At 43.5% G+C, this 57,671-nt stretch carries 40 protein-coding genes (1 of these 40 cut by a window edge); 18 read left to right on the plus strand and 22 right to left on the minus strand.

Annotated elements, in window-relative coordinates:
- The 3 genes in view from ACLHG7_RS11285 to sbcD are tightly spaced (at most 58 nt apart) and all read right to left on the minus strand, a layout consistent with a single transcriptional unit that may run on beyond the window.
- Window positions 1–370: the 5' portion of a crotonase/enoyl-CoA hydratase family protein gene (locus tag ACLHG7_RS11285; protein WP_410211120.1), read on the minus strand. 512 nt of this gene lie to the left of the window's left edge; only the first 370 of its 882 coding nucleotides appear in the window; its start codon is at window positions 368–370; the stop codon falls past the left edge of the window.
- 35 nt (window positions 371–405) lie between these two features.
- Window positions 406–4,155 carry an AAA family ATPase gene (locus ACLHG7_RS11290; RefSeq protein WP_410211121.1) on the minus strand — a complete coding sequence of 1,250 codons (3,750 nt, stop codon included), beginning with the start codon at window positions 4,153–4,155 and terminating at the stop codon, window positions 406–408.
- 58 nt (window positions 4,156–4,213) lie between these two features.
- Complete coding sequence (sbcD, locus tag ACLHG7_RS11295) at window positions 4,214–5,443, minus strand: exonuclease subunit SbcD (RefSeq protein ID WP_410211122.1); 1,230 nt, start codon at window positions 5,441–5,443, stop codon at window positions 4,214–4,216.
- A gap of 301 nt (window positions 5,444–5,744) precedes the next feature.
- On the opposite strand from sbcD, the gene ACLHG7_RS11300 reads away from it, so the two are divergent.
- Window positions 5,745–6,836 carry a YheT family hydrolase gene (locus ACLHG7_RS11300; protein WP_410211123.1) on the plus strand — a complete coding sequence of 364 codons (1,092 nt, stop codon included), beginning with the start codon at window positions 5,745–5,747 and terminating at the stop codon, window positions 6,834–6,836.
- 25 nt (window positions 6,837–6,861) lie between these two features.
- Here ACLHG7_RS11300 and ACLHG7_RS11305 read toward each other — a convergent pair whose 3' ends face one another.
- From ACLHG7_RS11305 to ACLHG7_RS11345, 9 genes are all read right to left on the minus strand, one after another.
- Window positions 6,862–7,617, minus strand: coding sequence for a tetratricopeptide repeat protein (locus tag ACLHG7_RS11305; RefSeq protein ID WP_410211124.1), 756 nt, complete (start codon window positions 7,615–7,617; stop codon window positions 6,862–6,864).
- Between the two features lie 165 nt (window positions 7,618–7,782).
- The gene (locus tag ACLHG7_RS11310) at window positions 7,783–9,558 is read right to left on the minus strand and encodes an alpha/beta hydrolase family protein (protein WP_410211125.1); all 1,776 of its coding nucleotides are present in this window, start codon (window positions 9,556–9,558) and stop codon (window positions 7,783–7,785) included.
- 387 nt (window positions 9,559–9,945) lie between these two features.
- Window positions 9,946–11,583 carry an alpha/beta hydrolase family protein gene (locus ACLHG7_RS11315; protein WP_410211126.1) on the minus strand — a complete coding sequence of 546 codons (1,638 nt, stop codon included), beginning with the start codon at window positions 11,581–11,583 and terminating at the stop codon, window positions 9,946–9,948.
- A 118-nt stretch (window positions 11,584–11,701) separates the two neighbouring features.
- A complete protein-coding gene (gene cobB / locus ACLHG7_RS11320) occupies window positions 11,702–12,421 on the minus strand; it encodes a Sir2 family NAD+-dependent deacetylase (RefSeq protein WP_410211127.1) in 720 nt (239 codons plus the stop codon).
- A gap of 8 nt (window positions 12,422–12,429) precedes the next feature.
- A complete protein-coding gene (locus ACLHG7_RS11325) occupies window positions 12,430–13,149 on the minus strand; it encodes a pseudouridine synthase (protein ID WP_410211128.1) in 720 nt (239 codons plus the stop codon).
- A 123-nt stretch (window positions 13,150–13,272) separates the two neighbouring features.
- On the minus strand, window positions 13,273–15,039 hold the full coding sequence (locus tag ACLHG7_RS11330; RefSeq protein ID WP_410211248.1) for a DUF885 domain-containing protein: 1,767 nt from the start codon (window positions 15,037–15,039) through the stop codon (window positions 13,273–13,275).
- A 166-nt stretch (window positions 15,040–15,205) separates the two neighbouring features.
- Window positions 15,206–16,660 carry an amidase gene (locus ACLHG7_RS11335; RefSeq protein ID WP_410211129.1) on the minus strand — a complete coding sequence of 485 codons (1,455 nt, stop codon included), beginning with the start codon at window positions 16,658–16,660 and terminating at the stop codon, window positions 15,206–15,208.
- A 149-nt stretch (window positions 16,661–16,809) separates the two neighbouring features.
- Entirely contained in the window at window positions 16,810–19,434 is a 2,625-nt protein-coding gene (gene acnB, locus ACLHG7_RS11340; RefSeq protein WP_410211130.1) for a bifunctional aconitate hydratase 2/2-methylisocitrate dehydratase, read from the minus strand.
- A gap of 346 nt (window positions 19,435–19,780) precedes the next feature.
- The gene (locus ACLHG7_RS11345) at window positions 19,781–20,524 is read right to left on the minus strand and encodes a 4'-phosphopantetheinyl transferase (protein ID WP_410211131.1); all 744 of its coding nucleotides are present in this window, start codon (window positions 20,522–20,524) and stop codon (window positions 19,781–19,783) included.
- Between the two features lie 140 nt (window positions 20,525–20,664).
- On the opposite strand from ACLHG7_RS11345, the gene ACLHG7_RS11350 reads away from it, so the two are divergent.
- Window positions 20,665–24,735 carry a Pls/PosA family non-ribosomal peptide synthetase gene (locus ACLHG7_RS11350; RefSeq protein WP_410211132.1) on the plus strand — a complete coding sequence of 1,357 codons (4,071 nt, stop codon included), beginning with the start codon at window positions 20,665–20,667 and terminating at the stop codon, window positions 24,733–24,735.
- A gap of 74 nt (window positions 24,736–24,809) precedes the next feature.
- Here the strand turns inward: ACLHG7_RS11350 and ACLHG7_RS11355 are convergent, their stop codons facing one another.
- On the minus strand, window positions 24,810–26,231 hold the full coding sequence (locus ACLHG7_RS11355) for a glycosyltransferase (RefSeq protein WP_410211133.1): 1,422 nt from the start codon (window positions 26,229–26,231) through the stop codon (window positions 24,810–24,812).
- 417 nt (window positions 26,232–26,648) lie between these two features.
- Between ACLHG7_RS11355 and ACLHG7_RS11360 the strand changes: the two genes are divergently transcribed.
- The 3 genes from ACLHG7_RS11360 to ACLHG7_RS11370 all read left to right on the plus strand — a co-directional run bounded on the left by ACLHG7_RS11360 (window position 26,649) and on the right by ACLHG7_RS11370 (window position 29,316).
- Window positions 26,649–27,332 carry a TetR/AcrR family transcriptional regulator gene (locus ACLHG7_RS11360; protein ID WP_410211134.1) on the plus strand — a complete coding sequence of 228 codons (684 nt, stop codon included), beginning with the start codon at window positions 26,649–26,651 and terminating at the stop codon, window positions 27,330–27,332.
- A 346-nt stretch (window positions 27,333–27,678) separates the two neighbouring features.
- On the plus strand, window positions 27,679–28,608 hold the full coding sequence (gene argF, locus ACLHG7_RS11365; protein WP_114898803.1) for an ornithine carbamoyltransferase: 930 nt from the start codon (window positions 27,679–27,681) through the stop codon (window positions 28,606–28,608).
- 72 nt (window positions 28,609–28,680) lie between these two features.
- A complete protein-coding gene (locus ACLHG7_RS11370; RefSeq protein WP_410211135.1) occupies window positions 28,681–29,316 on the plus strand; it encodes a DedA family protein in 636 nt (211 codons plus the stop codon).
- Between the two features lie 169 nt (window positions 29,317–29,485).
- On the opposite strand, the gene ACLHG7_RS11375 is transcribed toward ACLHG7_RS11370, so the two are convergent.
- Together ACLHG7_RS11375 and ACLHG7_RS11380 are read right to left on the minus strand one after the other, a co-directional pair.
- Window positions 29,486–34,087, minus strand: a complete 4,602-nt coding sequence (locus ACLHG7_RS11375; protein ID WP_410211136.1) for a translocation/assembly module TamB domain-containing protein — start codon at window positions 34,085–34,087, stop codon at window positions 29,486–29,488.
- Window positions 34,087–36,495, minus strand: coding sequence for an autotransporter assembly complex protein TamA (locus ACLHG7_RS11380; protein WP_410211137.1), 2,409 nt, complete (start codon window positions 36,493–36,495; stop codon window positions 34,087–34,089). The genes ACLHG7_RS11375 and ACLHG7_RS11380 overlap by 1 nt, the downstream gene beginning before the upstream one ends.
- 132 nt (window positions 36,496–36,627) lie before the next feature.
- On the opposite strand from ACLHG7_RS11380, the gene ACLHG7_RS11385 reads away from it, so the two are divergent.
- From ACLHG7_RS11385 to ACLHG7_RS11395, 3 genes are all read left to right on the plus strand, one after another.
- On the plus strand, window positions 36,628–37,941 hold the full coding sequence (locus tag ACLHG7_RS11385; RefSeq protein ID WP_410211138.1) for an MFS transporter: 1,314 nt from the start codon (window positions 36,628–36,630) through the stop codon (window positions 37,939–37,941).
- Between the two features lie 4 nt (window positions 37,942–37,945).
- Window positions 37,946–38,578: a 2-polyprenyl-3-methyl-6-methoxy-1,4-benzoquinone monooxygenase gene (coq7, locus tag ACLHG7_RS11390; RefSeq protein ID WP_410211139.1), complete on the plus strand. Its 633-nt coding sequence runs from the start codon at window positions 37,946–37,948 to the stop codon at window positions 38,576–38,578.
- A 116-nt stretch (window positions 38,579–38,694) separates the two neighbouring features.
- Entirely contained in the window at window positions 38,695–40,167 is a 1,473-nt protein-coding gene (locus ACLHG7_RS11395; protein ID WP_410211140.1) for a mechanosensitive ion channel family protein, read from the plus strand.
- A gap of 3 nt (window positions 40,168–40,170) precedes the next feature.
- Here ACLHG7_RS11395 and ACLHG7_RS11400 read toward each other — a convergent pair whose 3' ends face one another.
- From ACLHG7_RS11400 to ACLHG7_RS11430, 7 genes are all read right to left on the minus strand, one after another.
- Window positions 40,171–40,575, minus strand: coding sequence for a 2-amino-4-hydroxy-6-hydroxymethyldihydropteridine diphosphokinase (locus ACLHG7_RS11400; protein WP_410211141.1), 405 nt, complete (start codon window positions 40,573–40,575; stop codon window positions 40,171–40,173).
- Window positions 40,547–40,927 carry a dihydroneopterin aldolase gene (gene folB, locus ACLHG7_RS11405; protein WP_410211142.1) on the minus strand — a complete coding sequence of 127 codons (381 nt, stop codon included), beginning with the start codon at window positions 40,925–40,927 and terminating at the stop codon, window positions 40,547–40,549. The genes ACLHG7_RS11400 and folB overlap by 29 nt, the downstream gene beginning before the upstream one ends.
- Before the next feature lie 45 nt (window positions 40,928–40,972).
- Window positions 40,973–42,271, minus strand: a complete 1,299-nt coding sequence (locus ACLHG7_RS11410; protein ID WP_410211143.1) for an ABC1 kinase family protein — start codon at window positions 42,269–42,271, stop codon at window positions 40,973–40,975.
- 90 nt (window positions 42,272–42,361) lie between these two features.
- Window positions 42,362–43,108 carry a HesA/MoeB/ThiF family protein gene (locus ACLHG7_RS11415; protein WP_410211144.1) on the minus strand — a complete coding sequence of 249 codons (747 nt, stop codon included), beginning with the start codon at window positions 43,106–43,108 and terminating at the stop codon, window positions 42,362–42,364.
- Window positions 43,102–43,980: a peptide chain release factor N(5)-glutamine methyltransferase gene (gene prmC, locus ACLHG7_RS11420; RefSeq protein WP_410211145.1), complete on the minus strand. Its 879-nt coding sequence runs from the start codon at window positions 43,978–43,980 to the stop codon at window positions 43,102–43,104. The genes ACLHG7_RS11415 and prmC overlap by 7 nt, the downstream gene beginning before the upstream one ends.
- Before the next feature lies 1 nt (window position 43,981).
- Window positions 43,982–45,082, minus strand: a complete 1,101-nt coding sequence (prfA, locus tag ACLHG7_RS11425; protein ID WP_410211146.1) for a peptide chain release factor 1 — start codon at window positions 45,080–45,082, stop codon at window positions 43,982–43,984.
- A gap of 206 nt (window positions 45,083–45,288) precedes the next feature.
- Window positions 45,289–46,149 carry a pyruvate, water dikinase regulatory protein gene (locus tag ACLHG7_RS11430; RefSeq protein WP_410211147.1) on the minus strand — a complete coding sequence of 287 codons (861 nt, stop codon included), beginning with the start codon at window positions 46,147–46,149 and terminating at the stop codon, window positions 45,289–45,291.
- 519 nt (window positions 46,150–46,668) lie between these two features.
- On the opposite strand from ACLHG7_RS11430, the gene ppsA reads away from it, so the two are divergent.
- The 10 genes from ppsA to alr all read left to right on the plus strand — a co-directional run bounded on the left by ppsA (window position 46,669) and on the right by alr (window position 57,624).
- Window positions 46,669–49,035: a phosphoenolpyruvate synthase gene (ppsA, locus tag ACLHG7_RS11435; protein ID WP_410211148.1), complete on the plus strand. Its 2,367-nt coding sequence runs from the start codon at window positions 46,669–46,671 to the stop codon at window positions 49,033–49,035.
- Window positions 49,036–49,247: 212 nt separating this feature from the next.
- The gene (locus ACLHG7_RS11440; RefSeq protein ID WP_410211149.1) at window positions 49,248–50,078 is read left to right on the plus strand and encodes an RDD family protein; all 831 of its coding nucleotides are present in this window, start codon (window positions 49,248–49,250) and stop codon (window positions 50,076–50,078) included.
- Between the two features lie 126 nt (window positions 50,079–50,204).
- Complete coding sequence (locus ACLHG7_RS11445) at window positions 50,205–51,512, plus strand: hemolysin family protein (RefSeq protein WP_410211150.1); 1,308 nt, start codon at window positions 50,205–50,207, stop codon at window positions 51,510–51,512.
- Window positions 51,513–51,523: 11 nt separating this feature from the next.
- Window positions 51,524–52,192 (plus strand): hypothetical protein, encoded by a 669-nt coding sequence (locus tag ACLHG7_RS11450; RefSeq protein ID WP_410211151.1) that lies wholly within the window; start codon window positions 51,524–51,526, stop codon window positions 52,190–52,192.
- Window positions 52,193–52,244: 52 nt separating this feature from the next.
- Entirely contained in the window at window positions 52,245–53,378 is a 1,134-nt protein-coding gene (locus ACLHG7_RS11455; RefSeq protein WP_410211152.1) for a sterol desaturase family protein, read from the plus strand.
- Window positions 53,379–53,635: 257 nt separating this feature from the next.
- Window positions 53,636–54,028 carry a 30S ribosomal protein S6 gene (rpsF, locus tag ACLHG7_RS11460; protein WP_114898821.1) on the plus strand — a complete coding sequence of 131 codons (393 nt, stop codon included), beginning with the start codon at window positions 53,636–53,638 and terminating at the stop codon, window positions 54,026–54,028.
- Between the two features lie 13 nt (window positions 54,029–54,041).
- Window positions 54,042–54,269 (plus strand): 30S ribosomal protein S18, encoded by a 228-nt coding sequence (gene rpsR, locus ACLHG7_RS11465; protein ID WP_114898822.1) that lies wholly within the window; start codon window positions 54,042–54,044, stop codon window positions 54,267–54,269.
- Between the two features lie 11 nt (window positions 54,270–54,280).
- The gene (gene rplI / locus ACLHG7_RS11470) at window positions 54,281–54,727 is read left to right on the plus strand and encodes a 50S ribosomal protein L9 (protein WP_410211153.1); all 447 of its coding nucleotides are present in this window, start codon (window positions 54,281–54,283) and stop codon (window positions 54,725–54,727) included.
- A gap of 274 nt (window positions 54,728–55,001) precedes the next feature.
- Complete coding sequence (gene dnaB / locus ACLHG7_RS11475) at window positions 55,002–56,495, plus strand: replicative DNA helicase (protein WP_410211154.1); 1,494 nt, start codon at window positions 55,002–55,004, stop codon at window positions 56,493–56,495.
- Between the two features lie 61 nt (window positions 56,496–56,556).
- Window positions 56,557–57,624, plus strand: a complete 1,068-nt coding sequence (alr, locus tag ACLHG7_RS11480; protein WP_410211155.1) for an alanine racemase — start codon at window positions 56,557–56,559, stop codon at window positions 57,622–57,624.
- Window positions 57,625–57,671 lie beyond the last annotated feature (47 nt).

Here is a 57,671-nt window from a genome sequence, read left to right on the forward strand (position 1 = left end):
TTGCCGCAATGACTGGTTTTTTACAGTCATAAATAGACAGTACCACTCGCCCACCCGTATCGCGTACGCCGTCCTTAATCATAGGGTCTTCACCGCGTTGCTGTACTTCTTGTAGACTAGGCTGTAGGGATTCATCCAAACCAAAGACATTGCCTTCACGCGTTAGATCCATACCCGCACAAAAAGCACGTCCTGAGCCCGTCACAATAACAGCGCCAACCTCATCATCATCATTCACATGTGTGAAAAAGTCGATTAACTCATTCGCCATCTCAACTGTGAAAGAGTTCATTTCTTCAGGACGATTTAAAGTGAGTGTTAAAACGCCTTGATCCAATGCGGTATGTAAGGTGTTGTATTGATAGTCCATATCATCCTCTAAATCATTATCAGGTTTGAGTGTGATTAAATCACTGTTAATTGGCTCTGGCCGTTTCCGAGTTTTTCTACGCGAATTTGTGTAGGGATACGTTCATGCATTTCTTGTACATGGGTAATCACTGTCACGACTCGACCCTGGCCTTGTAAACGGTCTAGGGCATCCATGACGATTTGTAGTGACTCTGGGTCGAGTGTACCAAATCCCTCATCAATAAAGAGTGACTCAATACGTAACCGTCCAGAGGCCATCGCTGCCAGTCCAAGTGCTAAAGCTAATGAAACAAGAAAAGACTCTCCACCTGAAAGAGAGTGTACGGAGCGACGTTCATCCCCCATATCGGTATCAATGACCAAAAGCCCCAAAGACTCCGCAGCACGAATGAGTTGATAACGTCGGCTAAGCTGTTCAAGTTGCTGGTTAGCTTCTTCGAGTAATAGGTCTAAATAATAACCTTGGGCAATCTTCTGAAATACCTTGCCATCTGCATTGGCAATAGGACTTGCCATACGATCAACGCGTAAATAGGCTGCATAGGCATGATCTAATTCTTGCTGCAGATCTAAAGCTTTTTCTTTGCGCTCATTATCTTGAGTGATCTGAAGTTGGAGTGAGATCCAGTCATTTTGCACTTGCTCAAGCTGCAGACTATTGTCTGAAATCTTTAGGCTGAGCTCGGACGCCAATATCATGGTTGATATTGGTTTTATATCGTCAGATGAATCCACATGGGATACTGGGGATATTGGACCATCGGGACTTGTTGGTATTTGCAATTGATGATGTTCAAGTTGTGTCTGATGTTCTGATAGACGTGTTTTTGCCTCAATCAGTTGATGTTGCACGTGTTCGAGTTGCTGTTTGATTGCCTGCTCGTCATCATTTGAAATCGCCAGTAATTCATGAAGCAGTTCTTCAGAGTGAATGGGCTGAGATTGATACCACAAATTAATTTTTGTGGTTAATCCGGTATTTTCTTGCTCATCTAAGGTTTGTTGTTGCTCTGCATGCTCAATAGTGCTCGTGAGTTTATGCAATTCGGGGTTAATGAGATCGATTTGGTCTTGCACAGTCCGTAGCGAATTTTGCGCATTTGAGAGCTTGCTATCGAAGCGGTCCTGCCAGTCCTGTGAGCTTATGATGACATCACCAAAAGTCGAAGTCGCTTCAGACAGCAGTTCTGTAAACTGTGATTGGATGGTTGTGAGTGTCAGAGAAAGCTTTTGGAATGAAAGTTCTAATTCATGGTGTTTAGCTTGCTCTTGAGATTGTTTGAGCTTGAGAAGCTGATTCGCCTGCTGTAAAGCCATGATTTCATTTTGCAAACGTTGTTGGATCGCCAATTGATTTAAACGATTACTCATGTGATCTTCTAGAAAAAGCAGCGTTTCACTTTTGTTTTCCCGCCACTTTTTCTGTATATCTGCATCAAAACAGGGTAAGAAGTATTGCTCCGTTTTCTCAAGCAGTGATTTGAATTGATTTTGCTGATCGACCGCACTCTGCCAAACGTGTTGAAGTTGAGATTGCTGATGACGTGCTTGATCAATTTGTTTAATCAGGTTTTGTTCAATGCCTTGCAATTCTTCAAGCGCGGTAATGCTACTTTGTAGCGTTTTTTCACTCTTTTGATTGTCATTAATTTTCTGTACTAGCCAAGCCTGACGTGCGGTGTCTTCTTGTGAGAAAGAGCGCAGTTCAGTTGCAAAAGGCAATTGAAGCATCATCGCCTTTATTGATTTTTCTTCAGCGACGCGTTGCTGTAATTCGACTGAGCGTAGATCAATTTCTTGATTCAATAATTTCAGTTCGGTCGTAGTCGCTTGATGGAGACTCTGAGCAGCAAGAAGCACAGTTCTGGCCATTTTTTCCTGCTGCTCATCATCATGCTGTAATGCATCAAACAATTGTTCAGCAATGGAAAAAGGATGGTCTATACTCCCACAGACAGGACAGGGATGATCTGGAATGAGTTGATTGCGTAACGTTTCTACATTTTTATGGCGCAATAAACGCTGATTAGAGAGCACCTTAAGCAAAGTATTTAACTCAAGTTCAGCGTGCTGGACACTTTTCTGTGTATGAATAAGATTCCGTGTTAATTGAGTTTCATGCTCAAGAGCTGTTTTCTGCTTTAAATTTAAGTCTGTGACGGTTTTTAAAATATGCCGATAATCTTGGTACTTTTGCGCAAGACCATGGAGCTCAGAGTCAATCTGACGAGATCCTATAAGTTTCTGCTTAAGTAATTGCATTTTTTCATTTTTTTGACTTGTATTGGCATAATGCTGCTGATGCTGCTCTAAATCTGATATAAGCCCCTGAAGCACAGAGTTCGCTTCGCTGAGTTCGTGATGCTGTTTAGGAATATGCGTTTCTAATTGGCTTAACTGTTGTGTATAGCGCCCTGCATCACGCATACGATCGAGTTGTGATAGCCATTGATCTTCGAGTGCTGCTAGATATTGAGTATTCTGTAATTGCAGACCCATTTGTTGTAATTGGTCTAAGGTATTATTTTGTTGCTGAGTATTGTCGAGGAGCGCATGGGTGGTTATTTGAGATTGGGTATGATGCTGCTCGATATGCGCTAGCTGTTGAGCTTGTTCTTGAGAAATACGTGTAATTTCATGTTCTAAACGCTGTGCATTCATGATTTTAGGCAATGCAATCGTTTGTTTCTGTTGCAACTCTTGTAAGTGAGTCGCTGCATCACGCTGCTGAGGTTGCAAGTGTGCAAGCTTTTTCAGTAGGACCTGTACTTGTATTTTGTGTTGTGTAAGGCTTTGGCCACGTGTGGTCATTCGCTCAATCAAAGTGTTTTGCTGATGAATAAGCGGACGAATTTCTCGGATCTGATCAAGCTGCGTTGCTTTTAGGCGGAGTGGCTCAAGGTTAAGCCAATTTTGGGTACTGGTTTCTAAAGACTGCTGACTTTCGTGGATTTGTGTGTTTAGCCGAGTTTGAGTTTGATACCACGCTTGTGCTGCGTTCAAATAGCTTTGCACATTCTGTAGTTGGGATCTGAGTTGACCTGCTGTCACTAAGCTATTTTCTAATACTTGTCGTGCATCCGAATCGAGAGGCTCAATCCCCCCGATTTGAGTTTTGATCAGTTGATAGGCATCCTGATATTTTTTACGTTTTTCGTGTGCAAAAATACCAATCCGACGATAAATTTCTGTCTCAAGTAACCGTTCAAGAAGCTGGGCTCGCTCAACATCGCTGGCTTTTAGAAATGCGCCAAACTCCGATTGAGCGAGCATAACGGCACGAGTAAATTGTTCAAAATTAAGCCCAATGACTTCTGAAACCCGCAGGTCACATTCACGCACTTGGCTAGCCAAAGTCTGTCCTGTTCCGACATCAATCAGGATTCTTTCTGCAGCCAGTAATTTTCCCGTGGACTTGTTTCTTGCGCGTCTGACTTGCCAGCGAGCAAGATAAATACGTCCGTCCCGCCCCATAAATTCAACTTCAGCATAACCTTCGGCTGTACCACGTCTCAGCAATGTTCGTGGGTCATGCATGGATAGTGGGTCATTGTCCAGACCGTCGGGTACCTTACCTTCTTGTCCTTTTGAAGCCGCACGTAAACGTGGTACTTGGCCGAATAAAGCTAAGCACATTGCATCTAATATCGTACTTTTTCCAGAGCCTGTCGGTCCAGTAATGGCCATGAGACCCGCACTTGCAAGGGGTTCCGTGCGGTAATCAAGTTCTTGCTCACCTGCAAGGGATGCTAAGTTACAGAGCCTAAGGCGTAAAATTTTCATGTCTGTATATTTCTACTCTGTGCATTTGCAATCCAACGAACTTTTTTAACTTCTTTATTCAACTGATAACATCCTGTTCGCTTTGATTTAATTCATCAATGAGTGCAGCAAAATCTGCAAAGACTTCAGGATCGGGGCTATGTCCGAGTTCACTCCACACTTTTTCATACAATGATTGCGGCGTTTGCTCTTTGACTGTTAGCTTATGATCTGGGTCGCCATCCCCTATACGTGCCCATGACTCTTTACGAAAACGAATTAACCGTACCGCCTGCGTAGGAAGTGTCGCTTCAATTTGTTGTCTTGTATCTGGCGGAAATGGCGCATTGTCTGGGTAAACACGAACTTCTAAAAATGGTTGTTCGCTGATAGCGCGCGGTGTTGGGTCCAATTGAGCCAACTGTGCTAGCACATCAGCCAATACACCGGATATTCGAATCATAGTGACTGCACGTGGGATCACTAATGATTCAATGTGCGCTGGTTGATCAGGCCTTAATTGAATGTGGAGCACTTGATGTTGATAGCTTTCCTCGCTGAACGACATGGGGATGGGTGATCCTGAATAACGAATTCGATCCTGCCCAACAGATTGAGGTCGATGCAAATGTCCCAGTGCGACATAACTAATATCAGATGGAAATAAATCCGTTGATAAAGCCTCTGCTGTTCCAATCACAATAGATCGTTCAGACTCTTCTGAAGTTGCGCCGCCTAGCAAATGCGCATGACTCATGAGGACTAATGGCAGTCCTTCTGCCTGTTCTTTTGCTGTTGTAATTAATTGTTGATAAACATGAGTAACCGCTTCCATTGTGGGCAGCCCCTGCCCTCCTGCAGTCACTTCGGCAGGTCGTAAAAAAGGCATGGCTAAGCACCAGCTATCAATCTCATTGTGTTGATTCATCATTGGTATGAGTAGTTGTTCGGTATCTAAAACACCCGCAGACAACCATCGCACACGACCTATAACGTGAGTTCTGAGTGCTTTAAGGAGTGGAGCTGGCAGTTCAATTCGCCCACCAGAATCATGGTTGCCTGCGATCATGATGATTTGCAGACTAGGCTGACGTGTATGCGCTTCTGCCAGAAAGCGATAAAGTTGCTCTTGTGCAGAGATAGGCGGATTGACTGTATCAAAAATATCACCAGCAATGAGCAATGCATCAGGTTGATATATAGTAATTTGATCTAATAACCAAGATAGAAATGCTGCATGCTCATGTTCACGAGATTGACCATAAAGACTTTGCCCTAAATGCCAGTCTGAAGTGTGAAAGAAATGCATGGGTCATCCCAGAATATACGAGCTTAAGCCCAAAAAGTAATGCCAAAAAGAATGATACGCTTTTTGTCAGATGGGTAAAACCTTTGCATGCTTTCTTATTGCGAGCTTTTCCGATTTTTCCCGTCTTTGCGGTCTCTCGTTTAACCGTTGCAAAGCCTCATTGCTTTCGTTATATTTATGCAACCAATTGCATATTTATCTTCATTCAAAGATATCATAAACCGCCTGATTTATTGTTAATCCCAATCCAATCACAACTCTATATGCCCATGCGCTCAAGACCTAATGAGGGGTTCTTTTAATGTTTAAAATTGCAGCTACGGTAACGACAATGCTTGGTTTAAATTACTGGTTTCGCGCTGCGAAAAAGCCTAAATTATTTTCGGGAAAGGATGCAAATAATCAATATATTATTCAAAATATTGAACAGTTGAACGAAAAGTACTATCCAACCCCTTGGATGTACAACACGCATTTACAACTCATTGCATTAGGTTTAACGAAAAAATTTTCACCTGCTTTGCAATATGACGAAGTGGAAACTTTAACTATGGCAGATGGCGGTCATACTGCTTTGGCATGGTTAGGGCATGATCGTGCACCAGCTATACCAACAATCGTTGTTTTGCATACGATTACAGGTAGTCCACAAAGTATGCGAGGTCTCATGAAAGATCTATCGCAGATGACTGGATGGCGAGTGGTCATGTGCGTCCGTCGTGGTCATGCAGATCTAAAGCTTGGAGTACCAAAGATCAATACAATGGGCTCAACAGACGATCTCCGTGAGCAATTAAAACTGATTCAACAACGTTTCCCTCAGTCGCCACTTTATGGCGTAGGCATTTCCGCAGGATCAGGTTTGCTCGTACGGTATTTGGGAGAGGAAGCTGAACAATCGGTATTTCGTGCTGGGTTTGCTTATTGTCCTGGCTACAATATGGATGAGGCCTTTCAGTATACACAACCCTTCTATAGCCGCTTAATGACCAAGAAACTGATCAAGCAGTTTATTACGCCAAATCGACATCAGTTTGAGCACTTAAATTCTCTCAACCAGCTTGAGCAATCAAAGAATTTAGATGATTTTCATAAGCATATCTATGAAGTCGCAGGTCATAGTAGTCAAGAGGAGTATTTCAGTTCATCGAATCCTTTCCATGTTTTTGGTCAGGTGAGAACACCACTGATGATCTTAAATGCCGAAGATGATCCTATTTGTAAAAAAGAAAATGTGGATGCGTATATCCGTTCAAACAATTTAATCCCCAGTTCAATTCTGGTGACAACCGAACGAGGTAGCCACTGCGCCTACTACGAAGGCTGGCAAGCCAAATCTTGGGCCAATCGTTTAATTGCAAATTACTTTTTGACAGTAGATAGCAAGAAATGACGTTAAGTGTATTCAACTAATAGGATCAGTTCTCAACACCATGCCCAGCAAGAATTTCAGCTGCGATTTTAACGAAAGGTGCTTTTCCTGATTTAAGTAAGGTTTGAGCCATTTTTTGTTTGAAACCTAGAGTTGCAGTACTTGCACATTGTCGCAGCCAAGCCGCCGCTTCTATATCTTTGCCCTGTTCTGCAAGCCTTGAGGCGTGGTTGAATTGCCCACGAAAATCGCCTGCCTCTGCGGATCGCCGATACCAATCAGCAGCCAATGCTAAATCTTGTTTGGCCTCCCACCCTTCCTCAATAAAACGACCAATGATATTCATCGATTTAGCATGACCTTGCGAGGCAGCCTTGTTATAAAGCTCGAATGCTAATTTTCTATTTTGAGGGATAGCCTGACCACGTGCGAGGAGATTGGCATAATTATACATGCCCCAATCTAAGCCTAACTCTGCTGCCCGCTCATACCATTCTGCTGCACTACTTGGGTCCCCCACTACTCCCCACCCATTTTCTAAGCATCGACCCACCATATTAATGGCCATGGCATGGTTTACTAAACTTGCAGTTTTGAACCAATACAAAGCCTGAACTTGATCAATATCGACACCTTGACCATCCAATAATAATTGAGCATATAGCGCTTGTGCTTCGGGATAGCCTTGTTCCGCCGCAGCTAAAAGCCCCCGTGCCACTTGTTCAGGCGTTCCAGTTAGTTGGCTAATGATTTCTTGTTCAGTTTGTGCTGGACTATTGAGACCTGAAACTTCGGTAGACATATTAAGATCGTCTTTTTGAGTAAAATAATTGTGGAGCAGTATCTTAATGCAATTCATAAATGTCAATGAGAATCATTTAATTTATTCAATTTTCTAAAGAAAAGCGGTATAAAGCACTTGCTTTATACCGCTTTTTTTAAACTGCTTTAGATGTAATGCATCAACTTAGTATTGCTGGAAGAATGCACGTGCAGCAGAGGTACAGAAAGGCGGAACCAAGCTGCCATGATAACTGCTTGCAATTGCTGCGGTCGCTGCGCTTGTCGCTGCGGCGGTCACAACTGCGGTACCTGCAGCTTTCGCCGCCGCCGCCGCATCGGCTTGAGTACCTCCAGCAGTCAGTACCTTAACATAAGCGGCTTGCCCAGCAGCATTTGCAGCGGCAACAACTTTTGGATCAACCTTCGCGGCTTCAATTGCTGCATCTTTGGTAGCACCTAGAATAGTGCCAAACCCAGTCTGTGCCTGTTGCGCTACAGCCTTCATGCTCGTGGTCACAGATGGGCTTAGTCCAGCGCTACTAAATCCGACCGGTGCTTTTGATGTGGTATCAACATCAAGCAATGCAAAAGCAACAGGAGCGCCAGCACCAGCGATATTACCTAGGATCCCTGCCATAAGTTGTGCGTTAGGTGCAAAAAATACTGTCGGATCTTGATTACCGCCACACATCAGCACGGGCATGGATGGAACATAGCCGCGGAGATCATTGAGGGCAAAAGCTTTCCGCAGCGGATGCTGTGGCGCTGTCGCTGGTAATGGGCTTGCGGTGAGTGTAGGCACAGCGCCATCTGGATTTGCAGCAGCGTCTTTTAAGTAAGCAGCACGATAACTCGTATTGATTAAATAACTGCTTGGATCAAATCCAAAACTAAATTGGCTGGTCGACAGATCTGCTCCCGTTATAGGGTCAACTTGACCGCCGCTGGAACCTGCCACACTTTGGAATAATGCCAGTTGTGGTAACTTACCCGTTGTAAACAAATCGTCCTGTGAGAGTGTGGTTGGTAACAGGGTATCGATATTGGCAGCATAAGCTGATGTATAGGCATCTGAGGTTATATTGTAAATATTGCTATAAGCCTTCTGATAACTTGTAGTGAGTAATGGTGCGAACACGGTGCCGCCAATAGGGGTATTTCCGTAAAAAATTGCATCGCCATAAGCTTCTAATGAGTATGGTCCAGACATTGGCGCACCCGCAGTCACGGGGATATGAGCCGCATCCATTGCTTTTAAAGCCGCCATTGCAACATAGCCACCTTCAGAATAACCAGTAACAAAGAGCTTACCCGAGTCAGAAGTGGTAGTTCCTGCAGCGTCTTTTGGTAAAGCTGCTCGCCCTGCTTTCAACGCATCAATCATTTCTTGAGATTGTTGTTTGTAGTTGACATAGGGATGGTACGCAAGGGTTGAGGTGTCATAGCCCGCATAGTTAGGCGCAACAACGATATAACCTTGTGCAGCAAATGTAGCAGCGACTAATGTGGACTCCCCGGCTGCTGCGTTGGTTGGATCTGTTGTCAACGAGGCCATGTTAAAGCCTTTACTTGTTGTCGTGCCATGGGCATATAAGACCACAGGGCGTTTACCCGTACAGGAGGGATCACTGCCTGTAGGCACCATAAGTGCACCTGAAGCTGTTGTCGCTTCGCCAGCGCCGCCAATCGTTGAGTACTCTATATGGCTGATACTGACATCACATTTCGGCTGACCCGCTACGCTAAGAATTGCTTGGCCACTTGCTGAAGCGCCAAGACTTGCATTGAAATTTGCAGCTGAGAGCGCTGGTTTTTGCTCCGAGCCTAATAGAGTCGTTGTTGGTGTTGTACCTCCTCCAACCACTGCACCATTGTTATTCCCATTACTACCACCGCATGCAACAAGTAGTACGCTCGTCGCGATTGTGATAGCCGCAGCCATTGTTGTTTTCTGAAACATTACAGCACTCCTTGCCAAAATTAGCTAGTCAGAAATAGCATATAATTGTCCTACAATCAAGATAATCATGGCAATCCTGTAGACTGTTTGGTACACCTTCAAACCTTGATTTTATCGACTCTAAAAAACGGGATATGGGAAATGTCCAAATCAATAAAATATCTTTTTTATAAATAAGTTTTGTCTAACAATTTCAGGCGATTCGTGTCAAAAGCGCATGAGGTGCGCGAAGGTCAAAATAGCTGTCCTTATCCAGAGTAGTTATACCGTTAGCGTACTGGAGTTACGTCAAAGCCTGCTTTGACTGATGGATGAATCTGCATGTAGAGGCGAAAAGACCAATCAACTTTCATGAAATGGGAATGGCACTATTCGCATTTATGCGCATTAATATTGCTTAAAAAACTCTCTGGCTGCGGCGGAACAATACCCCGCAACTAAAACACCATGGTAATTGGCAGTGAGCGCAGCTGGAGTCATCATACTGATGTCGTTGAGAAACTTTGTTTGCAGGTTTAACGCTGATGTCGCCATATCTTGAGCAATAGAAGGAGAAAGACCGACGCTGCTTAGTAAGCCAAGTTGACCCACACCATACTTTGTTGCAGTCGAAGACAAAAAGCTTTGCATCCCCGCACTTAATCCTGTGAGGGTGAATGTTTGTGGAATGATTGATGCTGCATCAATATCTAATTGAGCGAAGGTCACTGGAACACCCGCTGCCGATGCTGTTGCAAAGGTACTGCTCATTAACACGGTATTGGCAAAGAATACGGTTGAGTCCCTTCCTCCACCACACATCAGCACAGGCATAGTGGGCGTCATTCCGCGTAAATCATTCAACTTCAACGCCTGCCGCATTGTATTCTGCGGCGCTATCGCCGGAAAAGTATTATTACCAGACATTACGCCATCAGGATGCAATCCCATATCCGCCAGATAGGCGAGTCTATAATTAGTATTGATAAGATAGTTATTGCTGGCAAAACCATAAGCATAGGCAGGGTCGACTGGTGATAACGCATCAAGTTGTGCATTACCAGTTGAGGCACCTTGAAATAAAACGTTGGTATTAGGCGTGGTGGTTTCTACTGTCCATGAAAAATTGGGTGTGTATATGTCGGCAGGAGTCTGATAAATATTACCATAGGCTTTTTGATATCCTGTCGTGAGCAGTGGGATAAACGTTGTAGAATTATGATTCGAATATCCCATAAATACAGCGTCACCAAAGGCCTCAAGTGCGTATGGACCCGATATAGGGGCTGCAGCCGTGACAGGAATATGTGCTGTAGTCATGGCTTTTAATGCAGCCATTGCCACATAGCCACCTTCTGAAATTCCAGTGACATAGAGTTTACCTGAATCGCTTATAAGCCCCGATGAGACCTGAGGAAGTCCTGCTCGGCCGGCATTCAATGCATCAATCATTTCTTGAGATTGTTGCTTATAATTCAGATAGGGATGATAAGACAATGTTGAAGAGTCATAGCCTGCATAATTGGGTGCAATGACGGTATAGCCTTGTGCCGCAAACATTGTCGCAATAAACATTGACTCTGAAGCAGCAGGATTACTGATGTTCGTTGCATCAGCGATATTATAGCTGCGATTTGTTTGTGTGCCGTGTGCATAGATGACGATGGGCCGCTGCCCGGTGCACCCTACTCCACCCGTTGGTGTCATTAAAGCACCGGATGCTGTAGTCGACTCATTGGCAGCACCAATGGTATTGTATTTAATGTAATTAAAATCGACACCACAAACAGGATTACCCGCCACCTTTAAGATTTGTTGCCCAGAAGAAGACGCATTCAAGGTATTGGCTAATTGCGCCGCAGACATGGATGCGAGTAACTGAGGTGGGGAAGAAGAAGTACTGGCTAAATTTTGATGACTAAGTGTGGTAGCAGCAATAGAGGTAGGACTACTGTTATCGGTATTTGCAATGCTACTGTCATCGCCGCAAGCGGATAGCAGTAAGATACTGCTTAATGTTATTCCGACTCTGGATATCGCAAACATGAAAGCACCTCTTCCCTAGATGTCATTGCGACTAAAATATAACAGAATTTATTTAAATAAGTTTTTTAAATATCATTATTTTATAGAGGATGCAGAACGTTGATTTATTCGGGTGGATCTAAATAAACTCCCCTTGAGTCAAAAACTTTGTGACCCAATGAGGCACAATCTGAGTTGCTGCGCCGTAGAGATGGTGTGCAAACGCACTTTTGTTGGCTGCGGGCTCTAAGTTGATTTCAATGGTTTCTGCACCAATGTGTTTGGCCAGTCTTACAAATCCAGCAGCCGGATAAACAGAGCCACTGGTGCCGATACTGAGGAAAATATCGCATTGATTCAATGCATTTTCAATGTCATCCATATATAAAGGCATTTCACCAAACCAGACAATATGAGGTCGTAAAGTACCCGTTAAATCACAGCACAAACATCGTGTATCAGATTGGATTTGATCCTCAAAGCTAAAAACTTGCTCTGTATGCCTGCAATGAACTTTGAGCAACTCACCATGCATATGTAATAATCGTTTTGAGCCTGCACGCTCATGTAAATTATCTACATTTTGGGTAATCAATAAAAAATTATCTCCTAAGGCCTCTTCTAGTTCTGCAAGTGCTATATGTGCTGCATTGGGTTGTATTGTCGATTCAAATAACTGTTGCCGCCTCATATTATAAAAATGTTGCACCAATGACGGATTTCGCTTGAAGCCTTCTGGGCTTGCGACATCTTCGATGCGATGATCCTCCCAAAGCCCATCACTGGCCCGAAAGGCACGAATCCCTGATTCGGCAGAAATACCTGCACCCGTCAAAACAACAATACGAGGTTGCTTCATAAGTTTCCTTAGATACTATTTGAGCTCAAAATCTGTTTTGCAGCTTGCTGTTGCAATAGATCTAGATAAATCCACTGCCCTTCCTCTACGTCCGTTAATTTGAATTGTCCAATTTGTTCACGATGCAACGCAATCACATGATTCCCTACCGCGGCGATCATACGCTTCACTTGGTGATAGATCCCCTGATGTATCGTCAGACTGAGGATATGACTATCTTCTAATTCGCAATGATCAGCCAGTAATAATGATTTCTCACCCATGAGCTCAACACCTGACTGTAATTGTGCGATTTGTTCTGGTGTAATGGGATCACTGGTGGTGACACGATAGCGCTTGGGAACGTGGCGACGTGGATGTGTCAATGCATGTAGATACGCACCATCATCCGTTAATAATAATAGCCCAGTTGTGTCCTGATCCAGACGTCCGATACACTGTAAGCCTCGTTCAATAAGCTGCGGAGGAAATAGGCTAAATACACTACGGTGATGTTGCGGTGTATGCGAACATTCAAATCCTTGAGGCTTATTAATTGCGATATAAACTTTCTCTCGATATTGCCATGTTTGCCCCATGACTGAGAACTCGAAATGGTCTATTGGAAAGTTGGCTTTGGAATCAAAACAAGGTGTATTCTCGACTTTGACTTTACCGCTTTCAATCAATAAGCGGCATTGCTTTCGACTGCCAAAACCTTGGGATTGAATAATTTTTTCGAGCTGCATGGTCTCTTTCATGGTTTTTGTGAAGTAATGAGAATTTTACGCTATTTTGAAGAGCGTCTTAAAATAAAAATCCCCTGTTTATAACAAGGGATTTTTTGATTGAGCAAGATTAAAAAACATGAACTAGTGACTTGTAGTTTTCGCTTTGGCAGCGGTAATCCACGCTTTGGTTCGGGTTTCCAGTACATCCAAGGGTAATGCACCACCATCCAGAATTACGTCATGGAACGCGCGGATATCAAACGCATCTCCTAACTCTTTCTTGGCAAGAGCACGTAGTTCAAGGATTTTTAACTGTCCCATCTTATACGCCAATGCCTGACCAGGCCATGTGATATAGCGATCAGTTTCTGCCTGTAGATCAGGTTCATCTTCACTGGAGTGGGTATGGAAAAAGTCGATCATTTGCTGACGTGTCCAATGCTTGTAATGCACACCGGTATCCAGCACTAAACGATCTGCCCTTAGGAGCTCACTTGAAAGGCGTCCATAGTCTGATAAAGGATCTTTATAAAAACCAATATCTTTACCCAGTTGTTCAGAATAGAGAGCCCAGCCTTCGATGTAAGCCGTGTAACCCGCTTGCTGACGGAAAGGGGGTAATGCGGGTAAGGTTTGTGCAATGGATATCTGCATGTGATGACCCGGAATGGCTTCATGATAAGCGGTCGATTCGAACGTTGTTGAAGAGCGATTCGCAAAATCTCCAGTATTCACATAAACCTGACCGGGTCTTGAACCGTCGGGAGTCCCCTGTTGGTACTCTGCACCAGCAGCTTCTTTTTCACGGTACTCTTGTACAGGGACAACTTCGACTTTGGTTTTTGGTAGTAGGCCAAATAACTTGGGTAGCTCCGGTTGCATTCCCGCAATAAAGCCGCGATAAGCATCGAGAATTTCTTCACGAGATTTTGGATGAACTTTCGGATCTGTTTTTAAAGCTGCGCGGAAGCTGGCCAAATCTTTATAGCCTTGAGCTTTTGCAATTTCCGTCATGGCAGCTTCAATACGTTTCACTTCAGCAAGACCGAGCTCATGGATATGCTCTGGGCTCTCTTTGGTTGTCGTCATTTGCTCGACTTGATACCGATAGATCGCATCTCCGTTCGGAAGCTGCCACACACCGGGTTGGCTACGACCATGCGGTGCGTAATCTTTTGCGATAAATTTACCCAGTTTGTTATACGCAGGACGAACATCGTGATCAATAGCATCAATAATTGCCGCACTTAAACGCTTCCGATCCGCTTCCGAAATACTCTCTGGAAAGTGTTTTAAAGGGTCAGCAAATGCACTGTCTTTGCCTGCCGGTTTTGCAATACTGTCGATTTGCACAACCACTTTTTCAAGCAGGTATTTTGGTGGCATCATGCCATCCTGCAAGCCCTGTTTAGCAACTTCCACGGCTTGATCAAGCACTTTTGTAATCGCTTTTAAGCGTTTGATATAATCTTCATATTCCTTGGTTGTTGTAAAAGGAATTGAACTGACAAATCCAGGAAGCTGTAAATGAATGCCACTCATTTGATCAAATGGCATTTCATACAATTTCAAATCATATCCACGTAAGCTATCTTTCAGCTGTCTGACCATCAGCTCTTGATTAAGTTTATCCTCTGCGGAGAAACCTGTAGTATCAATGGATTCAAAGCGCTTTAGAAAGCTTTCAGTAACTTTATGCTCGCTTTTGATATGTGCCAGTGACATATCTGACCACTTGTCGTTATAGCGTAAGTCTCCAAGAGTTGTTGCGAACTCCGGTGTATTTTCTAAATTGTGCTGCCATTGCTCCGAGAGTAAAGCGTTCAAGGCTTTAACACGTAATGTCACATCTGTCTGCTGGGTTGCAATGGTTGTCTCTGTTGCTTGGGCTATGTTGATCATGCCCATGCTTAAACCTACGCTGAGGCTTACGCTCAAAATCCTGCTTTTCATAAACTTGCCTTCGATGCCTGATTAACTTTTCCAAACAGTCCGATATTACAATTATTGTGCCAAGTTAAGCATCTATATTGTGTGTTTCCAGTATCTTTAGCACATAAATGAACAGATTTATTTATGCAGCAGGAACCCGCGAGATTTTCGCCCAAGGTTGCGCTAGTTCTAACTCGTACGCCAACTCAATTAGCGTGCGTTCATCACCGTATTTACCGCAGAAATGCACACCGATAGGTAGACCTGCTTGAGACACGCCCATGGGTAATGAGATAGCTGGGGTACCAGTGATGTTTTGAATCGGTGTGAATGCTACATAATCGAGCAGTCGTTCAAGCAATTTGTCAAAAGGCACATCTGGACCGAGATAGCCTATTTGGGGCGTCGTATGTGCAAGCACAGGGGTCATGATGACGTCGAAATGATCAAAAGCCTTTTCATAATCTCGGGCACTTTGCTTCAGACGGGATATCGCTTTGGGAGTATGAAAAAAGTTCTTTTTGAAATGTTGCATTAAGCCCAGAGTTAAAGGTTCTAATTTTTGACTGTCAAAATCTTTATTAAAAGCTACGCGCCCTAACTTCGATACTAAAAATGACAGCATGGCCCAATACTGTAGAAAATCGTCGGTAAACGTCGATGCCACAGGCATGGAAATCTCAGTAACATGATGTCCTAAGCCCTCTAGAAGCTTTGCTGTACTACCTAACGTATGACGAGTCTCAGCATCAGTTTTTGAGCGAATTGAGTCGAATAAAACTCCAATGCGTAGGCGCTTGGAATGAGGGCGCTCAATTAGACCTAGAGTTGGTAGTTTCTTATTTTGATAATAGTGTTCTGCACTGGCATAAAAATATGCTGTATCCCGTACAGAACGTGTCACTACCCCTTCGCTGATAATATTAATCGGAAAAATTGCGGCTTGAGGTGGAGACATCAGTCGTCCGCGTGAGGGTTTAAGACCCACCAGACCACAACAGGCTGCAGGAATTCGAATCGAACCTCCACCATCATTGGCATGGGCAATCGGCACTACGCCTGAAGCCACAAGCGCTGCCGAACCGCCTGACGATGCGCCTGAGGAATAGGTCAAATTCCAAGGATTACGTGTTGCTGGTTGACCTACAAATTCAGTCGAGGCATTTAAACCAAATTCAGGCAAAGTACTTTTACCCAGAATATTAAACCCTTGATCGATGAATAATTGCGTTAGCGGCGCATGTTGAGTGGCTATTTTTGGCGTAAATGCGTGTGAACCTTGAGTTGTTTTCATCCCAAGTACGTCAGTATTGTCTTTGACAAAAAGGGGAATGCCAGCAAAGATCTGATTTGGATTGGTTGAATGCTGGAATATTAAATCTTGTTGTGATCTCGCCTGAATGATTGCAAGATCAAAAGCCTCTTCTTGAATGGCGTGAATATAGGGGTCCGCAGCTTTCGCGCGTTCAATCGCAGCACGTGTCAACTCAAGTGGGCTTATTTCACCTTTAAGGAGTAGTTCGGATAAAGCAACGGCATCATGATCTCCCATAACATCTGATTTCTGATCTTGTTGTGCACTAACAATATTTTTCATATCAAGACTGTCCTTATCTTTGTAAAATTTTTTACTGTGTAAATCATTTAGAAGCATCAACACTATATTAGACAATCAAGATTTTCAACAATAAAAAAAGCCCCTACTACTAAAGTAAGGGCTTTTTTCAATTCAACTCAATCGAACAATTAAGTCAACTGAGCAACATTGATCTTACCGGTTTCGATTTTGTCTGCCTGAGTGGTGTATTCAGACATTTTGTCGAAGTTCAGATATTGGTAGATGTCTGCAGACATGCTGTTGATGGTATTGGCATACGTCATATACTCTTCAACTGTTGGCAACTTGCCCATGACCGCTGCAACTGAAGCCAATTCAGCAGAAGCCAAATACACATTGGCACCTTGACCCAAACGGTTCGGGAAGTTACGGGTAGAAGTCGATACACAAGTTGTGTTCGGCGCTACACGTGCTTGGTTACCCATGCACAATGAACAACCTGGCATTTCAGTACGTGCACCAGCACGACCGTAAATGTTGTAGTAGCCTTCTTCCATCAACTGGTGTTCGTCCATACGGGTTGGCGGAGCAAGCCATAGACGTGTTGCGAGTGAACCACCCTCAACTTTATCCAACAGCTTACCAGCAGCACGGAAGTGACCGATGTTGGTCATACATGAACCAATGAATACTTCATCAATCTTAGTACCAGCAACTTGCGATAATGGTTTTGCATCATCTGGGTCATTCGGGCAGCATAGGATTGGTTCTTTGATTTCGTTCAGGTCGATTTCATAAACTGCAGCGTATTCCGCATCCGCATCTGCACGGAGTAAGCTTGGGTTAGCCAACCATTTTTCCATCGCTTCAACACGACGTGCCATGGTACGAGCATCGCCGTAACCTTGAGAAATCATCCACTTCAACATGGTGATGTTCGAGTTCAGGTATTCAGCAACCGATGCTTCTGACAATGTGATAGAACAACCAGCCGCAGAACGCTCTGCAGACGCATCTGACAATTCAAAGGCTTGTTCTACGGTCAAATCTTCCAGACCTTCGATCTCAAGAACACGACCGTTGAATACGTTCTTTTTGCCTTTTTTCTCGATGGTCAATTCGCCGCGTTGAATCGCTGCGTAAGGAATCGCATGCACAAGGTCACGTAAAGTGATACCAGGTTGCATTTTGCCTTTGAAACGAACCAATACTGATTCAGGCATGTCGAGTGGCATCACACCAGTCGCAGCAGCAAACGCGACCAAACCAGAACCTGCTGGGAAAGAAATACCGATTGGGAAACGAGTATGTGAGTCGCCACCAGTACCAACAGTATCCGGCAACAACATACGATTCAACCAGCTATGGATAATACCGTCACCTGGGCGCAATGATACACCACCACGGTTCATGATGAAGTCAGGTAGCGTGTGATGAGTCGTTACGTCTACTGGTTTTGGATATGCAGCGGTATGACAGAATGACTGCATGACGAGGTCAGCAGAGAAGCCTAAACATGCCAAGTCTTTCAGTTCATCACGGGTCATTGGACCTGTGGTGTCTTGTGAACCAACAGTGGTCATTTTTGGTTCGCAGTATGTGCCTGGACGGATACCGGTGCCTTCTGGCAAGCCACATGCACGGCCAACCATTTTCTGTGCTTGGGTGTAACCCTTACCAGTATCCGCAGGTTGTACTGGAGTGCGGAACAAGGTTGAAACTGGCAGGCCAAGCGCTTCACGTGCCTTACCTGTCAGGCCACGGCCGATGATCAGGTTGATACGACCACCCGCACGAACTTCATCCAACAATACTTGCGATTTCAGTTCAAAAGTCGACAGTACTTCATCAGTACCGTTTTTGGTGATTTTGCCCTCGTATGGGAAGATGTCAATTACATCGCCCATGTTCAGGTTGCCAACGTCTGCTTCAAATGGCAATGCACCCGCATCTTCCATGGTGTTGAAGAAAATCGGTGCGATTTTAGAGCCGATACACACACCGCCATCGCGCTTGTTTGGAATGTGTGGCAAATCATCGCCAGTAAACCAAAGCACCGAGTTAGTTGCTGATTTACGGCTTGAGCCAGTACCAACGACGTCACCTACATAAGCAACGGTATGGCCTTTTGCTTTTAATGCTTCAATTTGTTTGATTGGACCAATTTCACCTGGTTTCTCAGGAGTAATACCATCACGCGCGTTTTTCAGCATTGCATTGGCGTGAAGTGGGATATCTGGACGTGACCATGCATCTTGAGCAGGTGACAAGTCGTCAGTATTGGTTTCGCCTGTGACTTTGAATACGGTCACAGTGATTTTTTGTGCAACTTCTGGACGGCTTGTGAACCACTCAGCGTTTGCCCATGATTCAAGTACTGCTTTAGCGTGTGCATTGCCCGCTTGTGCTTTTTCCTGTACATCATGGAATGCATCAAATACCAATAAAGTTTTTTTCAATGCTTCAGCGGCACCAGCAGCAAGTTCTGGGTTATCCAGTGCAGAAACCAATGGCTCGACGTTGTAGCCACCCAGCATAGTGCCTAACAGGTACACAGCGCGCTCTTTGGTCACGAGTGGTGATGTTGCCTCACCCTTGGTGATTGCGGCTAAGAATGCAGCTTTAACATAAGCAGCTTGGTCTACGCCCGGTGGAATACGGTTTTCAAGTAGATCAACCAAGAAAGCTTCTTCGCCTGCTGGTGGATTTTTTAGGAGTTCAACAAGGCTTGCAACTTGAGCTTCATCAAGTGCTTTTGGTGGGACACCAAGTAGGGCACGTTCTGCAACGTGTTGGCGGTAGGCTTCTAGCATGGTTTTGTCCTTTAGTAATATTAAGGGAAAAATTTGATAGGCAGCGATCCTTACAGAAAACTACAACGTAAAGAGACTTTATTCAGCCCTACTCTTCGCTCAACAATTAAAGCGGTTATTGCACGAATGATTTCATCAAATCACCCCATGCAAATCGAGACGCTGCCTAGGTGTGGGAATGGTACTTGAATTTCCACTAAATGTTAATCAGATAAAGGCATAACGCCAGTGTAATGGCGCAATGATGAATATTTTTTTTGGAAATGGTGGCCAATTGAGCATTCATTATATTTTTGAATTGCAAATTTCTTTAATGCTAAGACTCCATTGAAAGTGCTATTTAATTCTAAATATTAGTCATCTTTAGTGTGCCGAAACTCACGATTTGCTCACCTAAGGACTCTGCCCCAATCTTTTCTACGTTTAGCCAAAAACGTTGCCCAGCGGGTAAATCGCCCCAATCTACCATTAACATTAAACATGCCCGCTTTAGGGTCTCATCAAATGATAAAACTTCAGCAGCTTCAAAAGGCATGAACTGATTTACTTTGAAAAATAGAAGCTTGAACAGTGTTTCTTTCAATGAGTAAATCATAGTTAGCCACTCCTCTCTTCTAATCGCCACTCTCTCTCCCAATCGAAGTTCATTAGTTGAAGTAATTAATGTAGCGATGTCGTTTGCCTGGTCGATCGAGAAAATGGTTTCGCAATCGATAGCAATGGATGTGTATTGTTTTTTTCGAGCAATAACCGCAATGGCTAATCCACTTTTTTCAAGAATATTATGCGTAATCGACCCTATAAACTCGACAGGAAAAATAGGTAAACCTTGAGCTGTGCGTCCCATGACAGATTTTAATTGTTCCTCAGTACAAGAAAACCTTTGTAATGCATGGATGGCAGTTAAGCGGCCAGAAAGAAAGCTAGCTCTACGCTGAGGAGAGGCTGTGCTGAGCCCGTCAGGCAAATTTCTGGCTAAATCACGAATAGACTCAGGGAAAAGATGCACAATTTCTGCATATTCATCGCTACGAAATACATGGCTTTCACAATGAACCCCTTCGGGTAACTTTAGTTTGACGATAGTCACTATTGATTACTCAAATTTACTTGCACGCCATCGTAGGATAGCGCTAAATACTTGTCATAGCGCTCTTTAGTTGTCGGAGCGAAGTTTTTCATCGACAATACTTTCTTTATTAAATTTATTCTATTGTAATTGGATATTTTGTGAACTCTGCATCTCAAGAAAATCAAAACAACACGGATCACTCAAGCATACGAGCCATTGTTCGTGGTGAAAACCGTCCAGACTTACTCAAATATGAAGTTCTTGCTGATTTGTTCGAAGAAACCGTCTCCCGAGTACCAGAGAAAATTGCTCTCATTTTCAATGATGAAAATCTAGGGCCACGAGCACTGACGTATACAGAGCTGAATCATCAAGCGGATCTGGTGGCTCACCATTTAATTCAAAATGGTGTGGTTGCAGGTCAAATCGTGGGTCTTTGGTTGCCACGCGGTATTGAGCTGTTAGTGGCTCAGCTTGGTATAGCTAAAGCTGGTGCGGCATGGCTTCCTTTTGATACGGAAACTCCTGTAGACCGCATTATGGTCTGCTTAGAGGATGCCAGTGCTGCGGGTTTAATCAGTGATACAAATTGGCTTCCTCGATTAGCACCTGTTGAGCAGCCGGTTTGGACAATAGAAGCCCTTCTTGCTCCGTCTAGCGATGTTTTAAGTCGCCGGCAGAATTTTTTACCGAGTCATCCTGCCTATGTCATTTACACATCGGGTTCAACAGGAAAGCCTAAAGGAATTGTGATTAACCAAGGGAGTATCTGTCATTTCTTGCGCAGCGAAAACGCAGTATTGGGCGTTCAAGAAAGCGATAAGGTTTATCAAGGCTTCTCTACAGCATTTGACATGTCTTTTGAAGAAATCTGGATTTCTTATTTGGTTGGTGCAACCTTATGGATTGCCCCTAAATCATTAACAACAGATCCCGATGCCTTACCATTGGCATTGATCGAGAACCAGATTACGGTATTACATGCTGTTCCTACCCTACTGGCGCTCTTCAGCATCGATGTCCCGAATTTGCGCATTATCAATCTTGGCGGGGAAATGTGCCCCGATTCATTGGTTGAGCGCTGGGCACTACCCCATCACCAAATCTTTAATACTTATGGCCCTACAGAAGCCACAGTTTCTGCTAGTTTAGCAAATCTTCATCGTGGACAACCTGTGACCATTGGCAAGCCATTGCCAAATTATGGTCTGCTGGTGGTAGATGACCAATTTAATTTGCTCAATATTGGTGAAACCGGCGAACTCTGTATATTCGGTATGGGCGTTGCTGATGGTTACTTAGGTCGTCCCGATCTCACTGCTGAGAAGTTTCTAAATAATCCTTGGGCCCAGACACCTGAAGAGTCTAAATTATATAAAACTGGTGACTTGGCGATTTTGGATGAAAATGGTCAGATTGCACTACTGGGCCGTGCAGATGACCAAATCAAAATTCGTGGTTTTCGCGTCGAACTTGGCGAGATAGAAGCGATACTTACCGAACAAGCAGGTATTGGTACCGCTGCAGTGCTGCTTCGGAATGAAGATGGTATGGATCAATTGATCGCGTTCATCGTCCCCGATGGATCACAAGACCATGACCTACAGGCCAAGACGGAAAGTCTGAGTGGCACCCATTTACGGGCAAAGTTACGTGAAAAACTACCGCCTTATATGGTCCCCAATCGTTTTGAGGTCATCGAACAAGTTCCGCGGTTACTCTCTGGTAAAATTGATCGCAAGGCGTTACGGGTATTGCCACTGACGACAATTGTCGATCGTGCTGCCTCAGATGAACCGACAAATCCAGCTGAAGTTGCACTTTTCGGAGTACTTAATAAGTTATTTCCGAATGCTCCAATTCAACTGAGTGCTGATTTTTTTGATGATCTTGGTGGACACTCCTTGTTGGCCGCACGTCTGGTTTCAGGCTTACGCGCTTTTCCAGAATACAGCCATATTACGATTCATGATCTTTATCAGAAACGTCGTGTTGGGGCGATTGCAGAAAAGATGGCAGAGCAATCCGCCCAACAAGATAACATTGCGGCGTGGCAGCCCGAAGAGTTGCAAGATCACACCGCACGCCGTTTCTTTTGCGGACTAGCTCAGATCATTTTGTTGCCCTTCCTCATTAGTCTTCATATTTTGCAATGGCTTGCGCCATTCTTTACCTACCACTTCCTGACAGGTAGCCCTGACGATAATATTTGGTATGCGATCAGTGTTTCGCTTGCCGTATTTTTGTTGACGCAAATTACCGGTTTTGCAGTTTCTATCTTTGGCAAACGCTTACTGCTTTTAAATATCAAGGCTGGACGCTACCCACTTTGGGGCGTTGTATATTTACGTTGGTGGCTTGCTGACCGTCTCTCCGATGTTGCACCAGTGCATTTGTTATCGGGCTCTTCTCTATATCATTGGTATTTGCGGGGTATGGGGGCAAAAGTCGGCCGAGATGTTTCCATTGGTTCTATTCATGTTCGTATGCCTTCCCTCGTTAATATTGGCGATGGCGTTAGCATTGGTTCATCGGTGAATCTAGAAAATGCTCGCGTTGAACGTGGCTGGTTGATTCTGGGGAGTATTGATCTGGCAAAAGAAAGTTATGTCGGATCTTATGCAATCTTAGAAAGTGACACGGCGATTAAAACCTATGGACGCTTAAATGGGCTATCCGCACTCTCCCATGGACAGACGATCAATGAATATGAAGTCTGGGATGGTGCACCTGCCAAGAAAGTCGAAATTTTTGATCCAGCCAGTTACCCTCCACGCCCAGCGGTATCAAATACACGATTGGTTGGAGAGTTTATATTTTTCTTAGCCAGTGTCATGGTTGTGGCCTGTCTATTCTTCATCCCTATTTTCCCAACATTTATTATTGTTGACTGGTTTGATGCGCATTGGCTAAGCCCACTACTTGCTGCTGACAATATTACGTTAACTGCGGTGCATTACTTCATCTTAGCAATTCCTGCTAGTGCCGTTATGATCATAGTTACGGCTTTACTGTCTGTCGCTATTCGATGGATTGCGTTACCGCGTTTAAAACCTGGAATCTCCTCCGTTCATAGTGAAACGTATTATCGCAAATGGTTTGCAAACCAGATTCAAGAGTCTAGCCTGCAAATTCTACGCGGGGTTTATGCCACTGTTTATGCACCAACCTGGTATCGGATGCTAGGTGCCAAAGTAGGTCGTGATGCGGAGATATCAACGGCCATGGGCGTTGTGCCTGACATGTTAACCCTCGGTGATGAAAGCTTTATTGCCGATGCGGTGATGCTTGGTGATGAAGAAATTAGTGGGGGATGGATGATTCTAAAACCCACAGTGGTTGGTAACCGCAGTTTTGTAGGTAATGGTGCGTATGTTCCTGATGGCACGACTATTCCTGATGGGGTCTTGATTGGTGTACAGTCTAAAGCGCCAGAGCATGCGATTAACGAAGGAGAAACTTGGTTTGGCTCACCACCAATACGCCTCCCTGCCCGCGAGAAGATGACAGGCTTTACAGAGGGGCTGACCTTTAAACCGACGATACTGCGCCGTTTTGCCCGGGGCTTCATCGAAGCAATGCGTATTGTGTTGCCTTTAGCGCTTACCATTGGTGTAGGTTATATGGTCGTACTCTCAGTGATCGAGACGACAGAAAATCAAGGGTGGACAGCTGGTTTCGCCATGCTAATTCTATGTGGACTACTTTATGGGATTGGCTGCTTTGTTTTTGTCGGATTGCTCAAGTGGGTTCTGATTGGGCGCTACAAACCAAAATCTGTACCCATGTGGACCCTTTTCGTTTGGCTCAGTGAGGCGGTAACTAGTCTCCATGAGTCAGTCTCAGTTCCAAACTTCCTGAACTATTTACGCGGCACGCCTCTATTGCCTTGGATGTTCCGTTTGATGGGTACAAAAATTGGCAAACAGGTCTACCTTGATACCACCGATATCACTGAATACGATTGCGTACAAATTGGTGATCATGTCGAAATGAATAGTTTCTGTGGTCCTCAGACGCATTTATTTGAAGACCGGATTATGAAGATTGGTCATGTCATAATCGGTGATCGTGTTTCGGTCAGTGCGCGAAGCATTATTCTTTATCATGCGGAAGTGGGTCATGATGCCTACCTAGGACCTTTGACCTTGGTGATGAAGGGTGAGCAAATTCCTCCATCAAGTGCATGGACTGGCTCCCCTGCTGTACCGTGGAGAAAAGCAGATTAATTCTGCTTTTTCCATATCCTGAAGAGACCCGCATGAGCAAACTCATGCGGGTCTCTTCAGGATTTAAGGAAATGTTATCCGTTTACTTCCACAGCTATTATTTCTAATAAATTCATATCAAGACTTGAATCTGCGTAGACCCAGACGCGCACCTCCAACTCAGAAATCGCCTCATCAAGTAAAAGTGGCATATCAAGAATTAAGTTACTGTCTTCAACTTTAATCAATGGATAACTGTCGATTATAACGACCCTATCCTTGTTAATCGTCACTTGTGCGAAAGCATGAAATTCGCCGCCCAATGATCTTATTTCACCATAAAGTTTAACGCGATATTGCCCAGCCTCAAGAGGCGTATATGGGCCATGAACAAGGAAGCCTTGTGAGCCAGTCGTACGAATGGCTGTACCGGACTTTTTGCCGACCTGAGTTGCCAGACGAATATCCGCACCATCATACCGAGAAATCGCATTTGAGTTATCGTATGTTTCATAGAGTGTCATCGTTGCTTCTGCAACAGTCGCTGCAAGCAGCGCATCGTCATGTGACGAATCGATAAGCTCAGGTTTCCACGCTTGAATGACATCGTTATATAACACTTCCCACTGCTGGATGACCGAATCCAGTCCGACTTTCTTTCGCAATGTCGAAGATACTTCTGCAATGGTCTTAGCATCATATTGTTCAAGCGCATGCAGCATTGATTCCGTGCGAATGGTGTGCTCAACAACCTTGCGACACCCCATGAAACTGTCTGGCCAATCTTGAAGAAGTTCAGATGATAGTATCCCACCAAAGCCATTATGGTCGGTTAAAATGACCATTGCTCCTGTGGCTGATGCTTCAATGGCACTGCGTGAAAAAGCAAATACGACATCTGCCTCCAGAAACCTTTCAGGTAAATTGGTGGCTATTTTTCCGACTCCACTGCCTACAGCATCCACTTCAATGCCTCGAAGTCTGCATGCGTTCTCAATCTCAGGCACAAAGTCAGCGATATGTTTTGTCACGATCAGTGCTTTAGAGGGTTTTTTTGCGATCTTCTGCCTTAAGGGAAATTTTGTGAGATCGACACCATTGGCAATAATTTGAATTTTCGACTCGGGCACACCATCTACGATCATCCGATCACGGCACACGGCATCAATTGCAACGTATCCCCCTATCCGATTTAAAAGCGGTGGCGGCGTATCGTATGGCGAGACAGAGTCGTGACAAACAAAAATTGCTGGAGTTTTTGGAAAACGGATTAAAGCGGCAATCAAAGCCACATTATGGTGACCATGAATAATATCGGGTACAAAACCAATTTTACCGATTTGGTTTGTAACAGGAATGCCCAGCGTTCTGGCAATTCTTGCTGTTGCACCCAGCATAGGGCTAAAAATTGCAACGCGATGCCCTTTAGACTTTAAGGCATATGCAAGTTCAACCGTCGCGACTTCCGTACCAGAGCGCCCTGATAAAATGATGTTTGTAATTAAAATCGAAAGCATAGGTTTTTCCCTTAAATATTATGGAGCAAAGTTCTAGTTTTTATCAGGAATAAAACAAATAACTGTCTTTTATATAAACCTAGGTTGTCAGAAATGCAACTGAATATATTTAATTTTTTTATTGAAAATTTGCATTCTCCCACTTCTTCATAAAGTGCTTTAAGTCTTGTTAACTGTTGGTTGGGGCTGCTTAGCCATTTGCTCACAGCTTTTACTGGACAGTCACTTTTAGATTGAGCACTTGCATTGGGTGAGCATGGTATTGTATCGTACTGTACTGTACAGTACGAAAATGAATATATGAAGGGAATTAATTCAAAATATACTCACTCATACTTGATCAATGCACTGACTGAATGCAGCAAATTTTAAGATGACTAGGCTCGACATTTTTGTCAATAATCCATGGAATTCATCATGCCCGATACAATCGAAAACACGCAAATCCACTCTATCGCAGATACGATGCCTAATTTACCGCAAACAAAACGTGGGATAGATCGACGTGAGGCATTACTGGCAGCGGCAGATGAGTTGTTTTTGCAGCATGGCTTTGATGGCGTCAGTTTAGATAGTCTGGTTGCACATGTTGGTGGCTCTAAAGCATCGATCTATCAGTATTTTGGCTGCAAAAAAGGCTTATTAGTTGCTTTAGTTCAACGGCGGCATGAGTGTTTCTTTGGTGAAAATGCTATGCCTACAGAGCTCGGTACTTCAAGTGTACGCGAAGTACTCATGGATACTGCGTTGAAGTTATACAATGCAGTGATTCAACCTGACAAAATTGCATTCATGCGTTTAATTGTTCGTGAGTCACAGCGCGATCCAGAAATTGGCCGTATTGCCTATGAACTTGGACCTGCTCGCGGACAGTCCACAATGGCTAAGATATTAACTGATGCTGATGCCCGTGGGGATATTTATTGTCCACATCCTTTTGAGTCAACTGTTATGTTTGGCGGTTTCTTGCAGCATATTAAGTGGCGAATACTGATCGGACTTCCTCCATTAGAAGAAAATGTAAGTGTTGATGATTTCTTTGAATTTTTTATTGATCGTTTTTTGGCAGCACATCATCCAAGCCACAGACCAGTTCATTAACAATTCAGGTTGTTTATCCTCTTTCTTGCGGCGAAGTGGTATTTGACACCTGTTCAAAAAAAGCCTTAATTTGCGCTCAGATATTTAAAAAATATCTGCAATAGCTTCTGCACTAAATCAATATGATGAACTTGGGCTTAGCCCATCAGTGCAAGTATTTCTCCCTGCGTTTCGTATTTATCAAGTATAATCTCTGGTTTTTCTAATCTCTGGCGTATAAAAGTGCGGTTATTGCATACATATACGCTTTCGTGAAGATTGGATTAGGTCATATCACGTTTTTAGAAAATGAACGAATAATAGAATTGCGAGAAGTATTTTTTTTGCAACAATTCGCGGAGTTAGCATGTTGCGGTTAGCCAGTCAGCCTCCACGGCACTTTTTAAGTTTACTCGATACTACACCCGAGGAACTGCACAATATTTTAGATCGGGCAATTGAGCTTAAAGCATTGCATCGTCAAGGCTTATTGCATCAACCCTTTCATGGCCGTGTACTCGGGATGATTTTTGAGAAATCCAGTACTCGCACACGTATCTCTTTTGAGGCAGGTATGAGCCAACTCGGAGGAAGTGCGATTTTTCTGTCACCACGCGATACTCAATTAGGTCGCGGCGAACCGATAGAAGACTCTGCACGGGTTATTTCGCGGATGGTTGATATCGTGATGATTCGTACTTTTGCGCATGAAACTGTTGAACGTTTCGCCGCCTATTCACGCGTACCTGTGATCAATGGACTGACTGACGATCATCACCCATGTCAGCTTTTGGCCGACTTGCAAACCTATAAAGAAATGCGTGGTGATTTCGCTGGGAAGACCTTTGCTTGGATCGGTGATGGAAACAACATGTGTAATTCTTATATTCATGCCGCACATCAATTAGGGTTCAAACTAAAGATTGCATCGCCATATGGGTTTGAACCTGATCCTGCGCTGTTATTTGAATACGCACATTGTGCAGAGCTAGTCTCTTCGAGTGAAGCTGCAGCTGAAGGCGCTCATCTTGTGGCAACTGACGTCTGGACTAGTATGGGGCAGGAAGCTGAACAAAATATTCGTAAACGTCGATTTGCCACCTATCAAATCACACCACGATTGCTGGATTTAGCGGCAGATGATGTCCTGTTTATGCATTGTTTACCTGCGCATCGCGGTGAAGAGATTTCCGAAGATATGCTTGATGATCCACGTGCAGTGGTATGGGATGAGGCAGAAAATCGTTTACACGCCCAGAAAGCGCTTATGGAGTTCCTATTAAGACCGGCTGTTTAATGCTTCACACTCCATACTGTCATTAAAGATAGGCTATTGTGTGAAAATAAGAACAACTGGAAAAACTAAATTATGATAATTCCTTCTTTTATCAATGAAATCATCAATCATGGCGCTTTAGGCGCGACGATTGGGATTATCTTTTTTTGTTATATTCAAGAAGACGCGGGCCTCATTTTGTCAGCAACACTTGCTTCTACGGGTGTTGTTCCACCTTTCTATGCCTGGGCTGGTGCATTCTTTGGAATCTGCACCGGGGATCTGACAATATATTTGATAGCCAGAATATTGCGTAAACCCATGGGAAATATACAATTTAATAGTGATGCTGCCATTACAAACAAAGAATTGTTTATGTGTCGCTTTGTCCCTGGTTTGCGCACTGTGGCATATGCTTGGTGTGGGATTAATCGCATGCCAATTTGGCGTTTTGGCCAAGTCATTTTTTGGTCGGGTATCGTGTGGACAGGTACTGTTTTTAGCTTAATTTATTGGGTGGGTGTACAACTAGGTGACCTTCCTATTTATTGGAAGCTTTTACCCGTTGTTCTGGTTATTGGTTTAATTTTATGGTGGCGACGCCATTGGCATCCGGCTTTCTTGAATAAAAAGACTGATGAAGATGTTCAAAAAACTATTAACGATAATACAGATATTATTTTACCGCCGCATGAGCAAAATCTCGCAAAAAATGAGACAAAAGAATAAGGGATATAAGTTCAAGAGTATTCATTAAAATACCAAACACTGAACTAATATTAAATTAATTAAAAAACTAATTCCTTTCGAGCAGTACTCAATCAAAAATTTAGATTGAGCAGCCCTTCATCTAGATTTTGATTCATAATTTCCTTGTCTCGCACATCACATGCAACATTTAGAAACGCCAGTTATAGAAGAAATCTATTGCACGATCTAGAGAAGAGCTCGCCTCCATATAGAGTCGTTGGGTCATCTGATAGCGGAGTGTCAGCTTGTTGATCGGTGTAAATACGCCGACCCCATAACGCAGATAGAGATCAGGTGAAATATAGCCTGTGACATTGACTGTAGTTCCGTCGCCACTGCCCTCTGCATCAAAAGTCAGATTACTTAAACCAAAAGCACTGCCCAGTTTATTGGTGAAACCACGAGAACCGCTTAACCCCGCACTAATCCCTGCTGCAGCTATAGCGTTGTTCACATCTGAGCGGAAACCGGCGGTGTTGTTAATCGTTGAGCTGGTTGAGTTGATATGCCCCGATAAAATCGCACTGTAGGTTTCTTGATCGGTTAATCCAGCATCATTGAATGTGGTGATCTTAGGATTACTTGCTCGACCTGTGATTCGGAGCCCGACAGTATGGCTATCAATAATCTTAAATGCTTCAATATCCAATTGAGGCTGTAGCATTGGTCCACTGAAAATGACATTGCTCTTGCTCAACGTTAGTGCTTGGCCATAAGCTTCAACCCTCGCATTACGCTGCAATGCAATTTGTCCTACTGCCGTCATACCACCTTGGCCACGTTGGCGTATATGCAATTGACCTAGGAGTTTTGCATTAGAACCAAATCCCCTAAAATAAACAGCATCCCCCAAAGCCGCATCAATATCCGCATTGATCGTCCATGCTTTTACATTTTGAAGTACGGTATCGACATTTTGATCTAAGCGCACGACACGGACGTCTGCAGATTTTGAAATCGCATTGCTTCCTGTACTTGCGCCAGGGGTGATAGAGCCTCGAGGGATATCAATGCGACCATTAATCGTTACTTGTTTGTCTATAGGCAAGACCTGAACATCTATTGTAGGACTGACCCATACCGCGACCATCGGCGGTTGACGTATTTCTAATTCTTTTGCGATTAATTTCAAGTTGATTTCAGGCTTATCAACCCACGTTGCTAAACCTGTCAAGGTTCCCTTGCCGTCCCCACTCATAAATTGCCCATTAATACTGGCTTGAGTCCCGCGGATACTAGATGAAAAATTGATGTCATGTAAATTCAAGGGCAGATTTGTCGCAACGATGCGACCATTGTTAAGCTTAAATTCACCATAAAAAGCAGGATTTGTAAGCGGCCCACTCATCCCGCCCGCTAAGGATGCGACACCTGAAAGGTCGCGAATACCTGGTAAAAACGGTTTCAAGACTTGCAGTTGTACATCGTCTAAAACCAGTGCACCGTTAATGGTTTTGGTTTCTGGTTTAGGGTCAATCAGTGCATCAACATATCCTGTACCGATACTGGGAGTTTTAGCATCAAAACGCAGTTTTATACCGTCACTTTGAGTTGCAAGTAGTAGACTTAGGCGTTGATATGGCATGGTACTCGGGGGGTCTTGTGGGTCATCCGCAGCCAAGCCGATAAAGCCATTATCTGTTGAGATTTGCGCGTTGATTTGCGGCGAAGTGTTGGCTTGCCAACTTGCAGTGGCATGACCTTGTAATTTGCCAGTCCAGACCATACCGCTGGGCATAACATCATTGAAACCGGCCAAATCCAACGCATCTAGTGCAATTGCAACGTGACCAGCTTGCGCACTGGCAACCAAGGGTTCCGTAATACATAATTTACCCGCACCAGACCAACAATGTGCGGCCAACGTGACTGCTTGTGTTTGGTGTAAATACTGTAGGGCTGCAGCTTGCTCTTGTTTTAAGGTGAGCTGCTTGGTACTTAAAGCACCCTGACGAATCTGACCAATCCAATCCATTTGCTCATTCAAGCCGCCAGCTAATTGCACCGAAAATTGTGTTTTCGGTGTTTTAATTGCCAGATCTAAAGCATGAGTTTTTTGTGTACCTGTAATTTTGGCATTTACATTACTAATGACTTGTTTCCCTCGACGCAAATCATTCACATTGAGGGTCAATTGACTCGGTTGTAGCCCTAGTTGAGGAATATCACCAATAAGAGTTGCATTTTTGATGGTCAGCTCAGGCATTTTTAATTGCTCTACTGACAAATTAATATGCGCATCAGGTGACTGGCTTTGACCAGAGAGAGAAACTGTTCCATAGACCCGACCATTTAAATTGGGACTAATCTGGGCTAAATTCCGGGCATCAATATTCATTTGAAAATTGCCGACTGGAGCGCCCGCACCACTTGCACTGGCACCGCCATTTGCTGTGACACGATTACCAGCCCAATCAACCATAAAGTTGTTGGCAATTAAACGTTCAGGTAAAGGTGAGACTGCTTTGGGATTGAAAATGGCACTCAAAGAACCCTTAGCCAGTAAAGGCTGTTTTTTCAGTGAGCCCGCTAAATCTAATTGTGAAATTTGGACATTGCGTACCGAAGCATCCCACTGTCCAGTTGTGTTAAAAGCGCCGCTAAGTGCACTTGGATAAGTTGGGACAAAGAAACCTAAATTAAAATTATTGAGTCGACCTGTCGCTTGCCACTGTAAACCACCTTTGGTCATGACTTGACCTGTTGCGCTAATTTGACCTGCTGCGCCGTTATGTTCAAAACGCTCGATTCGGGTAAGGTCTGGGGTACCTGAAACCTGAATATTTAGATTCCCTGTGGGCGCTTCACTGCCTTTCAAGTCACCATCAAATTTTGCAGAATATGATTTCATACCGCTGGTATTCTTAGCGGTATTCATCAGCAAGATTGCTTGCCCATTTCCCGTAAGAGAAATATTTCGTAACGGAGTACTCACTCCTTTTTGCACAGATTCTGATTGGAGTATTCCCGTTAATTCGGGTTGTACAGAAATGGTTTGTTGTGCTGGCGTACTGACTCCAGAAGCTGTAATAGCACCCTGTAAGCGCTGTATTGGTGACGAGACAATAGAAGTTAGATCTAAACCTTTGGTTGCAACAGAAGCTGCCCAAGTCATCGGTTTAGCGGCTTTCTTCTTCTCTGCTTTGGTAGCAAAACTAATATTTGCAGCAGCTCCTAAAGACCCAGCATCTCCTTTGAAAGTCACAATAGGAATCTTTACACCCGTTGGTTGACTAATAATGGTAGCGGCGTAATGTCCGGCTGGTACATGCTGACTGGGAAGCATTTCAACCGTGGTATTAATGGTTGTAAGACCTTGATGCATTCCGATTTTTGCAGTACCGCTTCCAGTATTAATCTGACCAGCCCCAGCTAATGTACGACTCAGGTTTTGCCATCGCGCATCTACAGCAAGAGGCAGGCTATTATTCCCCATGCTTCCTGCACGTCCCACCCCTACAATCCATTGTTCACCTGCAGAACTGATTAATCTGACTCCCAATTGGGTATGATGTTTCCCCATCAATGCCGTATGACGGAATGGTCCGGTTAAGGTTTCAGGTAAGTATGTAGAATAAGGTTTTATATTTTCTGGTAATAAATTGGCAACTTTTACACCTGTGAATTGCCCTTGGATAAACCAACGTAAATCACCCTGCCAATCTAAACGCCCAAAACCGGTTGCTGTTCCTTGTGCAATTTTTGCATTTAAAGACTGGATATCCAGACCTTTATAATCAGTAAATAACTTAACATCGTATTGCCCAGCAGGAACACTACTGCCCATGAAATCAGTAATGACATGAATATCTATGCCATGAGGTAGGCTTGAAATTTCAGCTTGACCAGTTTTGGAATAAAAGTTCTGATCCGTGACAATTGGCCAATGGAAATCAGTCCAATTTAACTTTCCTTTCAACGATAAAATATGATCCATGGGACGCACAATAATATTGCCACCCATCACATCTTTTGTTTGAGCAACCAGACCTGCATGTATTTCTTCTAAATCGCCCGTAACATTGACTTGGAATGGTGGAAAGCCTTCTTTATGCAATAAAGGAATTGCTAAACGACCCGCAAGCTTGATGGGATAATGATGATTAAACTCCATATTACCAGTGACTTGATCTGCTTCGAATTCTGCGCTCTTGATACTGGAGTCATTTAACGTGAGTAAATCTTCTTTCCAGCGCGCTTTTTTCAAATGGATTTGAGTAAAAACAATGTCAACTTTAGGCTCAAGTTGATGGGAAACAGGATCAAGAACCACTTGGCTAATGGTTAGCCCATTAATAATGCCCTCATTCACACGAAGTATCACCGGCAGTTTAATAGGCATATACGTAAAAGGCTTGCCGTTAGAGAGGGCTTTGGAATGGATAACCAAATCATCTATAACGGCATGACTTAAATGCACTTCTCCTGCGAGTACTGAGCGCCAGCCAATTCGAGCGACAATCTTTTTAGCAGTAATATCTGTCTTTTCTAAATTGACTCGAAATTGATCTAGTGTTACGCCGTTTTGTAAGTTACCACTGACATAATGATAGGTAACCAGATGTTGAAGCGTCCCAGCCTTCTCAAGTAGGAACTTTGTCCCTGAATCTGATCCTGCAAGTGCAAAGAGACCAATGACTAAGAGTGCAAGCAGCCCCAAAATTAAGCTAAAGACACGAATTAATACACGCCGCAATATCTTTTTTTTCGGTAATGTTGCTTGAGTTGTCGATTGTTCAGGAGCAGACATTAAAGCGGCGCTCCTATGTAGAATACTAAGCGAACAGGCACACTTCTTTCGGAAACACCTGCTGCGATATCCACTCGAACCGGTCCTACTGGTGAGGCCCATCGCACACCAAAACCAGCACCAACCTTAACCGGATCAGTAAATCGTTTATCAAAAGCATTACCAGCATCAACAAACACTGCCCCACGCCATTTCGGTTTAAATAAATAATTATATTCAAAGGAACCGACGGCTAGATTTTGACCACCAATATTGTAGCCATTGCGCTGAGTCGATAAGCTCTTATAGTCAAACCCCCGAATACTCTGATCACCGCCGGCAAAAAAGCGCAGATTATAAGGAACGTCATCAAAATTAGTAGTAATAATGGATCCTAGATCCGCACTGGCAACAATCTGGTGCTTCTCGGCAAAGCTCTGTAATCCGCGAAACCCAGCACGTAAAATCACCATATTTGCATCAGAGAATGCGGTTTTGGCACCCGTGTCAATTTGATAAAATTGACGAAATCCTGAGGTTGGATTAATTCCTCCTTTAGAGGTGACTTTATTGAGTCCAAATCCAAAGAGCAGTGCTTGCTGGTTGGTACTAATACCTGCAACATTAAATGGCGGAGGTAATGTTGAGGGGTCAACATTAAGGGCATTGTTTTCTAGCTGATCCAAGCGATAACGAATCGAGTATGTGCGTTGCCAATCCCCTGCTGGTTTAACAGCACGTTGTGCACCCACGGTGATGGTTTTGGTGTTGACATCCAACCCACTAGTTTCATTTAGTTTTTCATCTTCAAAACCACCAAATACGCTAAACACATCTTCCAATGGACTACCCAGTGGGATGTTATATTTCACATCCAAGGCTTTACGAATTTTTGATGCTTCAGCATTGGCATCGAAACTATGCCCTGAGTCATTAATCAATGCACGGCGGTATTGAGTCCGAATTCGAGGTCCAGTATCAGTCCCAAAGCCTAAGCCGACTTCTGCGCTGTTAGGGTGATCTGCGTTTAGTAAAACAATGACGGGAATACTATATTTCGCGTTACTAGTGGATGGTGAGTGATCATCTTTGATGTCAACGGCTTTGACTGTAGCTAGGCCAGTATTTTGATCATTTAAAATTGAAGAATCGATTGCCCCTTGTAAGGCTGTTTTGGCTTGAGTGGCTGGTGTTGCGTCTTTATTAACTGTTGGAGATTCGGTCTCATTGGTTTTGGGTGGTATCGCCCCGTCCTTCGATACGGTCGTGTTGCTGTCTGTCGCCTGCTTAATCTCAGCTGTACTCGATACGGTTGCAACTGCTGGGGTGCTTGTTGCGTCATCAACCAACGCATCAGGCGTTGGCGCATCAACTTGAACATTATTAAAATAACGCGTGTCTAGTAAATTACGGGACAATTTAGCCAGTGCGTTTGCACTATAATGATCACCAGGTTTGAACGGCTGTAATGTCGCAAGTACCTCAGGCTTAATCGGTAGTTTAGCGCTACCATTGGTATTTTTATAAATCACATCACCAAACTTGTATCGCACTCCGCTTTCATATGCTAAAACAATATCTGCTGTTTTGGTTGGAAGCGTCACCTGTACATCATGGGCTAAAAAATGTCCTAAAAAATACCCTCGATCTGTCGCCATATTAATAATTCTATTTTTAGTTTTTTCATATTCACCATGGTTGAAAATATCACCCACTTGTAAATCTGGCGAGCTTTGTAGACGTATAAAGGGTTTATCTTTTGCGGCTTCACCGGTGATTTCAATTTTTTGACTTGCAACTTTCACTGGATCGCCAGGCACTACATCAATAACTAAAGTATCCGTTCCTTTTTTGCTGAATCTGAAGTTGGCATCATAATAGCCGACTGCCTGTGCAGCATCCGTTGCAAGGCTTCTAAATCGGGGGAGACCAAACTGAAAGTCTTCGAAATCTGAAATCGTCACCTGCTTTAACGTTTCGATTAGATTGGTCTCAAGTTCCTCAGGTGCACCATTGACCTTGACTGAAATGGTAGGCTCAGCGGGCATGGCAACATATTCTTCCGTTGTATCCGGTTTCCGCCAAAAAAATATGGTATTTCGCACTCGCTTGAAGAAGCTGGGCTTGGCTTTTGGTGTAACTACAGGAGTATCCGTGTTTGAGGTAGAGGGCGCGGATTGAGGAGCTACTACTGATGAGGTTCCTGCTTCTGGTGGAGGCACAGCCGATGCTTTGGTTGTAGTAGTTTCATCGCTAGAAGTGGATGAGTTGTTCGATGCATCCGTGTTTACTTGAGTGTTCGTATTATTAGTATTTTGAGTCGAATCTATAGATGGAGATTGTGCCAGCTCGGAGGCTTGAATCGCAGTTGATGTCAAACTAGCACCAACGACCATCCATACAAATGATGAGAAACGCGAAATTGGCATGCAAAAGAACCTGTTTGACTACCGAATAGGATGAGTGGTGACCAGATGAATAATAACGTGTTGTCCTAAAGCTTGCTAGTGAACTCAGAGATCGTTATGGTAGCAGTCGCCTGTATTCTAGCTGAGCGGTTCATGCCTAACCAATTTTCACTTCTAAAAACACGACGTTTTTTACCAATTTTTATCACCCAATTTTTGGGTGCGTTAAATGACAATACATTTAAGCAAGCTTTAGTGATCTTGTTCACATTTCATGCAGCTGAAATCATGCATATTCAGCCGACTATTTTAAATAACCTTGCTGCTGGCTTATTCATTCTGCCCTATTTCTTGTTTTCATCTACGGCTGGACAAATCGCAGATAAGTTTGAAAAATCGAAGCTGACCCAATATATAAAAATCTTTGAGATTTGCATTATGTTATTGGCAACAATAGGTTTTTTTACGCATAATTTTTGGCTTCTGATGTTTGCATTATTCCTTATGGGAACGCATTCGACATTCTTTGGCCCAATTAAATACAGCATATTACCCCAGCTTCTTGCGAAGAAAGAGTTGGTGGGCGGCAATGGCATGTTTGAAACAGGAACCTCTCTTGCAATCCTCGCTGGCATGATTTTAGGTGGTGCAATTATGGCCAATGCGGGTGGAAATTTTGCGTGGATCAGCGGAACTTTATTGGCTATCGCAGTGGTTGGATATTTGTTTTCTCATGAGATTCCTGCGCAATCCGTTGGACATGCTCAATTAAAAATAAATTGGAATGTTTTTGTAACCACAAAAGAAACATTAGTTTATGCCAGTAAATTAGGTGATGTTTTCTACACAATTATTGGAATCTCTTGGTTTTGGTATTACGGCGCAACTTTTCTAACGCAGATTCCAGAATTTACCCGTGTTGTGCTTCATGGATCAGAAAGTGTGGTCACATTTTTATTGACTATTTTCTCCATTGGAATTGCATTGGGTTCTTTACTGTGTGAGCGTTTTACTGGGCATACCGCTAGCTTAAAATTAGTCCCAGTGGGCGCCGTAGGTCTTGCGGTATTCTCCGCAATACTTTATCTCTCTACCCAAAATCTTATCCATGTAACCCATCATCAAAACATCGTAGAAGTGGTTCATCAATCACAATATTGGCCAGCATTATTTTCATTGTTCGGTATTGGAGTTTTTGGTGGTTTTTATATTGTGCCGCTGTATGCGCATTTGCAGTCTGATGCACCAGAATGTTTTAGAGCACGTGTGATTGCAGCAAATAGCATCATGAATGCACTGTTTATGGTGATTTCAAGTCTTGTGTCCGTCGCGATTTTGTCAGGATTACATCGTACGATTCCAGAACTGTTTTTAATCACAGCTATATTGAGTACGTTAGTTTCATTGATTGTTATCCGCCATTTGCGAAATAATGGTCAAGAAGACCCAGCAAAAAACTTGGAGTAATTGTATGCGCCAGACTTTAGCAGATCGGATTATCAGCTCTTTTGATCAAGCTTTACGGAGTGTGGTGCCTAATAGCACACAAGCAGATCGCCCTATTCCACATCCTGAAGCAACCAGTGCACTTAATGTCAGTGATGCACGCCATGTCGCTGGATTGATGCGCGTAAACCACAGTGGTGAAGTAGCGGCTCAAGCGCTTTACCATGGACAAGCATTAACAGCCAAACTTCCCCATGTTCGTGAAGCGATGAAACAGGCAGCCCGTGAAGAGCAAGATCACCTCGTCTGGTGTGAAACGCGTTTAAAGGAACTGGATAGCCATACGAGTCTACTCAATCCGCTCTGGTACGCCATGTCGTTTGGAATAGGGGCTATTGCAGGCTTAGCTGGAGATCAATACAGCTTAGGCTTTGTGGCTGAGACAGAGCGCCAGGTTGGGTCACATCTTGACGAACACTTGCAGGCTTTACCGGAAAGTGATAAGCGTAGCCGTGCAATCCTCGAGCAAATGCATGAAGATGAACTTCACCACCGTGCACAAGCTTTAGAGGCTGGTGGTAAAGAACCTCCAGAATCTGTCAAAAAAGTCATGGGAGTCGTATCTAAAGTGATGACAAAAAGCAGTTATTTTGTTTGATATATATCTTCCTATCAGCACTGATCACTGCTTATTAATTTCTACTCCTAAAACAGTTGTACCTTCGTATCCAACAAGTAATACTCCCATCATAATGACCGATTAAGATCATATTTATGCCGCTCTTTTTTCTATCTTATCCGCTAGAAAGCGCAATTGCACTTCTCATTCTGGATATGCTGATATGGAAGTTTGTCCTATCTGAATATCGATTTTGGCGTTTTGGAGTACGCGTTGTTATCTATATTCTATATAGCAAAATACTTTTTATCTCGGGATTGAGCCCATTTACGATTGCACCTTGGTCAAATGATGAGTTTCGGCATTTTATTGCCATGATTTTAGAAATTTGTTGGTGGCTTTTTAGTGCACGAACACTCATGCTGTTTATCGATCTTTTTTTGTTGCCTCAGATCAAACAACGCAGTCATTTGTTGCATGACCTATTGGCCGCTTTCTTTTTCCTAGTCGCTATTATTGCCGCCATAGCTTATGTTCTCGGCCTTCCTGTTAAAGGGTTGCTTGCCACATCTGGTGCGTTGGCAATAATAGTCGGTCTGGCTTTACAAAGTACCCTAGGCGATGTTTTTTCAGGTATTGTGCTTAACACGACCAAACCCTACCAGCTTGGTGAGACAATTCTGGTGGAGGGTACTGAAGGGAAAGTTATTGAAATCAATTGGCGATCTACATATTTGCTGACAGGTGTTGGCAGCTCGGTAATCATCCCTAATTCGCTGATTGCAAAAGCAAAGATTATCAATTTAAGTCGACCAAGTCGTGTTCACGGCATAGCTATCTCCATAGAAGTTACTCCAGAAGCTCGTCCGCATACGGTACTGGAGGCTCTGGAGCGTGCTATTGATGGATGTAGTGAGTTACTGACGACACATAAGGCCAGTGCAAAAATCAAAGAAGCAAATGCTATTTCTTTTAAATATGAAATTAATGGCTATGTCGCTTCTATGGATCAAAAGACGCGTGTTTGTAATTTGCTTTATGATCTGGCTTATCGTCATCTTGCGGCTGTGGGTGTGCAATTACATAACCTGTCTTTAGCTACGCCAGCCTTATCCAAATCGAGCCATCGACAAGTTTTGCTTGATGGGATTAATATTTTTCGAACATTGACCGATGAAGAAAAAATTGATTTAAGTGCCAAAATGGTCGGGCATCAATACCAAGTCGGTCAAGAAATCATTACTTATGGCGAGGTGATGGATTATTTATTAATCATTGATTCAGGCGTTCTCACGGTAAGCTTAGCCCATAAAGATGGTTCACAATTTGAAGTAGGTCGTATGGGCCCTCGAGAAATTATTGGAGAAAAAGGTATCATGACCGACACGCCTACATTCGCATATATTACTGCACTGACAACAGCTGTGATTTACCGTATAGATAAGAATGATTTAATTCCATTTATTCAGTCGCATGCAGCAGTTGGCGATGCTCTGTCTAGCTTACTTAGTTTTCGAGAGCAAAGACTTAGTACGTTATTAAGCGGGCAAGAGTCTTTGCCTGTGGCTCATAATAATATTATGAAGTGGTTAAATAAAAGCGTTAATTGGTTAAAAAAGAAGCCTTAGATTTTAATTCATTAAAAATTTCTGCATACATATGGAATACTCTACCCAAATTTCTTGCATGGGTAAAATAACATCTTGAGGAAGCGGAAACCGGTTTGGGTCGAAAACAACAGCTTGCCCCTCCTCCTGCCATGCGATTAGATCGATATCTAAACGAACCGTATTTGAACGACGAATACGACCAGCATTTGTTTCAAGCTCAAAGATATTTTGTCGAAGGCGATCGATACTCATCGCACAATCAAGTTGAACGGCCATGTTGATGTAGTCCACCCCGATACCACTACGTGGTGGAAACTCATAACGTGAGGAGACGTTAACTGCACCCAACTTCCCCAGAGAAGCACAGGCAAAATCTAACGCAGCTTGAGGTTGATCATTACTTCCCAGAGCGAGCCAATAGCGCATGACGCTCCCGTATAATTTCTATGCCGACAGCCTGAGCACTTTTGACAGCCAGAGGCTTCTTAACGCGAACATGTACACTTTCAACAGTCGGATAATTTTTCAATAACATTTCAGCCAATTTATTGGCAAGGGTCTCAAGTAACTGAGGTTGTAGAGATTGGGTAAGCTCCGTGATTTGTTCTGAAGCCAATGCGTAATTGACAGCATCGTTTAGATCATCGCTCGCAGCCGCTGCACGCGTATCAACAAGCATTACGATGTCGATTAATACGGGTTGCTCAATTTGCCGCTCCCAATCAAATACACCGATAACTGTATTAACACGCAGTCCTTCAATTAAAACCTTATCCATGTTTACCTTATCTTCCTATGAGCATTTTTGAAAATGCTCATGTCATCAATGAATTAACTTTGATACAGGTTCAACATCAGCCACAAGTTGTAAACGTGCATCGCCAAACAAATCCATATGAGGAGTCAGCACTTGCATGAAACGATCAAAATACAACATTTGCTTCATGAGTAGCGCGAAATCACTGGGGAAACGGATCCCATGACGTTCGCCAACTTGAACCATATCCATAAGTAAGGTGTTCAAATCGCCAGTCTCGCCAGAAATAATCTTTTGCGGATCAGCCATGAGTAACGTCTGGAACATTTTCTCAATATCAGATTGTAAAACCTTCAGATCAACTTTGGCGTGAGTCATACCCATGCTGACCATGTTCTCTGCCATCAACGCATAATTGGTTGTTTGCAATGCTTGCATAAAGCTGATGGAAGCCTGCCATACTTCAGGTTTTAGCTGTCCAACGATCCCAAAATCAATAAAACCGACACGACCATCGGTGAGTAACATGAGATTGCCTGCATGCAGATCTGCGTGAAAACTTTTGCATAACATCAATGATGCAAACCAGGTGTTCATTGCAGTAATCAATGCTTGTGCGGGATCTTTGGTATATTGTTTCATTGCATCAATATTGGTCATGGAAACGCCATAAAAGCGCTCCATGGTTAATACCCGACGTGTTGATGCTTTTGCATAAACTTTGGGAACGACGACTTGAGTGTTATTTGTTTTTTCTAAAAAGTGCTGAAAATCCAGAATGTTTTGTGCTTCTTCAATAAAATCTACTTCACGAACCATGCGGATTTTAATTTCATTAACGATCGCTGCTAATGATGCGAATTTGAGCTTTGGCACGAAACGCTCAAGGAGTTTCGTTGCAAAGTGAACAAAACCGAGGTCCGTATGCAAAATAGTTTCGACACCGGGCTTCTGAACCTTGATGACAACGTCTTCACCAGTCACCAGTGTCGCAGCATGTACTTGGGCAATAGAAGCTGATGCCAGTGGTTTCTGTTCGATATGACTAAAAATTTCAGTCAAAGGACGATCAAACTCATCAATGAGTAATGCTTGAATTTCGGAAAAAGGAATGGGTGTTGTCTGATCCAGACACCCCTGAAACTCTTCAACGTATTCACGAGGAAATAGTGATGGTGAACTGGCAATAAACTGCCCCAGCTTGATATACGTCGCACCGAGTTTTTCAAATGTTTCGCGAACCAGCAGGGATGTCGGAGGCTTCTGATTAGCATAACGAATGCCTGCTGCTGCCAAAACAAGCGTGGTTTCACCGATACGAGCGATGCTGCGCAAGCTATTGAGTAACAGATGATTTTCTGACATTCGCATCAATCCTAAAGAAAGTTTTTTTTAAAGACCGTAACCTTAAAGCGACAACATAATAATAATTCTAAGTTACACCATTCATCATATTCAGTTTGTTGAAGCGCATACTGGGCACTGAGGATCTTTGTGGTAGCGTATCTGGCGTTGATTTAGATTTAAACCATCCCATAATAACAAACGCTCAGCTAAAGGGGTTAATCCCATGCCTAAAAACAGGAGTGCGGCATGGGCTTGCATTGCTCCAATAGTTGCTGTCGTTGTAGCCAGCACACCCGTATCAGCACAACGACGTGCATCATCATCAGGCGCTTCTTGAAATAAACATCGATAACATGCTTTCGATGGCATGATCAGTGTCATTTGACCTTCAAAGCCGATTGCTGCTGCTGACAATAACGGAATCTTAGCATCTACACACGCTTTATTTACGGCATCTCTGGTCGCAAAGTTATCCGAACCATCCAATACTAGGTCGATGCCTTCTAATAATGATGGTAGGTTTTGCTCAGAAACACGATTTTGAATAGCGTCGATTTCAAGCCATTGATTGATGATATGTAGACTACGCTTAGCTGCTATGACTTTAGGCTGACCGAGATCCGGAGTTGTAAAAAGAGTTTGACGCTGAAGATTGCTTTCGTCAACCGTATCAAAATCCACAATCCGTAAATAACCCAATCCGGCACGTGCTAGACCCATTGCTGCTGGGCAACCGAGACCTCCCATACCAATCATCAGTACACGTGCTTGCGATAACTTGAGCTGTGCGTCAATGTCCCACTCAGGCAATAAGATTTGCCGACTAAAACGCAATAGCTGCGCATCATCTAGCATGACGGTAAGCCTGCTTTACGGCCGATACTGACCCGATCATTGCCACCATAATCACGAACAGTGCGCACGTTATTGAATCCCGCATTGACCAGTAGATGACGGACAGTGCTTCCTTGGTCGTACCCATGTTCTAAAACCAACCAGCCATTCAAACTCAATCGATTAAGAGATTGCTCAATAATAATCTTTAAATCTGCTAAACCGCTATCGTCAGCCACTAAAGCGCTGAGTGGCTCATGAGTTAGGTTGGCAAGATGTGCATCGCTAGGGTCAATATAGGGTGGATTGCTGACGATGAGATCGAAGCTTTCACGATGATTCGAACCCTGCAAATCGTAGGAGAGTGTATCTGGCAATGCATCAAACCAGTTGCCTTGAAAGAATCGAACACGATCTAAATTATGGCTATGGGCATTATCCATCGCAACAGCTAATGCATCTGATGAGAAATCCGTTGCAGTGATGGTCCACGAGGGTCGCTCACTAGCCAAAGACAATGCAATTGCTCCCGTGCCTGTCCCTAAATCCAACACACTGATTTTTTGATCTTTGTTAAATAGCTCTAAGCTAGTCACAATAACTATTTCGGTATCTGGGCGAGGAATCAACGTTGCAGGAGTCACTTTTAGATTCAATGTCCAAAAAGCCTGTGTTCCAAGGACATATGCCAAGGGAATCCCTTCTACAAGCTGCTGTTGAAACTCTTGAAATAGATCCGTTTGCTCAGTAGTGAGCAAACGTTCAGGATGTGTACGCAGAAACGCATGATTTTGTTTTAGAACATGCATTAGAACCTGTTCAAGCTCACGTTGAAGAACCGCCTGCCCTGTCATTTGTAGAGCCTGAGCAATCGTGAGGTTGAGAGAAGCCATATTATCCACCATTTTCTTGAGCCAACATTGCAAGTTGGTCAGCCTGATGTTCGCGATGCAGTGCGTCTAGTAGTTCATTCATATCGCCCTGCATGATGGCATCAAGCTTATATAAAGTCAGATTAATACGATGATCGGTCATACGTCCTTGAGGAAAATTATACGTCCGAATTCGTTCAGAACGATCGCCGGTTCCCACCAAATCACGACGCATGCTAGCTGTCGCAGCATCGGCGACATCGCGCTTTGCTTGCTCCAGCCGTGCAGCAAGCCACGACATCGCACGGGCTTTATTCTTATGTTGACTACGCTCTTCTTGACACTCAACAACAGTGCCTGTTGGAATATGAGTAATGCGAACCGCTGAGTCGGTTTTATTGATGTGTTGACCACCCGCTCCACTTGCGCGGTAAGTATCTATTCGAAGATCGGCAGGATTAATTTCAACGGTATGATCGGTATCAACTTCGGGTAAAATCGCGACAGTACATGCCGAAGTATGAACCCGACCTTGAGTTTCAGTCGTGGGAACGCGTTGAACGCGATGAGCACCACTCTCAAATTTCAACCGACCATAAACGCCTTCGCCTTCAATCCGCGCAATAATTTCCTTGTAGCCCCCATGCTCCCCAGGATTTTCAGACAAAACTTCCAAATTCCAACGCATCTTTTCAGCAAAACGCGAATACATGCGGAATAAATCCCCAGAAAAAATAGCGGCCTCATCCCCCCCTGTTCCCGCACGAACTTCAAGAAATGCAGAGTTCTGATCGCTTGGGTCTTTAGGGATCATTAGAATATTGAGTTGATTGGTGTAATCCACCATTCGGGTCTGAGCATCACGTTTTTCTTCGTCTGCCATGTCGCGCATGTCTTTGTCGGCAGTTGGGTCACTTGCCATTTCTTCAGCTGTTTTAATATCGGCTTCAGCTTGAGTAAATTGCCCCCAGACTTGCACTAGTTCTTCTAAGTCACGATGTTCCCGTGATAATGCACGAAAGCGATTATTATCACTAATCACACTACTATCCGACAGCAGTGCATTTAACTCTTCAAAACGATCAGTTAGTTGGTCTAAACGTAGGCGAAGCGACGGCTTCATGTGCAGGCATCCAATTCAGGCAAGTACTTAACAGAACAGAAATTCCAAAATATTAGACTCCTAATATGGAATTTAATTCAATCAGAAGAATTCCTTCCGGTTCAGTAAATAAAATATCAAGGGCGCATAGTCTGACACCATCAGCGTTTAGGTGCAAATGGGCTTGTGCTTAAACACTCATTTATAAATTGAATTCTTTAAATGAACTAACCAATACGGCGCTTTAACCCTTTGGTTTGAATCACACGCGTTGCGATTTCTTCAATCGACATCTCAGAGATATTCAAACTCGGAATACCTTCGCTGATATAGATTCCTTGGATAGCACGTAACTCCATTTGGCATTGCTGGAAACTCGCATAGCGGCTTCCGGCTTTGCGTTCGCTACGGATAGCAACTAAACGCTCAGGATCAATCATTAACCCAAATAACTTATGGCGATATTCTTTTAAAACCTTCGGCAAACGATTGTCATCTAAATCATCTTCAGTTATGGGATAGTTTGCCGCTCGAATGCCGAATTGAAGTGCCATATAAATACATGTTGGGGTCTTACCAGAGCGAGAGACTCCAATCAGAATAATATCAGCGAGATCGTACTGCCTTGTGCGTGCACCATCATCATTATCGAGTGCAAAATGCACCGCATCGATTCGAGATTTATAATCTTGAGAGTCCACCATACCGTGGGAACTACCAACGATAGGTTCTGGCGGAACACCAAGTTCCGTAGAAATTTTACTGAGAATTCCTTCGAATACATCTAAATTTAGCGCAGAAGCGGTATTAATAATGTCGCGGACAGCGGGATCGACCAACGTATCAAAAACAAGGGGACGCATCTGATCATCGTGTGCTGCTTGATTGATCACGCCAACCGCATCAAATGCACTGGCCTCATTATCAACATAAGGCAGAATCCGCATATCAAACTCTACTTGTGGAAATTGAGAGAGTAACGAATGCCCTAATGTTTCTGCTGTAATCGCCGTCCCATCAGAAACAAAAAATACTGTCCGATGTAGTTTGGGAGGTTTATTCGATGAAGTGATAGAGGGTTCGGTCATGGCAGCGCAGATCAGCAGATAATTTACTTACTATAGCCTGACCCATGTTATTTTTTCCATGCTTAATTTTGTGAAGACAAAGTGATTCACGCTCTTAGATTCAAAGTGCTGTCCATTTTTTCCAAATTCTTGAGGGGCATTAATACAATAACAACAACATCCTTCACCACAACGTCATCTTTTCGAATTAAAGTATGGGCTTACAAATAAAGACTTACTTGCTCACAATTCGAACAACAATAAGCGATTCATACGGATGATGAGTTTGTCTTGCAGCCAGAGAGTCTTTATAGTAGTCAGTATTGTTAGATTGTTTTTTGCTAATGCATTTTTGAAAAAAACGGTCAGATTTGAAGTGCTAAAATACACATTGAAGTGATGGGATCTGACCCAATCAAAATCATAGTGAATACAATCAAAACCTGCGAATTTTCTGCGTTAACATGTTATTCGTTTGCCTCGTGGACGAATTTCAACCTAGCAGCTTTCGTCTGCTAATACTATCTTGGGAGTTGCATCTTGGAACCACGTGTAATAGACCTCGCCAAACTCGGCAAAAATGATATCGACCGCGTCGGCGGAAAAAATGCATCCTTAGGTGAAATGATTAGCCATCTTGCTGGTGCTGGTGTCAGCGTTCCAGGTGGTTTTGCAACAACAGCTCAAGCATTCCGTGATTTCTTAGAGCAAAGCGGTTTGAATGCACGCATTCAGAATGCGCTTCAAAATTTGAATGTAGATGATGTTCAAACCTTGATTAAAACCGGTGCCCAAATTCGTCAGTGGATTATCGAAACACCGCTGACTGCCGAACTGGAACAAGATGTCCGTACTGCTTTCGCTACCCTATCAGAAGGCAACCCTGATGTTGCTGTTGCTGTTCGTTCAAGCGCGACAGCAGAAGACTTACCGGATGCTTCTTTTGCAGGTCAACAAGAAACCTTTTTGAATATTCGTGGCATCGACAATGTGTTGATCGCAATTAAAGAAGTATTTGCCTCATTGTTTAATGATCGTGCGATTGCTTACCGTGTGCATCAAGGGTATGCCCATCAAGGTGTTGCACTGTCTGCCGGTATCCAGCGTATGGTACGCAGTGAAACTGGCGCAGCAGGTGTGATGTTCACACTGGATACTGAGTCAGGTTTTCGTGATGTCGTGTTCATTACCGCGGCATATGGTTTGGGTGAAACTGTGGTCCAAGGTGCAGTCAATCCTGATGAGTTTTATGTATCCAAGCCGCTGCTTGAAAACGGTAAACACGCTATTGTTCGTCGCAACTTAGGCAGTAAGCACCAGAAAATGATTTATGGCGACAGCGGTGTGACAGGCCATTCAACGGTTATTGTTGATGTTGACAAAGCAGATCGCCAAAAATTTGCCTTGAATGATCAAGAGTTGGTTGAGCTCTCCAAGCAGGCTTTGATCATCGAAAAGCATTATGGTTCACCAATGGACATTGAGTGGGCGAAAGACGGCGATGACGGTAAGCTATACATCGTGCAAGCACGTCCAGAAACAGTCAAAAGTCGTCAAAACGTCGGCACCATGGAGCGCTACTTACTTAAGCAAAAAGGTACTGTTCTTTGTGAAGGACGCTCAATTGGTCAGCGTATTGGTTCTGGTAAAGTCCGTATTATCAATTCCATCAAAGAAATGGATATACTCCAACCTGGTGACGTATTAGTCTCTGACATGACTGATCCCGACTGGGAGCCCGTCATGAAACGTGCTTCTGCAATTATCACCAATCGCGGCGGACGTACTTGTCATGCTGCAATTATTGCGCGTGAGTTAGGCGTCCCAGCAATTGTGGGTTGTGGAAATGCGACGGAAGTATTGGTTGATGGTACTGAAGTCACTGCATCATGTGCTGAAGGCGATACTGGCTATATCTATGAGGGTGCACTGGATTTTGAGGTTCAAAAGAACTCTATCGATTCCATGCCTCCCCTCGCATTCAAAATCATGATGAATGTGGGCAATCCAGATCGTGCCTTTGATTTTGCTCAGATCCCTAATCAAGGTGTCGGATTGGCTCGCTTAGAATTCATCATTAACCGTATGATCGGTGTACATCCGAAAGCATTAATCAACATCGATAGTTTGCCCCGCGAAACCCGTGCTGCTGTACTTGCGCGTACTGCGGGTTATGCAACTCCAGTTGAATTTTTTGTTGAAAAACTGGTTGAAGGAATTTCAACACTGGCTGTTTCTTTCGCAGGTAAACCTGTGATTGTGCGTATGTCTGACTTTAAGTCGAATGAATATGCAAACCTGATTGGCGGAAAACTCTACGAGCCTGAAGAAGAAAATCCGATGCTCGGTTTTCGTGGTGCAAGTCGCTATGTATCTGACAATTTCCGCGATTGTTTTGAGCTTGAATGTCGTGCACTGAAAAAAGTGCGTGATGAAATGGGTCTAACTAACGTAGAAATCATGATCCCATTTGTACGTACAGTGGGTGAAGCGGCTCGTGTGATTGAGTTGCTCGCACAAAATGGTTTGGTTCGTGGTGAAAATGGCTTACGCGTTATTATGATGTGTGAGTTGCCAACCAATGCGTTACTTGCAGACAAATTCCTTGAGCACTTTGATGGTTTCTCAATTGGTTCAAATGACTTAACACAACTCACGTTGGGTTTGGATCGTGACTCTGGTATCGTTTCGCACTTGTTTGATGAGCGTGATGATGCGGTTAAAGCCTTACTTTCAATGGCCATTTCTGCATGTCGTAAGGCGAATAAATATATTGGGATTTGTGGTCAAGGTCCATCTGACCATCCTGACCTTGCCTTGTGGCTCATGGAACAAGGGATTGATTCGGTCTCCTTGAATCCAGACTCGGTTCTCGATACATGGTTCTTTTTGGCTCAAAACCAATAATAGTTCCATGCTTAATGACTCTTGATATACGTTGTTAGTATGATCTTGAATTACAAAAGGCTCGTTTTACACGAGCTTTTTGTTGATTACAATTTTTGATATTGTGTTTAATTCCATTTTTTGTTCAAAGAAAAATCTTCTTCAGATTCATATCTCAATAGAGATAACTTCAGTTTAAACATTCACATTTATAGGCGCAGGCGTTCTTAAACATGCAAATTTACCTAGCTCGGAATAATCAACAAGCGGGTCCCTACACTCTTGAACAAGTCAACGCGATGTTGGCAAATACTCAAATTGTTTTGACCGATCTCGCATGGCATGAAGGCATGGAAACTTGGCTACCATTAGGACAACTGACTGGTGGTAAGATGATTTATATCCCATCTTCAGATAAGGGCGCTGTTATTTCGCCATTTTCAACACCAACGAATCCCAATGCTAAAACAACTGCCGGTGTTTATTCGAGAACAACATCTGCAAAAATTGATGTAAATCAAATTTTTGCTAATGGTTCAACAATTGCAAATGTTGGTACGCGAATTGGGGCGGCGGTTGTTGATCTATTAACACTCCTCGTTGTCACTACGATTGCGATGTATCAAATCTTGCCGCAAGATACGATTACTAAAATTAGTGCGATAATGGAAAAAGCATCATCGGAGACGACGTTGCAGCTTCAACAGCAAGTTTACGCACTGATCCCTCCGCAAGTACAGGTTCAGGTGTTATTGATTGCTGCGGTTGTGGCTTTAGTGCAAATTCTTCTGATCATCTGGCGTGGTCAGAGTATCGGTAAGATTTTATTCAAAATTCGAATTGTGGATGAAAAAAGCGGTTTAAAAGCAGGATTTATGCAAGGGGCGGTACTCAGAACATTATTGTTCAATCTTGCTTATAATTTACCTTTAGTGGGTTCACTCATCTTTATGGTTGATTTTATCTCTTTATTTACAGAAAAGAATCGTACCCTTCATGACCGCTTGGCTAAAACCTTGGTTGTGAATGCGTTGCCCGTACAATTAGAAAAGCCAAAGTCTTAAAATTTTTATAAACAAATGTGTGATATTGGCATAATAATCGCTTGATATCACACATAGAAATTGCAATAAAACGTGTTAGAAACCTTAAAGAAAGTAAAGGATAAATACTAAAATGGTAGCGGTCGTATGACGATTCTGATTCTATTTCTCTTAATCGTCTTAAATGGCGTATTCGCAATGTCTGAAATGGCATTGGTCAGCGCTCGTAAAGCTCGCCTGCAAAAAAGAATCGATGAAGGGGATAAAGGTTCAATTGCTGCTGCTAAATTGGCTGAAGACCCCGCTGATTTTATGTCGACCATGCAAATAGGCATTTCGACAATTACAATTTTGAGCGGTATTTTAGGCGAAGCTGCTCTATCTGAGCCGCTTGAGAAGTTTTTACTCGACTTTGGCATGCGTGATGCGATTGCAAGACCACTGTCGATTGTCTTTGTTGTGGCCATCATTACTTATGTCAATATCGTTGTTGGTGAACTAGCTCCCAAACGACTCGGACAAATCGCTCCTGAAAATGTGGCGCGCATTGTGTCTAGACCCGTGCTATGGCTAACTGCAGTGATGTTGCCTATCGTGCGCTTCCTCTCTGGCTCAACTTATTTAGTTCTGCGCTTGATAGGGATTAAAAATACCCAGGGCCCTAAAATGACTTCTGATGAGATTCATGCGATTCTCGTTGAAGGTTCACAAAGTGGTTTGATCGATGAGCAAGAGCATCAAATGGTGCGCAACGTTTTTCGATTGGATGATCGAAAAATTGCCAGTCTGATGGTTCCTCGTTTGGATGTCACTTGGTTATCCGTTAATGACAGTCTTGAAAAGATATTAGATGTTATTGAAAAAAGTGAATTTTCTCGCTTTCCTGTTTGCCGTGACAGTATCAATGATGTCATGGGTGTGGTAATGGCAAAAAATGTGCTCACTCAAGCACTCAATAAAGAGCTGCTCAATCTTGAATCGATTATGGAGCCACCTCTCTATGTGCCCGAGTCGTTGAATGGTATGGAGTTACTGAATTTACTCCGAAACTCACAAACTGAGATGGCATTGGTGGTTGATGAATATGGTGATATTCAAGGTATTGTGACAGTGCAAGATTTACTTGAGGCTATCACTGGGGAGTTTCAGACGGATGATGAAGAGGATTCATATGCAATTGAACGCGATGATGGATCTTGGTTACTTGATGGTTTAATTCCGAGTCATGATATTAAGGACCGTTTAAAAATCAAAAGCCTGCCAGAAGAAGAGCGCGGGTTGTATAACACGCTTTCAGGGCTAATGATGATGCAGCTCGGTCGCATTCCAAAAACGGCAGACAAGATAGAGTGGTCTGGTTGGGTACTTGAGATTGTCGATATGGACGGTAAGCGTATTGATAAAGTACTTGCTACGCCGCTCATCTGTCATGATGATCTTGACGAACAAGACTAAGTGACATCGCTATGGACAAACCATCAGCGCAAAGCCCCCCGCCTATTCCTCAAGACATTGCTCATCGCGTAATGCATGCTGCTAGCCGAGATCAACGCATACGGGCTGGCATTATCGATCATACAATCGATAGTACTATCTGGCTTTGGCTAATGGGGATGACATTATGGTCGGTCTTCCATTTAGAGACGGGGTGTGATGCCCGCTCTATGATTGCCTCATTGGCTTCTCAGTTTTCATTTTCTATTAGTATTATTGTTGCACTTTCATTGTTTGATCTATTTCTTTGTGTCTGGCGTGGACAAAGCATCGGACAGTTATTAAATAAAATCTACAAAAAACCGCTTCAATCAACCCTTAATAATCCAACGAGTGTTATTAAAGTTTGGCTGCATGGTTTGGTCAGTCGCTGCCTTGGTTTGCCGCTGCTCCATGTTTGTCTTGTGTTCATGATTATCTTTAATCCTACGATACAGCCGATGTCCCTCTCCGACTTCTCATTGATTGAGCCTGAAGGAAGCCTAACACTGCTTGTTTTTCTATTCAAAATCATCCTTGCTACATGTGTACTGTTTGGGGTATTTTTGCCATTTGGACTAGGGTTTCTTCGTCAGCCTCTCCCCGCTTGGTACGACCGTGTATTAGGGGTAGATGTGCTGCAGTGCAAGGTTCACAACTAGATCAAATCATCCATAATGATGACAATAATATTTATTAAAATAGGAATAACAAATGACGGAGCTACTGAGGCGGAATCTGGAAAATCGCGAGCTGACCCGAGGAACGGGCAAGGTCTCGGCTTTTATCTCCATTGCGCTGGGTATATTGGCGATACTGGCTGCGCTATGCTTTTTATTTCCTAATTTGCTAACAACTCCAGAATTTCGTCCTCTTTACAATGCCCATCTTTTACGCCAACTCTTAATTCTGGGTATCGCTATTGGTTTTATTTCCGGTGTGATTAGTGCGTTTCGCAATCTCAATCGTCGTTGGGGATTGTCTGGGATGCTATTGAATGCTTTGGCAGCACTGCTTGCATCCGGCCAAATTGAACCTGTTTATCATGGTCGCAGTGTATATGCGGGCTTGGATTACTTTGTTCTGACTTTGCTCATTGCCGCGTTAATCTTTATTCCGATGGAGCGTTTTTTCGCTAAATATCAAGAGCAAAAACTATTACGGACCGGATGGGTTACAGATCTGAAATACTTTATGTTTAGTCATATCGGATTACAACTCATTAGTTTTTTCACCATTATTCCTGCTCAAATCATGTTTAATCACTGGTTAAATCCAACATGGCAACAGCTTGTTAGTAGCCAGCCTTTAGTTTTGCAGTTTATTGAAATTCTCATTGTTGTCGATTTTTTCAGTTATTGGATACACCGCTCGATGCATAAAGTACCGAGATTATGGCGTATTCATGCAGTACATCACTCCTCACATCATATGGATTGGCTAGCGGCAAGCCGGGTTCATGTGATTGAGATTATTACTAACCGATTTGTTGGATATATTCCCTTGCTGTTTATGGGCTTCTCCCCCGCTGCAACTTATGCCTACTTAGTCTTTATTTCTTTTCATGCGATTTTTATCCATGCCAATGTCCGATTTCGCTTCCCAGGTTTCCGTTGGGTGCTCGCAACCCCAGAATTTCATCATTGGCATCACTCTTCTGAGAAAGAGGCTTTAGATATCAACTTTGCCGCATTTCTACCCGTTTATGATGTGATTTTTAAAACCGCTCATATGCCAGCCCATCTACCTACACGTTATGGCACGACTGCTGAAACAAAAGTTCCCGAAGGGTTTATCGGGCAATTTCTTTATCCTTTAAAGCGCCGTAAGCGCAAAAAGAAACTTTAATATACGTATACTTATGGCGATAAACCTTTATTTGTTAATAAAGTAGTAAAGAAAGAGAAGGTATTGATTACCTTTCTCTTGTATAAAAATAAGACTAGCATTATAATCCGCGCTTCGCTTTTGCGATCACGCATAGATTTTTGTTTATAGGCTATTTATAAAATAATGTTTCTAAATAACATTTTCTGCGTGCCTCCTTGCTTCTATCTTGTCGAAAGACTTTTGATAGGGGCTGCCCAAACCGTAAGGAGCTATACATGCGTCACTACGAAATCGTACTTCTGGTTCATCCAGACCAGAGCGATCAGGTTGTTGGCATGGTTGAACGCTACTTGACTCAAATCAAAGATGCAGGTGGTCAAGTCCATCGCCTCGAAGATTGGGGTCGTCGTCAACTTGCTTACCCGATCAACAAGATCCACAAAGCACACTACATTTTGATGAACATCGAATGTGGCCAAACTACTCTTGATGAACTTGAAGAGTTGTTCCGCTACAACGACGCCATCATCCGTAATCTCATCATCCGTCGCGATGAAGCAATCACCGAAGAATCACTACTCGCTAAGAGTGCTGAAGAAAAACGCGCGCGTAAAGCACAGCGTAACGATGATGTGTCTTCTTCTGACATGATCGCTGACGAAGCTTAAGGAGCAATCGACAATGGCACGTTTTTATCGTCGTCGCAAGTTCTGCCGCTTCACAGCTGAGAACACAAAGTACATCGATTACAAAGATGTAGAAACACTGAAACAGTATGTGACTGAGAACGGCAAGATCGTTCCTTCGCGCATCACTGGTACTAAAGCCCGTTATCAACGTCAATTGGCACTTGCGATCAAGCAATCACGCTACTTGGCATTGATTCCGTATACCGATAACCATCAATAAGGAGATGAATTGTGGACGTTATTCTACTGCAACGCATCGCTAATTTGGGTCAACTCGGTGACAAGGTTTCCGTAAAGTCTGGCTATGGCCGTAACTTTCTGATTCCTCAAGGCAAAGCTGTTTCTGCAACTGCAGCAAACACTGCATCATTTGAAGCGCGTCGTGCTGAACTTGAGCGTGTTGAAGCCGAATCACTAGGCAAAGCACAAGAGCGTGCTGCTCAATTGAACGAATTGAATGTTGTTATCACCTCGAAAGCTGGTGATGAAGGCAAACTATTCGGTTCTGTTGGCACACGTGACATCTCTGATGCGCTCTCTGCTGCTGGCCATCCAGTTGACAAAGCTGAAGTTCGCTTGCCAAATGGCGCATTGCGTCACACTGGCGAGTTCCATGTTGCAATTCAAGTCCATCACGATGTGACGGCTGAAGTTTTGGTTACGATTATTGCTGAATAATCGTTTCTGAATAGGCAATAAGAACTAAAAAAGCACGCGAAAGCGTGCTTTTTTGTTTTGGTGAAGATGATATTTAAAATAGAAATAATGGCTAAAGGGCATTAATCGATATCGCAGTACCTCCTCCGCATAAATAACCATAAAAATGGTGACATCAGTTTATTATGATTTTACTACTGCCCACATCTGTCAATTAAGGGTATCCTAAGCAACTTATTTTTAGTTTGCTGTACCTGCTTCACGTTCCACTACACATTTAAGTACAGGTTTGATCATGCCAGACGCACCAGCTTCGCCAAATCGTGTCGCGACGCTATCGACTCACTCTGCAGAGAGTAATACCAAAGTCGCTCGTAAATCGAATAAAAAAAATGATGCTGAAAAAAGCACTGAGCTGACGCGTGAGTTACGTGTACCACCGCATAGTATTCAAATGGAGCAAGCCGTACTCGCTGCACTCATGACTATTAGCGAATCATGGGAGCAGGTCAGTGAAACCATTAATGAAAACTCATTTTATGCGATACGCCATCGTTTGATTTTTAAAGCCATTGGTCATTTGTCTACTGCCAATATGCCCTATGACGCAGTCATGGTCAGTGATTGGCTGAGTGGTCAACATCTGCTTGATGATATTGGTGGTGAAGAGTATCTGATGCAGTTGCTTGCTGAAAGCCCAGCGAGTTTATTCAACCTACCGGCTTATGCCGAAAAAGTCCGTGAACATGCGGTACTGCGCGATCTGATTGCGGTTGGTAATGAAGTTTTGCAAATTTCTTACGACCCCAAAGGACAGGCCGTCAGTGAAATCTTAGATGCTGTTGAAAGCAAAGTTTTTTCAATTAGTGAGCAGCATAATAATCGTACAGCAGAAAGTGGTCCTAAAGCGATCAATGCAGTTTTAAAAACTGTACTTAACAAAGTTGAAGAGCTTCAAAACAGTGATAGTGCAATTACAGGTTTAACAACAGGGTTTGTAGAGCTGGACAATAAAACATTGGGCATGCAAAAAGGCGATCTGATTATTGTCGCAGCACGTCCAAGTATGGGTAAAACCACCTTTGCTATGAACTTGATTGAGAACGTGTTATTTGGTAGTGACCTGCCTGCCTTGGTTTTTTCAATGGAAATGCCTGCAGACTCCATTGCAGTACGTTTGCTCTCTTCGTTCGGTTCTATCGACCAAAGTCGCTTACGCTCGGGGCGCTTAGAGGAAGGTGATTGGGTCCGCCTAACCAGTACTATGAGTCAGTTGCAAAGTAAGCACTTGTATATCGATGATTCTTCTGCACTACCACCCAATGAATTGCGTTCTCGAGCTAGACGTATTGCCAAGATGCATAATGGTAAAATTGGCGCAATCATGATCGACTATTTGCAGCTCATGAAAGTGCCGGGCATGGGAGATAACCGGGTCGGTGAAATTTCTGAAATCTCACGAAGCCTAAAAGCCCTAGCCAAAGAGATGAACTGTCCCGTCATTGCGCTATCACAGTTAAACCGCTCTTTGGAAAATCGCCCTAACAAACGGCCGATCATGTCTGACCTGCGTGAGTCTGGTGCGATTGAGCAGGATGCTGACTTAATTATGTTTATTTACCGAGACGAGGTCTATAACAAAGAGTCCAAAGAGCAAGGCACGGCTGAAATCATTATCGGTAAACAACGTAATGGTCCGATTGGAACCGTACGTCTTGCCTTTCAAGGACAATTTACGCGATTTACCAATTTGTCTCCTGAATATTATCGTCCAGAGGATGATGAATAAATCGACTCAACCTGCATTTGCTTAAGTGCACACCGTTAATTATAGATATAGGATTTTTAACATGCGGGATGCCCGCGTTCTTTTAAACGCCAAAGCCTTAACCCATAATCTTCACCGTGTTCGTGAATACGCTCCTCACAGTCATATTTTAGCTATGGTCAAAGCGGATGCTTATGGGCATGGTCTTGCATTCGCATTGACTGCACTACAGGACGCTGATGCACTAGGCGTTGCGTTTTTTCAGGAAGCACAGGATATTCGTGCACTGGGTAATACGCAGCCCATCGTAGTCATCGAAGGTGCTTTTAGCTTAGAAGAATGGATTGAATCCTCAAAAATCGATGCCCAATGCGCGATTCATCAAGAGCGTCAATTAGAGTGGGCACTGCAGCATATCATCCCAAATGCTACGATCTGGCTTAAAGTAAATACAGGCATGAATCGCCTCGGGTTAACACCAGAGCAAACGATTACCGCAGCGGCGCAATTACGTGCAGCGGGTTATCAGCTCGTCCTAACAACACACTTTGCCAACGCTGATGAGCCTGATCATCCGATCAATCAACAACAAATTGATACTTTTTTAACTCTGAAAGCCCAACTTGAGCCAATCCAAGCTTCCATGTGCAACTCGGCAGCCATCATGCAATGGCCTGAACTTCACTTGGATTGGGTGCGTCCGGGCATCATGCTGTATGGTAGCTCTCCTTTTGCAGACCATACCGCTCAACAATTGAATTTACAACCTGTGATGAGCCTAAAAACACGCTTGATCGCGATGCATCAGATTGCTGCAGGCGTGACAGTTGGCTATGGTGCACGCTATACCACGACACGGCCTACACACCTCGGTGTCGTTGCTATGGGTTATGGCGATGGTTATCCACGCGTTGTTGATCATGCGCAGATAAGTATCAATGGCCAGCTCATTCCGATCATTGGTCGTATTAGTATGGATATGCTCACTGTAGATTTAACGGATCTATCGATTTGCCCGACTCTTGATGATGAGGTGGTGATGTGGGGGAACGAGATCAGCGTGGATCAAATCGCAGCGGCGGCGGGAACCATTGGTTACGAGTTATTCACCCGACTTTCCATGCGACCTGTGCGCTACATCACGCAATAGGCCATTTCTACATGATGTTTATCTATCGCACATCCTACAAAAGACTG

It is taken from the genome of Aquirhabdus sp. (assembly GCF_046462495.1).
Classification (GTDB): Bacteria; Pseudomonadota; Gammaproteobacteria; order Pseudomonadales; family Moraxellaceae; genus Aquirhabdus.

Coding starts and splice junctions, on each gene's coding strand:
- ACLHG7_RS11450 (WP_410211151.1), top strand. CDS start 51,524: ATGGACAAACCATCAGCGCAAAGCCCCCCGCCTATTCCTCAAGACATT.
- folB (WP_410211142.1), bottom strand. CDS start 40,927: ATGGATAAGGTTTTAATTGAAGGACTGCGTGTTAATACAGTTATCGGT.
- ACLHG7_RS11305 (WP_410211124.1), bottom strand. CDS start 7,617: ATGTCTACCGAAGTTTCAGGTCTCAATAGTCCAGCACAAACTGAACAA.
- ACLHG7_RS11440 (WP_410211149.1), top strand. CDS start 49,248: ATGCAAATTTACCTAGCTCGGAATAATCAACAAGCGGGTCCCTACACT.
- sbcD (WP_410211122.1), bottom strand. CDS start 5,443: ATGCATTTCTTTCACACTTCAGACTGGCATTTAGGGCAAAGTCTTTAT.
- ACLHG7_RS11430 (WP_410211147.1), bottom strand. CDS start 46,149: ATGACCGAACCCTCTATCACTTCATCGAATAAACCTCCCAAACTACAT.
- ACLHG7_RS11315 (WP_410211126.1), bottom strand. CDS start 11,583: ATGTTTGCGATATCCAGAGTCGGAATAACATTAAGCAGTATCTTACTG.
- ACLHG7_RS11355 (WP_410211133.1), bottom strand. CDS start 26,231: ATGCTTTCGATTTTAATTACAAACATCATTTTATCAGGGCGCTCTGGT.
- alr (WP_410211155.1), top strand. CDS start 56,557: ATGCGGGATGCCCGCGTTCTTTTAAACGCCAAAGCCTTAACCCATAAT.
- ACLHG7_RS11400 (WP_410211141.1), bottom strand. CDS start 40,575: ATGCGCTATTGGCTCGCTCTGGGAAGTAATGATCAACCTCAAGCTGCG.
- rpsF (WP_114898821.1), top strand. CDS start 53,636: ATGCGTCACTACGAAATCGTACTTCTGGTTCATCCAGACCAGAGCGAT.
- ACLHG7_RS11415 (WP_410211144.1), bottom strand. CDS start 43,108: ATGCTAGATGATGCGCAGCTATTGCGTTTTAGTCGGCAAATCTTATTG.
- ACLHG7_RS11445 (WP_410211150.1), top strand. CDS start 50,205: ATGACGATTCTGATTCTATTTCTCTTAATCGTCTTAAATGGCGTATTC.
- ACLHG7_RS11300 (WP_410211123.1), top strand. CDS start 5,745: ATGTTTAAAATTGCAGCTACGGTAACGACAATGCTTGGTTTAAATTAC.
- ACLHG7_RS11290 (WP_410211121.1), bottom strand. CDS start 4,155: ATGAAAATTTTACGCCTTAGGCTCTGTAACTTAGCATCCCTTGCAGGT.
- ACLHG7_RS11325 (WP_410211128.1), bottom strand. CDS start 13,149: ATGCAGCTCGAAAAAATTATTCAATCCCAAGGTTTTGGCAGTCGAAAG.
- cobB (WP_410211127.1), bottom strand. CDS start 12,421: ATGAAGCAACCTCGTATTGTTGTTTTGACGGGTGCAGGTATTTCTGCC.
- ACLHG7_RS11455 (WP_410211152.1), top strand. CDS start 52,245: ATGACGGAGCTACTGAGGCGGAATCTGGAAAATCGCGAGCTGACCCGA.
- argF (WP_114898803.1), top strand. CDS start 27,679: ATGTTGCGGTTAGCCAGTCAGCCTCCACGGCACTTTTTAAGTTTACTC.
- ACLHG7_RS11395 (WP_410211140.1), top strand. CDS start 38,695: ATGCCGCTCTTTTTTCTATCTTATCCGCTAGAAAGCGCAATTGCACTT.
- ACLHG7_RS11375 (WP_410211136.1), bottom strand. CDS start 34,087: ATGTCTGCTCCTGAACAATCGACAACTCAAGCAACATTACCGAAAAAA.
- rpsR (WP_114898822.1), top strand. CDS start 54,042: ATGGCACGTTTTTATCGTCGTCGCAAGTTCTGCCGCTTCACAGCTGAG.
- acnB (WP_410211130.1), bottom strand. CDS start 19,434: ATGCTAGAAGCCTACCGCCAACACGTTGCAGAACGTGCCCTACTTGGT.
- coq7 (WP_410211139.1), top strand. CDS start 37,946: ATGCGCCAGACTTTAGCAGATCGGATTATCAGCTCTTTTGATCAAGCT.
- prfA (WP_410211146.1), bottom strand. CDS start 45,082: ATGAAGCCGTCGCTTCGCCTACGTTTAGACCAACTAACTGATCGTTTT.
- ACLHG7_RS11410 (WP_410211143.1), bottom strand. CDS start 42,271: ATGTCAGAAAATCATCTGTTACTCAATAGCTTGCGCAGCATCGCTCGT.
- ACLHG7_RS11335 (WP_410211129.1), bottom strand. CDS start 16,660: ATGAAAAATATTGTTAGTGCACAACAAGATCAGAAATCAGATGTTATG.
- ACLHG7_RS11330 (WP_410211248.1), bottom strand. CDS start 15,039: ATGGGCATGATCAACATAGCCCAAGCAACAGAGACAACCATTGCAACC.
- ACLHG7_RS11360 (WP_410211134.1), top strand. CDS start 26,649: ATGCCCGATACAATCGAAAACACGCAAATCCACTCTATCGCAGATACG.
- prmC (WP_410211145.1), bottom strand. CDS start 43,980: ATGGCTTCTCTCAACCTCACGATTGCTCAGGCTCTACAAATGACAGGG.
- ACLHG7_RS11310 (WP_410211125.1), bottom strand. CDS start 9,558: ATGTTTCAGAAAACAACAATGGCTGCGGCTATCACAATCGCGACGAGC.
- ACLHG7_RS11370 (WP_410211135.1), top strand. CDS start 28,681: ATGATAATTCCTTCTTTTATCAATGAAATCATCAATCATGGCGCTTTA.
- dnaB (WP_410211154.1), top strand. CDS start 55,002: ATGCCAGACGCACCAGCTTCGCCAAATCGTGTCGCGACGCTATCGACT.
- ACLHG7_RS11380 (WP_410211137.1), bottom strand. CDS start 36,495: ATGCCAATTTCGCGTTTCTCATCATTTGTATGGATGGTCGTTGGTGCT.
- ACLHG7_RS11385 (WP_410211138.1), top strand. CDS start 36,628: ATGCCTAACCAATTTTCACTTCTAAAAACACGACGTTTTTTACCAATT.